The organism is Rhodanobacteraceae bacterium (genome assembly GCA_024234055.1).
GTDB lineage: Bacteria > Pseudomonadota > Gammaproteobacteria > Xanthomonadales > SZUA-5 > JADKFD01.
In genome coordinates, this window is record JACKOW010000017.1 from 1 (window position 1) to 57671 (window position 57671).

Here is a 57671-nt window from a genome sequence, read left to right on the forward strand (position 1 = left end):
ACAAGCGGCGTCCGACCATGGTCGCCGTGCGGCGCAAACCCAACACCTTGACCAGCGCCACCTGCAGGTTCAGTTCCAGCCACTTGCGCCAGTGGTCGATGCGATAACTGGGCAGGCTGTTGATGGTGACCAACTGAATCACGGCCTCAGGCCGCTGCAGGGCCATTTCCAGAGCCACGGCACCGCCCATGGAGAATCCGGCAATGCGCGTCTGCCGCACGCCGATGGAATCCAGGAGCTGCCACAGTTCAGCGGCAAAACCGGCTATGGACACCGAGCCGCTGCCAACGGGGCTGCGGCCGCAACCGCGCAGATCCGGAACTATCACCCTGAATCGTTGCGCCAGCGGACCGATCTGAAAGGCCCAGTCGTCGCCACTGGAGCCCAGTCCGTGGATCAACAGCAGTGGCGGGCCCGAGCCGAAACAGCGCACATGCAGGGAGACCTGATGGCCAACACTCACTCTGCAATCACCAGCACCACCGATGGCCCGATCCGCGCCGCATGATGCTCGAGCGTATCGGTCTGGGCCGGCATCTCCGCCGAAGCAGCCGATGTACGCTGCAGCAACCGGTTCAGGAACGACACCTTGACCGCGTAGTTCACGTTCTGCGGCAGGTCACCGGTCCAGCGGTAAACCTGAGCTGCCGATAGCTTGGCCGTGACCAGGCCGACAACCTCGCCGTTGCGATTGAGCAAGGGCCCGCCGCTGTTGCCCGCTTGCACTGGTACCGAGATCTGATACAGCCGTGGATCATCGCGCATGCCAGTGGTGGAACTGACGATGCCCGTGGAGAGCTTGGCGTTGCTGCCCATGATATCTGTGTGCGGATAGCCGAGCGTAAACACTTCTGCACCCAGCCCGGCCTCGTCGGCTGCCAGGGGCAGACCAACAGGCAGAGCGCCGGACACCCGCAACAGGGCCACATCGTTGTCCTTGTCGGACTCACCCACGAAAGCGGTCACTTCGTGGCCGTCCGAGAACCGTACACGAATGCGATCCTTGCCATTGACGACATGGTAGTTGGTGGCAATCAATCCATGGGTTACCCACCCCGTGCCGGTGACTCGCCCTTCGGCTTGTCCGGTACTGCCCTGCTGTGCGCCGCCTGAGGGCGCCTTCTCTTCCGGAGCCGAGGCCAGCGACCTGCGTCCGAGCTTGCCGAAACTGCCGCCCAGACAGGCGTCCAATGCTCTTCCGGCAATGTCGGTATCGTAGTCACGACGTGAGGCGGAAAAGACGAAGTTCACCAGTTCGCGCAGGGCGATATCGTCCACATTCAGGCCCTCCCGCTTCTCGTACTGACGCATCGCATCACTGGCAGCGCTGGCCGACATGCCGGAACGGTTGTATCCCGCCAATCGATAGGCCAGCGAATGGATGGCCGCGCAGTATTTGCGGCGCTCCTCGCTGATTTCGCGCGTAGCCACCACGCGCTGCTCCGACTCGGTACCTTCCGGAGGCGGAGACTGCGTGTACTGAACGTTGCCGTTGGCATCGGTCCATTTGTAGAACTTCTGCGCCTGCACGGAAGTCGACGCCAGCGCTATCAGAATCAGGCACGACAGCACCCACAACAATCGATTGGTCGGCAAGCCCATGCAAAGTTCCGAAAACACGAGTGAACGGGTGATCATAGTGTGAAGGAATGGAACAAGGACACCACCGTTCGTCCTGAAAGTATCCCGGCCGGCGCTGGCGGCACGCCGCCCGGCAGCCATCGGCACTTGAGAGGGGCCAGACGTGTTTGGGCGCTTCTTCACCACGGCGCAAAGAGCTCTTGCAGGTCCAGACTTTTCCGGACGCTCATTCATCATGACAAGAAGAGCGTCCGGAAAAGTCTGGACCTACAAGAGCCTGCCTCAGCGGTGCACCGGCGCGCGCCCCGTCAAGGCGGCGGGGTGTTCTCCGCCGCACTCGCTGCAACCGCCGGCACAAAGGCCAGCCCCAACTCGACCACGACCGGCGGGCGGTCCCGCACCGCCGCCAGGTCTGAGGCGAACTCGCCCTCACCACGGGGATAGCCCTTGGGCAAGTCCACTCCTTCGGCCAGTGGCGGTGGCGCCAGCCTGACCGCCAACTGGCCTGGCGGCAGCAGCAGGCGCGACAGCGTACCGTCGACCCAATTGCTGACATAGCCACCGTAATCCCAGTCGAAACCGAGGAAGCGGAAGGGCCCGCCATTCATCCGTTCCAGTTCCAGGCTGGTGTTGCCCGGGCGCAGTCCCAGGGGGCCACGCCAGATCGATTCGGCATCACGGATGTAGATCGCGCTGATCGTGCTCTCCGGGTTGCCATCAAGAAAATAGACATAGGCGCGGCGGGCCGGATCCTGAGGATGGATCACCGCACCAGGCTCGGTTTGGCCTTCACCGAGCGGAACCTCGGCGGCGCTCACCTGGTCCTCGCCGAAACGCGCGCGCAGATCGGTCATGCGCATATCGGGCCGAAAGCCGTTGCCGCCGACGGCAAGCTGGTACAGGTCTTCAGCCGGAATGGCCGGTTTCGCGGGCGAGGGTTCAGGCACAGGAGCAGCCACAGGCGCCTGTTCTTCACTGCAGGCCAGCAGCAGCAACAGAGACATGGACAGTATCAGCAGGCGCATTTGACGAGTGCTCCTTGACGTTGGCAGGCCCGGATCAGGGCACGAGCGCGCGATTCGGCCACAGATCTTGTCGCGATGAGTGTACTTGAGTGCTTGATGTTGGCGTCATTGCAAGCCCCCTGTGTCGGCCCGACACTGCCCACGGGCCATGAACCCTCGGCGTCATTGCGAGCGTAGCGAAGCAATCCAGGGATGTGCGGCGCTACCCTGGATTGCTTCGTCGCTGCGCTCCTCGCAATGACGCATCAACAACTTACGATATGGTTTCATGGAGAGCCGCGCATGAAGGGTGTCGGCAAGACACTGCGCACCGGCCATGAACGGCGGCAGGGGGAGCGGCTTTGAGGAGGGACGCGCGCCTGCGCGGCCGCTCTTGATCTCCCGGTACACAAGCAAAGCGGCGCCGCAGGCGCGGCGCCCTCCACAAAGGTCTTGGTTGGATGGTGAAGAAGCCTCCAGACAAGTCTGGACCTACAAGAGCCCTCGCCCAGCTTTGCGCAGGGACGCGCGCCTGCGCGGCCGCTTTTGATCTTCTGGCGCACGCAAAGCAGCGCCCTCCAGAGCCGGAACAACGAGCACCCTGTGCCAGAGTCCCATTCATTGCTCGCCCGACGAAAAGCCAACGACGATCAACGCAGCTCACCACCCAGCGCCTGCCGATGGTGTCGCAGATGGTCGGCGACGAAGCTCTGGATGAAGTAGTAGCCGTGATCGTAGCCGACATGCCGACGCAGAGTCAGCGCCTGGCCGGCTTGGGCACAAGCTGCCTCAAAGCGCTCGGGCTGTAGCTGGCTGGACAGGAATTTGTCGGACAGGCCCTGGTCGATCAGGATTTCCCCGGCGAACGGAGCCTGAGCGATCAAGGCGCAGGCATCGTGCCGCAACCAGGCCTGTCGGTTCTCGCCCAGATAACGCGGCAGCGCCTTCTGGCCCCAGGGCACCTCGGTCGGCGCCACGATGGGCGCGAAGGCGGAAACGCTGCGGAAGCGCTGCGGATGCTTCAATGCCAGCGTCAGCGCTCCGTGGCCACCCATGGAATGCCCGAAAATGCCGCAGCGCGCCAGATCGGCGTTGAATTCCGCCGCGATGAGCTGCGGCAATTCCTGGCTGACATAGCTGTCCATACGAAAGCGCGCGGACCACGGGGCTTCGGTGGCATCCAGACAAAAACCCGCGCCCTCGCCGAATTCCCAATCGCCGGTTGCGCCGTCAAAACCGGTGTCACGTGGACTGGTATCGGGTGCCACCAGCATCAGTCCCAGTTCGGCCGCCACCCGCTGCGCGCCGGCCTTGATCGCGAAGGTCTCCTCATTGCAGGTCAAACCGGCGAGGTAAAACAGCACCGGCACGGCGCCCGGTGCCGATTGCGGCGGTCGATACACCGAAAAGCGCATTGGCCCGGCACAGCTGGCCGAATCGTGCTGATAAAAGCCCTGCACGCCGCCAAAGCAGGCGTGCTCGCTGAGCACCTGGATGGCCATCAGTAAATGACGACGCTGCGGATCGATTCACCCCGATGCATCAGATCAAAGCCCTCGTTGATCTGATCCAGCGGCAGGGTGTGAGTGATCAGGCTGTCGATATCGATACGGCCATCCATGTACCAATCGACGATCTTCGGTACATCCGTGCGACCACGGGCGCCGCCGAAGGCACTGCCACGCCAGTTGCGGCCGGTCACCAGTTGGAAAGGACGCGTCGAGATCTCCTTGCCGGAGTCAGCCACGCCGATGATGACGGACGTGCCCCAGCCCTTGTGGCAGCACTCCAGCGCCTGTCGCATGAGCGTGGTGTTGCCCACGCACTCGAAACTGTAGTCGGCGCCGCCCTTGGTCAGGCCGACCAGGTAACTGACCAAATCACCCTCGACTTCCTTCGGATTCACGAAATCGGTCATGCCGAATTTCTCTGCCAGTGCTCGCTTGGCCGGATTGATGTCCACACCGACAATCTGGCTGGCGCCCACCATGCGCGCGCCCTGGATCACGTTCAGCCCAATGCCGCCGAGGCCGAAAACCACCACCCGCGAACCGGCTTCCACCTTGGCCGTGTAGATCACCGCGCCGATGCCAGTGGTGACCCCACAGCCGATGTAGCAGACCTTGTCGAAGGGCGCGTCCTCGCGGATCTTGGCTACCGCGATCTCCGGCAGCACGATGTAGTTGGCGAAAGTCGACGTGCCCATGTAGTGATACAGCGGCTTGCCATCCAGCGAGAAACGGCTGCTGCCATCCGGCATCAAGCCCTGCCCCTGCGTGCTGCGGATGGCCTGACACAGATTGGTCTTGGGGTTGAGGCAGTACTCGCATTCACGACATTCCGGCGTGTACAGCGGAATGACGTGATCGCCCTTGCGTACGCTCTTGACCCCAGCACCGACATCGACAATGACGCCGGCGCCTTCATGGCCGAGGATCGACGGAAACAGCCCTTCCGCATCGGCACCCGACAGCGTGTAGGCATCGGTATGGCAGATACCGGTGGCCTTGATCTCGACCAGCACCTCGCCAGCGCGTGGGCCTTCAAGATCGACCATTTCGATGCTCAGCGGCGCACCCGCCTTGTGGGCTACAGCAGCACGGACTTTCATGTTCGACTCCGATCAGCAGAAGCCGGCAAGTTTAGCCAAGGGCTCGTCGCCGTGCTGCATTGACGACCGCCTGTGGGAGCGGATTCATCCGCGATCAACACTGCTCGGGCCTACCGCAGCCCTTTTCGCGGGCAGAGCCCGCTCCCACAGTTCAGAGCCAGGGCTCTTGACCGACAACCAGCAACCAGCAACCAAGAACCATCAAGCCGCTGCCGCCGATTCGTTGTCCAGATCGGCCAGACGATAGCCGGCGCTGTGGATGGTGTGCAGCAGGGTCTTCTGGAAAGGCTTGTCGATGACCTTGCGCAGGTTGTACAGGTGCGATCGCAGAGTATCGCTGTCAGGCAGCATGTCACCCCAGACTTCACGTTCGATATCGCGGCGCGACACCACCCGCGGCGATTCGCGCATCAGGATGGTCAGCAGCTTCAGGCCGATCGGCGACACCTGCATGTCCTTGCCACCCCGCGTCAGGCGCAACGTGGCCGTGTCCAGCACCAGATCACCGACCCGCAGCACTTCCTGGCTCACCTGACGACGATCGCGGCGAATCAAGGCCCGCACCCGCGCCTCCAGTTCCTTCACCTCAAAAGGCTTGACCAGATAGTCATCGGCGCCGGCATCCAGACCGGTGACCTTGTCCTCCAGCGTATCGCGCGCCGTGAGCATCAGCACCGGCGTCGACTTCTTGGCTTCCTGGCGCAGCTTGCGGCAGACATCCAGACCGTCCATTCCCGGCAGCATCAGATCCAGCACCACCACGTCGTAGCTGTTGCTGACCGCCAGATGCAACCCGGTCACGCCGTCGGCGGCGTAGTCCACCGAGTAGCCCCGACGCTCCAGAAACTCACCGACCATCTCCGAAATGCCGCGATTGTCTTCCACCAGCAGCACCAGACCCGATTGCTCATCTCGCTTGTTCATGATCATCTCCTGGCCCGGGATAGGGCGTTTTCACGTTTGTGAAGATACGCCCGTGAAGATCGTGAAGGCGTGAAGGCCGATTGACTCCCTGCTAAGGGGCAAAAGCGCATCAGCAGTGTTTCTTGGTCTGATCGTGTACCTTGGCGTCGTCAACATGGTCATACCATTTTCAGGAACAGACCCTTGCCCCCTGAGCACGTCGTCAGCCCAACCGCGGAAATTGTGCGCGCCTACCTATGTTTCTCATAGCCGCAGCTCTCGAATCGGAAAATTCCGGAGTAGATGCCCGCAGATGGCAGGTTCTGGTCGATCGCACGCGCAAGCGATCGACGTTTGACGGGATGATGTTCAGCTCGAGCCGGTGTCGGCTCTTCATTGTGCCAACCAGACTCTTCGACCGAGAGATACTCCAGGGGTGGCGCGCTGCAGCGATGCGATCCTGGGACTTCTTCCAGATGACCTTGGGCAGCCTACCCAAACTGCGGTTTGGCGCTGGGCTCATCGATGTAGCCAAGACGGAGTGTACGTTCAACGACACGGTGCTTGCGTCTGACGGCGAGCGCACGCTGATGTATCGTGGGGTTACGTCGTCTGACCGGTTGTGCTATGCGCTCACACCCGACGGACTGTACATCGCTTCTAGCGAGCAGCCGCTCCTTGAGGCACTCGGCTCCGACTCCGCCGCTACAAGCTTCAACAACGACTATCTGGCCTGCTACCTGGCGGCCCTGCCGCCGCCGCCTGATGCCACCATCCACGCCGCGATTGGTCAAGTCACCACCGGCAATCGCCTGCTGGTTCGACACCATCACCTCACCCGGCTCGCACCGGTCAGCCCCAGACCTCGCTCCGGCGCCCATCGCATCGGCGATCTCGAAGCACTTGCCACGCTGAGACAGCTGATTGACCAATCCGTCGCAACCAAAGCTCGCAACGGATATCGCCTGGGTCTGTCACTGAGCGGCGGTCTGGATTCGTCTGCCTTGGCGGCTAGTTACGCCCGCTTGAAGGCGCCCGACAGCCCTGAGGCCGTTGCCTGCAGCTACAGCTTCCCCAGCCATGCAATTGCCGATGAGGCAGCCAGATCACGCGCACTGGCCGAGCATTTCAACATGCCCCATCACCTGTTCGATGCAGAGCCGCACTTGCCGCTGCGCGGGACGGCATTCGAAGGGAGCCCTGACCGTCCCGATGCCTCGCCGTATCGCGCCATCCGTTTGGCTCAACTCGAGCTGCTGCGCGCCGAAGGCGTTGACTTGTGCCTTGACGGCAGTTTTGGGGACGACGCATTTCGCTTCGATGACCGCCGCGTACTTGTGGACCTGATCAAGAGCAGACGTCTCGATCTACTCGCCAACTACCTGCCGCCTGGGAAACGTGACGCCGCGCGCTTCATCGCGCGGCAGGCGAAGGGTCTGGCAGGACTGATCAGAGGCAGCCGCGGTCCTTCGCGAACCCGCTGGCTCAGCCGTGTCTGGCGTCAGCAGGTGCTACAGATCTGGGAGGAACAGATCCGGCACTGGAAGCATTTTCCCTCACCGCAACTTGCCCTGAGTTGTTTTGGCCCGTTGGCAGCGACGGCTGGAGCCAACGATGCACACCACAACGCAAGCACCGGGGTGGACTTTGCGTTTCCTTTTTTTGACGCGGAGCTCCTCAGTTTCTTGTTGAGCTTGCCGAACCACTGCAGCTATCGCCATGGGCAGTGGAAGTGGGCCCTGCGTGAATCGCAACGCGGATTGCTGCCGGACTGGTGCCGCTTGCATCCAAAAAGCGCTGACTTGACTCCAGTATTCTTGGCCAATGTTGTAGCCAGACGCTCTCAGTGGGAGCACCATGACCGGCACGCCACCCTGCTTTTTTCCGATTTTCTGGCAGACGACCTGACCGAATCCACCATAGAGCAGATGCCCCGTGACCGGCTTCTCGGTCTATGGCAGCGAATTCAGTTGCACCGCTGGTTGATCTCAAGGGACGTCCGCCAAGTAGCGGACGCCCTATGACTGATCAGCGGATGGGCAGCGACGGGTCACCCATCAGCAGGGTTGCTTCGTTGACATCTCTCATGTCGGGATTGCTGATTCCGTTGCCGCGCAAACCGGCTTTCCAGACGTCTCCGAGCCGCGAACCGAGACCAAGCTCAGGGAGCATGTAAGCGGCAAGAGTCGTGGAGGAACCGGTTTCACCAAGCGCGCTGGCACCGATCAACGCAACCGCACCGCTGCCGCTGTTGAGCAAACCATGGGCCAGTGTGTCGTACTGCGGCAGTACGAAGTAGTTGGCCCAACAGCCCCATTGTGTAGCGATAAACGATGTGTTCGGATTCGCAAAAAGGCCAGCGCGTACCTGTGCGGCGGTCAGGAACGATGAAAAGGTCCACTGGTACGGACTGGCGTGGCCATAGAAGTTCACCCAGCTCAGGCCGGCGTTGATCGATTGCACCAGCGCAGTTCGCGCCGCAGCGTTGCCGTTGGCATCGTCGGGATAGTCGTCGAGATCCAGCAACGATCGCTGGGCACCGAAACTGACGCCTTCGGTCATGATGCGGGATTGATCGGCGAAATCGTATCCGCCAGTGATTCGGTCAGACACGGCAACGGAGGCACTGGACGCTGGACCGCCAACGGACCACTGCAGCGTCTTGGCCACGAGGGCTTGAAGCTCTGCTGACGTGCGCACCGGGAATCGTCCTACCGCAATATCGGGCAAGCCATCATCATCGAGATCTGCAAAAGGCACATCTGTCGGGGCATGCCGGATGAGCGGATGGGTAACCCGGTAGAAGGTTGGGACAAAGCTGCGGCTACCCAGTTGCAACACATCGTCGTAATCGTAGCTGTCACCACCGACCAAGAGCACATAGGCAAGCCGACCGCCTTTCGCAGCTTCGCGGATGTAGCGTTGCAATGCATCAGCAGAAAGTCGCGATGCCGACTCATGACTCAGTATCTGCTCGGTAGTCACGACGGCCACCTGCAGGCCCTCGGAGCGACGAACGTCGACCAGGGAAGCCACATCCGCAACGAATGATGGGTGGGAAATCACCAGCATATCCGCGTCGCGAGGCGGCTCCAGCGGCGCAGGCGCCAACGCCACGCTGGTTATGGGCAAGGGTGCGTAACCACGATAATCTCCGGCACCCGGTAGCGCCAGAATCTGGTCCGCGCCGTCCGCGCGACCACCGAGCACCTCTTCGATGACGACGCCTCCCGCCAGCCGGAACACGCGCAATCCGTTCGCGGCCAATCCGGCCACGCGCACCGTAGCGCAGTCTGCGCAGATACGCTGCTCGGCAGGGGCGAATCCATCATCAAACAGCGTGTCGGACAATTCGACGGACTGACCTTCGTCTGCTGGCAAGGACGATTGCCAGACACCCGCGACTGACTGAGCGACACCCGTGTAGCGGATAGCCAGCGATTCGACATTGATCCTATCGGTCAAGTGCGCCGTAGGGGTCAGTGTCAACGTTACCGTGTTGCTCCCCGCCTGCAGAACACCCGCCGGAATCGAGAACTCATCGACATTCGGATTGATGCCGTCGAAACTTGCCGTCCCAATTAGAGTGCCGTTCACACTGGCGCTGTAAGCGTGATCAGCGCCAGCTTCGGCATAATCCAGCCCGCCCCAGCTTGAAACCTTCAGCACGGCAGCCTCGGACCCAGGCGCAGCTAGGAGATTCAAAGTCTCACTGATGCTGCTCATGTTGTTATTGGAGCGAGTAAGCTTCCGCAGAAACCATGGATCTGGCAGAGGTGATGCGGACGCATACTCGCGATTCGCATCGAGCACGACCGTATGCACCTGTTGGTTGGCGGAGACGGCGCCCGGCCTGAGTGTGGACTTCTTCCAGGAAACTGCTCGGGATGCATCGCGCATTACATAGATATTCATCGACGAGCCATAGTAAGGCTGCTTATTGACATGCGCGAAGAACTCAATGTACTCGCCAGGACCGAAAATCGGCGCACTGACCTCCCGGGCGAGTGCCTGCCCATCAACCGACAACGCCAACTCCGCAGCGGGCACTCCCGAAAAATCCAGCCCTTCAGACAGCAATGCTTCGTAGCTGATTCTGTAGAGCCCATCCTGCGTAATGCGCGCCAACGCCATGCTGGCGCCGCCTTGAGGCGCGCGCTGCCCAGATCGGAATGCGGCCTGTTCAGCATCAACGGCATCCCAATCGATTGCCGCCCGTTGCAATCGCGCACCATGCGTGTGCCCGAGCGCGAACGGCCCGAACTCCTCCATCTTGTTGCCCACTTCATATTGCCGGATATAAAAGCTACCGCTGGCCGGAGGACTCGCAGTCAAGGAGTAGATTGTCGGCTCGTGTTCACCCTCAGCTCGCGCAGGTATTCGAGCTGACAACGCGTCGCGGCTCCTGGAATCCACCAGTTCGAACCAAAGACTGCCGAACTCGGAAACCGTCTCGAACTCGATTTGAGCCTGCGAACCCAGGCGTTCCGCCTTCACATAAGATAAAGTGACAGGCACGCTGTTGTAGTTGGTTCCGGTAGTGATGGAAATGCCGCACAAGGGCCCGAAAGTAAAGGGAACACCGGTCTCGTCCAGCATCTGCGCAGTGGTGCCGGTGGTTAGACTGGCCTGTTCAGTAAGCAAGCGCGTGCCGGCTGTGAGCGGCTGGACACGCACTTCGTAATAGGCGCTGCAGCTCTGACCAGCGGCCAATGTGCCTGGATTCCAGGACACTGTGCCCACCGCGTCATTTGCCGGTTGCGCAACAACCGCACCGCAGGAAGAAACAAAGCTGGAACCGACGTAGCCATAATCAACCTGCGAGGCCACATCAGCCGGCACTACCGCCGTGACCAGATTCGAGGCATTGAAAACAATGGGATAGGGCGTTGGATTATTGATATCAATACCAATACGGTAGATGGTATCGACGTTCACCGTGGGTACATTCGGCCCACTGACAACGCCGATTAGCCCTTGGCGGACCGTCGGCTTGACCGGGCGACCACCACTATTGGTTGGAAAATAATATCTGAAGCTACCGGCCTCCGGCTGCGTGTTGGCGATCGCCTTCGTGATGTAACTGGGACTCAACCAGGTTGTCACATGATTTGCGCCGCCGACCACAGAAAACTCGGCAGTCCACAATCCGTACTCGTCAGCCTGCGTGTTGTTGGCCGACGGCAAAGCAATTACGCTGTTGGCCCACTGTGCATTTACCGACAATGGCGGCGTACCGTTCAAGACGCTGACCGAGTTGCGCACCGGAGATGTATGCCGGATTGTGACCTCACTCCCGTTATCCGAGTCGAAGTCGTAGGTGCGGAGTCCGCAACCGGCTGTCACATAGGGATAGAAGGCATTATTGTTGTTCGCCAAGGTATACAGCCGACGCCCGGCCACATCCTGATTTCCCCAGTGAATGAAACTCCTCGCATATACGTTCAAATCACGATTGGTGACCGAATCGAGTGCACGAACGCCTATCGAGGAAATTTGCCCGGCAGTGCCGTTCGGTGTCATCCGAATCTGCCAATGCCCCGGCGCGGGATTGGACAGGGTTATTAATCGACACCAGTTATTGTCAGCAGTGGCGGGCCCGCCGGATGCCTGGCAGTTGACGGAAACGGCTCCTGTAGTCTGAATGCCGGTGCCGGTATCGACCCCACGGTCAAAACGCGTCGCCACCGGATTGTTGCTGGGGTCGAGCAAGGCGTAATCGTAACGCCCCGTGTTGGCGTCCAGCCCAACACCGGTAACTACGGCACCAACATCTGCGTCAAACAACTCAATGGCCATCTCTCCCGTGCCTACCGGAACTTCCACAAAAAAAAGGTGAGACTTGTTACCCGCCGGCGTTGCAGCGAAGTCGCCGGTACAGGTAACAGGATCACCTTGGTTGCAGGCGTTACCGCTGGAGCGCATCACCAGAACCGGCGCGTTGGCAGCAGTCGCATTGAACGGAAAGCCACCAGCTTCAGCGGCGGATGCAGCGAACAGCAACGCCAACATGGCGCTGGATGTTATTGATTCAAAACAATTCATTTTAAATCTCTCGCAGGCAAGATCTCGCCATTATTGGAATCAGCCACAACAAACCTCAGCCTCTGGGCCATTCACGCGTTGTGGAAGTGCCGCTGTCACCCACTCCAGAACTGCCACCCAGGGTAAGGAAGCGAAGGTCACCCAGTACTTGCAATAGCGGCGTCTCGTAATCGACTTTCTGCTGGTCATTTCGTTCTTTTTGGTCATTAACCATGCACTGCTCCACAAGACACCAACCGATGGGGCCGGCCGAATTCCAAGGACAGTAACCGGAGGCATCGGGTCTCAGCCACCGTTATATGTAATTTTTCTTGCCGAAGCGCTGATCGATGCCGAGATCGGAGCACGCGTGTCGCGACGGAGAAATGCCTGACAGCGAAGCGCTGAAGATGGCGCTGCGGACGGTTGAGCTCCGAGACGACACCGCCAGTACTTGGTCATCAACGCGCTCATCACCAAGACTGAACGTACTCAACCCAAGGCGGAAGAACCGGGAGCATCGGGAGGCTGTATTCCAGTCGCCATGCATGCGCGCACGCTGCCCGAGAGGATCGTGATAGAGCGTGATCCGCCGGTCGCGCTTGTCTTCAATGCGAATCGCGGCACAGGGGGGAACCGTCGAATAGCCCTGCGGGTGCATCCAGGTAGGTGGAAGCCGTTGAATAGGCGCGATCGACGGCGAGGAAGCCTGGCTCTTGAGGGTCAAGCGCCTCGTAAAGCGGACGCGCTGCCAAAGCCCTGGTTCGCACAGCGAACAAACGCCAACCCAGACCTGCAAGGACCTCGCCGCGGAAACGAGTCCGAACCGCCGCGCGTCGCTCCATGGCGTGCCAGACCGAGGCATCCGGCGCACTTTCCAATCAGCTAAGCATGAACAACGCCGCCGCCAAGTGCAATCAAGTATCCAAACGATCAACCCAGCTTTCGTCCAACGGCACCAGCAACAGAGGTTCGGTTGAAGGCCGAGAAGCTCAAAACGGCCGCCCGACGCGTCAGAGAGCCTGGAAGCGGCAGAAACAAGCGGACATCTTGTCAGCAGGTCGCATCTGCTGGACGGACACACTACCCACCAAAATGAGCATTCCCGGCATTGCTGACGCTGACGTTGTCCCCGCTCGTTCTCGACCAGAAGGCCCAACGCTGAGCGCAGTGCCGTGCGTCCTGCGCACCCTGAACTCTTACTGGAATCGAGTATTTGTGCTCGAACTCTCGACAACGCCACGGGAACGGCCTAGCGTCAGTTCCCTCACATCACCCAAGCAATACAGCAAAGGCCGTTCATACGGTGCTTTGAGCTCATCGCTTGAGACGTCAGCAACGCCGTCGGACTGCATCATTTGCTTTTCCCAGTCGCTATCAGCCAGCATCATAGTCTGCGGCGCACAAGCAACGCAATCGAATCGCGGCGTTGCCACTCAACGGAACCCTCAGATGGCATGACATCGCAGCATCCTCTTGCAAGAGCTAATTTTGCACGGTCGGTCCATGCTTCGCACTCTCCACCGACAGCACGATCTGCGACTCTCACGGCATCGTGACGATGTTGGCGACTCAAGGCTGGGCATGCCTTTGCCAAACCCCCATCATGACAAGCTGCCAGAACAGCCAGTCTTCTACTGCTTCCCGTGTGGCCAACAGGGAATCGACATATTTCTTGTCCAAATACGTCTTCCAGAGCGCCTGACCGTCATCGATGAGTTGCCTGAGACCGGCGCGACCATGCACCTCTTCCGTCGCTTGAAGGAATGGCAACAGCCCGCCTTGTTTTGGGCGCTCAGACCACCGTTCTGGCAGTATTCCGGCAACCGCTCGTCGGGCCACCCACTTGTCAGATAGCCCACGCCGGTTCTGATAGGCAGGCAACGACAGTGCGAACTGCAACAAGGGCCAGTTTCTGTACGGGTGGCGTGAGTGGATGCCAAATTGATCGCGAAAGTGACCTTCATAAGCGCCGTCGAGAGCGGCTGCTGAACCAAAGTTGTAGGCTGCCCGATCAGGATGAGGCCAATCGGCGAATCGTCGCAGGTCATTAGCAATGCGATCCCACACCCATTCTCGCCAACTTGGCGCCAGCCATTCGAACCCTCGTCGTCCTGTATTCCGCCGCAACATCAGCTTGGCCAGATAGCGCCAACCTTGGTCGTGCCAAAGAGCGCCAATGCCTCCCTGTCGCCAGTGGCCAGCAATCATGTCCGTGATCAGTTGCCAACGACGATTGCGCAGTGCATCGCGCAGCCAAGCTTCCGGCCCGGGATTCCAAAAATCAGCGAAATGTCCAGTCAAGAAAACGTCTACCCCCAAGTCGCGAAAACGGCGATAGACGGCGGCATTCAGGGCAAGATACGGATTGACATAGGGGTGACCGGGGTCTGCATCCATGCCGAGCAGGTCAAGCGTAGGCGGATAGTCCGCCGTGTCCAAGCCCTCGTAGCGCAAGCCGATTCGACTGCATAGTTCACGCGCAAGGCCACGCTCGTCCACACTTCCGCGGTAGGTCGTTCCATAGTTCAGGGCGACGGTACTCGACGTTTGCCGGGACTTGGGGAGCAGAACCGCTATCGACGACGAGTCCAGTCCCGCACTGAGGCAGACACCTAGTTCGGATACTCCATCGCAACTACGCGCCACTGAGCCCTCAAGGAGATCGCGAAATCGGTTCCCGGCCGGCTCATCCCGCATTGCATATGCAATCGGGTCAGGGTCAAAGGCCACGGACCTGACCTGAACGCGGCTGCCATCCACGACAGCCACGGAGCCAGGATCAACCGCAGCAATCTGCCTGTACAAGGTGTGGCCCGGCACTGCATTGACGCCAGCAAGGTGAGCGCACAAGTATTCTTCGTCAAGCTCGGCGCCTATCTTCGGGTGCCCCAGAAGGATGCTCTCCTTGGATGCCACCAACAAGGCGCCTGAAACTCTTGCCCAGACCAAGGGTCTTTGCCCCAGTCGGTCACGCGACATCGTCGCCCGCATCTGCCTCAGGTCAATCACTACCTGTGCACAAGGATCATTCAGTGATGTTTCGAGCGCGCCAAGCTCAAGTGGCCGCTCGCTATCACTCAGCAGAATTCTGCCGTCCTCAAGCTGAATCAGCGGTTCCGGCTCCGATGCACGCACTTTGATGGCATAGGCGCGCAAGCATGGCAACCGTAGCTCGTACCCCCAAGAGTCTGGGGACAGCGGCGCACGCAAACGCGAACGCTGGACCAGCCTGCGCCACATGTTCTCATCAATTGGCTGCCCATCGAAGACGAACCAGGCGACCACGTACGCCATTTATCGCTTCCAGGTTCGATCGGAACAGCAGGGCCCCTTACCGTCCGCCGCCCCCGAACAAGAGTCGGGGGCGCACTGCCCCCGACTTCGCTGAAACGACCGGTTCAATTGGCTGGCGTCAACCGCGATGTGGGATCGCCGAACAGTGACATTCCCAGAACCACATCCTTCCGCTCCGGCGCGGTCAACCAAACCGTACGCTTCGCATTTACCAGCGCATCGCCCAATCGGATGCCGGGAACTGCCAGCTCCGCAATCAGAGCATTCGCAATCGCGCGATCGCTGCCCGAATCAGTCAACGAACTGGAAGCGATCATGGCACGCGCGCCACGATCAGGGGTCAACAACCAAGCGTGATTCATGGTGGTGTACGTGGGCTCGACGAAGTAGCCACCCCAACAGCCGAACTCAGTGACCAGTGGCGCCTTCCCCGCATTGTTGAGTAGACCCTCAAGTTGCGAGCCTTGCAACAACAACTCTCTCGACCAAGTCCCCGGGGATGCATGCCCGAAGAAACTGACCCAGTTGCGACCCTGATTGACCATGGTCATGAGGTCCGTGCGCGCCGCGAGTGTGCCTGGTTGAGTCGCGGGATAGCTGTCCAGAAACACGCGGTCTGCTCCAGGCTGCCAGGCATTGCCCAAGCCGGCGATCAGCTCATTCGAATTGACGGTGTAATCAATGCCCTCTGCCTGATTGGCGCGCTCAGCAGCAAACACCAAGCTGTAGGGATTGACCGGCAAAGGCTGAAGGGTCTTGGCGATAAGGCTCGCGAGTTCGGCATCAGTTCGGGCGGGCAGGCGCCCCACAGCCACCTCGGGCTGACCGTCACCGTCCACATCACCGAACTCACTGTCGATAGGCGCATAGCTCACGAATTCGTGGGTTCGCCGGTAAAGCGTCGGGACATCACTGACGCTGCCCAAACCCAGGTAGTTGAAGTAATCATAGGTGTCGCCACCCACCAGGAGCACGTAGCGCGTACCCAACTGCACATAGGCGTCGGCTACAAAGCGTTTGATCGCGCTCGCCTCGACAATACCGTTGCTGTAGTACTCGTAAATCTGTTCCACATCAACCACTCGAACACTCAGTCCTTCGGCCTCGCGAGCCGAGACAAGAGCGCCAACCTGGCCAGCAAATCGCGGGCTGCTGATCAACATCAACTCAGCGTTGCCACCCACAAGCGGGGAAGCCAAGCCCAGTGCGGGGCGAACTGCGGGGTGGAAAGCAGCGCTGCGTTGGGCAAAAACCATCTTGCCCCCAAATGGAACCGCATCTTCGCCCTGGCCGAAGGCCAGCGGTCGCACGCGAAGACTCCATTGGCCGTTCGCCTGCAGGAACAAGCCATCGGTGAGTTCTACTGGACCGGCGTCGGTCAACTGCAGCGCGACCACGTCATTGGAATCGAAACCGCCGACGAGCAACTGGTTGCATCCGGCACCGCACGCTGGTGCAGGCGCCGGCGACAACTCGAAATCATTTGCAAAAACGCCTTCTTCCATAGCAACCACGTCGCTACCTTTGACCGAAACTCGGCCTGAGGTGGCCTCCAATCGCGACAGATAACTGATGCGGATGCCATTCACATAGGTCCGGTCGATGGATTGACCCGTCGCGAGCAGTTCCAACCGTACCGTGTTGTTGCCCGCCTGCAAGCTGCCCTGAGGAATCGGGAAGCGCCCCTCATGCACTGAAATACCGTCGAAGGTGCCCTCACCCAACGGTGCCCCGTTGAAGAGCACTCGGTAGCGGTGATCCGGATCAAGTTCCGGGTAACTGGAGCCACCCCAAAGATCCACGATCACTTCGGCGTAGGCTGACGAATCTGCCGCCGGCGCAGCCAGCGTCCATTGCTTTCCGGTGGTAGCACCGCTACGAACGACCTCATCGTAATACCAAGGATCATCGGATGGTGACGTAGGATCGTAGTACCTGTTCTGGTCCAAAGTGACGACCCGCCGGTGCCAACTCGCCGCAAGGCCTGCCTCTGGCGCGCCGGACACAGCATTCCAAGGAGCAGCACCTGATGCGATTTCAAGGCGATAAGGGCGCGATTTTGTATACAAGCTGCCAGATACTGCGTCTCCGTAGAACTCCAGGATGGAATTGCTTGCAATCGCGCCACCCCCAAGCACTCGCACCGGAACAACCACACCAGCCCGACTCAGGCGCAAATCGTCAACGGGTCGACCAACGACGTTCAAGCCAGCGGTAACCAGATCGGACACATTGATGTGTTGAAGCCCGGAATCATTGACGAGAATGTCTGCTCCGGCACCGAGACCCCGCGATGCGCCGCGCTCAATGCGCGCCTGACGATCTGCAGCAGCATGCAGAGACCGTTCCGTGGCAACCTCATCCCAAGGAACTTGAAGCATCTGTGGCCGCCCACCCGAAGCCACTCCCACTTGATATGGGCCGAAGCGCTCAGTCTTGCCACTCGCAGACAATTCCTCGACATAAATCGCGCCGTCGGAATTCGAAAGGAAAACTTCACGGTAATCCTGCGGTACGGTGGTGCTCAGGCGCGCACTGGGGGTGAGTTCAGCACCAAGCGCAACCATACGGCCGTCTCTAGCCTGCAGAATGCGATAGCCCATGGTGCCGGCTTCCGTGGCCGACGACCATTCCACTGCCAGACGATTCGCATCAATTCGCTTGGCCTCCACGAACGCAAGCGTCACCGGTAGCGTGCCGGCAGTAATTGCCTGGTCCTCGATCTCACCATTGGACAATGCCCCGCCTGGGCTCGGCGGAGATGCATTGTTGAAATAGGTCGCATCCGTGGTGATGCGGAAACGGGCTAGCGAGGCACCGGTTGTCGGAGCAGCAAAGCCAGACCAAACGAGCACATAGGTCTGGGTGCCCGAACTGGCAAGGATGTTCCCGGTATTCCAGGTTCCATCTGCCGCGATACCGCTGCCACCGCCAAAGTTCGCCGAGGACCGCTCGCCCGGATCGTTAAAATCACCATCGGCATTGAAGTCTATGAAACCGACCAACTGGGCCGGATTAGTGGTGTTGTTGGTTGCCGATACCTGCACGCAGTAGTCACCCGGAGCGGTCACAAAGGACCCGCAGGTCATAGTCAACGGCGCGGCTTCATAGGGAAGAAAGACGATCCCGCCCTCGTCGGCACCGTCACCCGTCGCTGCCGCCGAAGGGCCACCACCCGGTTCTCCTGCCGCGGCTTCACCGTCGGGCGGCGTTGCGCCGATGTAGAGCCGCGTCCGATCGCGGAGTGAATGCGATGCGGCTGCGGTTCCGTAGGACAGCGGGCCGTCGCCGAAGTCATAAGCACAAAATTGCGGATCTCCGAGTCCGATAACTTGCTGGTTGGATTCAGTTGCGGGTTCGTCCCCGGCTGCGTAGCCCAGGGTGAAAGAGCTTACGACCCCATTGAAGCGAATACGGACGTTTCCGGCGCTTGATGTACCATCAATATTGACGCCATCAGCCTCCACCCAATCGCCCACCCGCGAAAGAGTTGCGGTTCCAGAAACGAATGTGCTCAGGTAGGGCACCACGGCACCGGACTCATCAAAGCCCCGAATTTGGATATAGTCTTCCCAAGCTCCCGAATTGAAGTCTGTATCGAGAAACTGTACGTCTAGGCCAGCCACCGGCGGATTCACAGACCATCTTACGCTTTCAACGGCATTCTCCGTGTCATCGGCGGCGGTCCCGACGCCCCGCAGATTCATGATGAGCGCGTAGTAACCAGTATCAGCACCGTTTACGGTGCTCTGTCGCCTGAAACTGTTCACGGCGTCAACAGGCGCTTCGACAGATTGCACTTGCGTGAATACTACGCCACCGGTGGTAATAGTCGTACCGTCGGGAAGCGAGGCCGGAGTAGTAGACGCTACTGACGCTGGCACGGTAGTCACGGTGCCCCAGTCAAAAGTGTTAGTTGACCCGCACAAACCCGATATTGAGGTCGTAGCATTGTCTCTCAACGTGAGACGAGCACGCACATAGGTTCCGGCGATGGTGGCAGTATCATCGCAAATACGGAGCGTCCAATTCCCATTTACGTTTCCGGCGACGGGATATAGTGTTGAGCTGAGGTTAGTGAAGTTCACGAGACGACGGTAAAAAACCGTACCGCTGGCCACAGTCGCGGGGTCATTATCGCCGTCGTTCAACGGTGCAGTCGTATCGTGCGGATCGCCAAACGTGACATTGTAGTTATCATTACCATCGGTCGCGACGCCGTCTGCCAAAACTACCGTATTCCCATTCGGCGCCTGAAGTCGAATTTGTACGTGATCTCGATTAGCGTGATTGATCACCACGCCCAAGGCGATGGTGCCTGCGGCGCCCACATTGAAACTGTCCGGCACATTGATTGTCCGCACAATGCTATTTGTGTTTGGACCACCAGGACAGTTGTTGTTATTGGTGGTAATAGCCACCCCGGGCACATCCTCATAGGTATAAATGACCTGAGCCGACAAGCCGCCCGAAAGTGTCACCAACATCAGGCCAGCGAAAATTCTCTGAACCATGCGCCGGGACTTGTCCAACATCCGCGGCGCGTAAAGTTCAGCAACATTACGCGCAGATTGAAACATGACGAGGTGACTCCTGAGGGGGGCGCATCTTTGCAGGCTCGCAGCACTACCGCAGCAGTGTAGCGATTTTTTCTCTCTGCAGGAACATCCGCCAGCGCTCCTCCAGACAGGCAAGTACGCAGGTATGCGAGCCAAGAGGCATGAGCGGCAGGCACCATGCGCAGTTCCTAGCCCTAGCCACGCGTCAACGACTGGTAGCCGCGGCGCGGCAGGCGCCTTCCGTCCGAAACCGGGGACGGACCTTCAAAGCCACGGATCCCTCGGGGCGGCGGGCGGCCGAAGTATGCGCCCAAATCCACGGTCGCGCTTGAGACTCGTTTCTTCATTCGGAAACCATGCCCTCTCAGTCCGGCAAGACCAACCGCGCCGTTGGATCCCCAAAGAGCGACATGCCCAGAATGACGTCGCGCATTTCCGGCGCGGCGGTCCAGACGGCGCGCTTGGCATTGACCAGCGCATCGCCCAGGCGCACGCCCGGCTGGGCCAGTTCTGCTACCAGAGCATCGGCGATGGCGCGGTCGCTGCTGGATTCGGTGAGTGAACTGGAGGCGATCATCGCCCTCGCTCCACGGCCCGGGGTAAGCAACCAGGCGTGGTTCATGGTGGTGTAGCTGGGCTCGACGAAATATCCACCCCAGCAGCCAAACTCGGTCACCAGCGGCGCCCTGCCGGCATTCGCGAGAAGCCCGTCCAATTGTGAGCCTTGCAGCAAGACTTCGCGCGACCAGGTGGCCGGCGAAGCATGGCCATAGAAGCTCACCCAATTGGCGCCCTGATTGATGTGACTGAGCAGATCACCGCGCGCTGCCGCGGTGCCCATGGAAGTCTGGGCGTACTGATCCAGGTAAACACGGGCAGCGCTGGCCTGCCATGATGAACCAAGGGCAGCGATCAGGCGGTCTGAATCCGCGGCGTAGTTGATGCCCTCGGCCTGATTCTCGCGCTCTGCGGCAAATACCAGCGTATAGGGGTTCGCCGGCAGCGGCTGCAGCACTTTTTCGATCATGCTTTCGAGTTCGGCTGCGGTACGTGCCGGCAATCTGCCCACGGCCAGCTCTGGATTGCCATCGCCGTCGATATCGCCATAGGCGCTGTCGACCGGGGCAAAGCTGACAAATTCATGGGTGCGCTGATAGATCGTCGGCACATCGCTGACGCTGCCCAGACCCAACTGGTCAAAATAGTCGTAGCTATCGCCACCAACCAGCAGCAGGTAGCGGGTTGAAAGCTGGCGATAGGCATCGGCCACGAATGATTTTATTGCTGCAGGATCAACCACGCCGGCGCTGTAGTGCTCGTAGATCTGCGCGACCTCTACCACGCGGACGCGCAGACCTTCGGCTCGGCGAGCTGTCACCAGCGGGTCAGTCAACGCGGCAAACCTCGCGCTGCTGACAATCAGCAGATCGGCCTGGCCACCGAGCATCGGGTGCTCAAGTGCCAGCGCCGGCCGAACCTGAGGAATATGAGCGCCAGCCCGTTCAGCCAATACCACGGTGCCAGCCAGTTCGGCGGCACCATCGCCGCCACCGAGGTACAGGGGCCTCAGTTTGACGGTCCATTGGCCCTTCCGTTCCGTCCAGCCCAGATTGGTCAGCTCCACCGGACCTACGTCTGTGAGCTGCAAGGCGAGCACGTCATTGCTGGAAAAACCGGCCGCCTCGATCTGTTCACAACCACTACCGCATGCAGGTCGCAGACTGGGACTCTCTTCAAAGGCTGATCCGAAGATGCCATCGGGCACTCGCACTGCCTCGCTCAAGGCAAGCTGCAACTCCCCATTTTCGGCGATCAGGTGTGCCTGATGGACGATGGAGATCGCATCTACGTAGATGCGATCAATCTGCCCACCGGTGGGCAATAACTCGATCTTGATGGCGTTGCTGCCGGGTTGCAGCAGACCCGCCGGAACGCTGAACTCAGGCTGGTGCGACTGAATGCCGTCGAAGCTGCCTTCCGCGAGCGGCAGGCCATTGAGGAATATGCGGTAACGATGATCGTTTGCGAGATCGGGATAACTGGAACCTCCCCAGAGCGAAAGTCTGAGCCGAGCCGATTGATCGACGACGGGATCGTTGATCGTCAGATTCCACTGGCGCGTCGCGCTGGCGCCGGTGCGCGTAATTTCGTCGTAGTACCACGGGTCGCCGTTGGGAGACGTCGGGTCGTAGTAGCGATCGGCATCCAGTGTCACCACCCGTCGACCTTCGCGCATGGACAGGCCGGCCAGCGGTGCAGCCGGCACAGTGCGCCACTCGGCACCGCCGGCAGCAAGCTCCAGGCGATAGGGTCGAGTCTTGTTGTAAAGACTGCCGGTGACGGCGAAACCATAGAACTCGAGATAGCTGTCGGCGCTGAGGATCTGATCATTGGATGCACGCACAGGCACGGCTTGATCACCCTGGCTGAGCCGCAGTGCGCTAGCGGGTTGACCGACGACATCCAGACCTTGTGCGCTGAGTTCAGCCACTGAGACTCGTTGCAAACCAGAATTCGTGACCAGAATTTCAACGGCATGGCCCTGACCGCGCTGCGATGCGCGCTGTCGGCGAGCACTGGAATCGATGGCAGCGTAAGCCTCAAGTTCTGCCCTTGACTGTGCCCAAGGTGCTTCGAGCAGTTCCTGACGCGCCCCCGAACTGCCGCCTACGCTGTAGGGACCAAAACGCTCCGTCTTGCCGTTTGCAGCCACTTCTTCCAGATAGACAGGCGCATCCGAGCTTGATCTGAGCGTTACCTGGTAATCACTCGGACGGGTCGAGGACAGCCGCTCACTGGGCGTCAGGGACTCATCCAGCGCGGTAAAGCCGCTTCCCCTCTGCTGGAGTATTCGATAGCCCATGGTGCCGCTTTCGGTGGCCGTAGACCATTCCACACGCAGATGTTGCGCATCTACGCGACTGACATCGACGTAGGACAGCGTGACCGGCAATGTGCCCGCTGCCAGCACATGGTCCTCGATTTCACCGTTGCTGACGGCCGCTGTAGGGGACGGCGGCAAGGCGTTGTTGAAAAAGCTGGGGTCGGTGGTAATCCGGAACCGCGCAACGGTCTGATCGGTAGTGGGTGCGGCAAAACCGCTCCAAACCAGCACTACGGAAGTCGCCTGAGGCGCACGCTGGAATTCCGTGCCGGGCCCGATGTTTCCGGTGTCCCAGGTGCCGTCGCTGGCCCCCGCAAAACCTGATCCTCCCAGATCGGGTAGAGAGCGCTCTCCCGGATCATCGAAATCGCCATCGATATTGAAATCGATGAACCCGACCAATTGAGCGGAAGTGGTAAGCGCATTGGTCACTTCGATGCTCTGGCAATAGTCGCCAGGTGCCGTCGTGTAGCCACCACAGGTCATGCTCAGCGGGGCAGCTTCGTACGGAAGGAAAGTCAAACTCGCCTCATCTACACCATCGCCGGTTGCTGCGGCACTCATGCCACCGCCGGGTTCGCCAGCTGCAGTTTCGCCATCTGGCGGGACGCTGCCAATGTACAACTGGGCTCGATTTCCAAGACCATGACTCGCGGTGGTGGTTCCGTACGATGACGGCCCATCGCCATAATCGAATCCGCAGAAATTGAAGTCCGTCAGTGCTACAAACTGACCCACTGATTCGGCGTTGGGTTCATTACCCTGGGCATAAATGGTGCTCAGAGAGCTTACCGGCGACTCGAAGCGATACCTGACATTGCCGTTGTTGACATCGAAATTGACGCCAATATCAGATTCTGCCCAGTCACCCGCCAACGCCGTATCCGCAGTGTCAACCAGACTGATCTGGTAGGGGACCGGGTTGCCGTCGGGCCCGATCGCCTCCACCCGGGTGTAGTCCTCATATCCGCCACTCCAGTCGACATCACCCAGTTCGAAGTTCAAGCCCACCACGGGCGTGGAGAATTCGAACGTAGTGCGCTCAGCTGACAATTCGGTGTCGCCGGTCGTATCCATGCGGTAGCTGTAGTAGCCGAGATGGCCGCCCTGAGTGCCGGTCGAAACAAAATAACTGCTGAGACTGTCACCCGGTGGCTCACCGCTGTTACTGGTTTCCGTGATGGTAATGCCAGCCACGGTGGCAGAAACAAAGGGATCGCCATCGGTGCCGGACCCCCAGTCGTAGCTGGATTGGCTACCGCAAACGCCTGTGTCGGCAGTGGCTGTCGCATCGATCAGCACCAGTCGTGAGCGAATGATGGAACCCGTTTCCCCTGCCGCGCCATCGCAAACCCGTAGTCTCCAGATCCCATTGGCTGGGCCAGAGTAGAGAGTGCTGAGATCAGCTGCGGCCACCAGGCGACGATAGTGAACGCTACCACCGGCAACACTCGTGGGATCCGCATCGCTGTCGTCTATGGGATTGCCCTCGTCCACGTTGGTGGAATACATCACGTTGAGGTTGGCCGAAGCTCCACCGGAACCCGTGTTCTGTAGCACCAGAGTTGCGCCATCGGGCGCCTGCAAGATCAGCCTCAGGTCCGATCGACGCGGATGGGTGATTTCAACTCCTATGCTGATTGTTGCCGGGGCACCGACATTGAAGGTGTCGGCGACAACAAACTCGTGCGTCACTGGGGTCGGACAGCCGTTGTCAGGAATCCCAGTGACACTGGAGTTCTCGTAAGTGTGGATGACGCCGCCGGTCGCTGTTGCCGGGGTGACCAGCAGCGTGAAATTTTGGGTGGCGTTGGGCGGGGTGCCATTTGCCGCGGTGAAAACCAGAGGATAGACACCGGCGGTGCCTGCTGCCGGGACCCCTGTCAAGAGTCCCGTCGCTGGCGTGAAGGTCACACCGGCGGGCAATGTGCCGGTCATTGACAAAATGGGCGTGGGGGTACCGGTTGCCACCACAGTAAACGCGCCCAATTCGACTTCTGCGAAGCTGGTCGCGTCAGCGCTGGTGATTGCAGGTGGACCCGGCGGAGGCGGTGGTGTGGTCAGCGTCAGGGAGGCTGCCGAGACCGAGCCGGCATCACCACCCCAACCGTCGCGAAATCTCAAAGTCCACGTGCCGTTGATCTCTGCAGACGTCAGACTCGCGAATGCTGAGGTAAAATTGGTCACGGCTCCTGAACCAGAGCCTCCGGCAGCCGACGTCCGATAGGCTTGCGGAGTAATCGTGCAATTGTTCCCGCAGCTGGATGTGGCCGCAGTCCACAGATTGTTGGCTGCCGAATCGGAAAATTCATAAGTGCCAATGAGATTGGAGCTGTCCCCTCCGGAAGCTGAGCTTGTCGCACCAACCCGACTGAAGATCACAAAACTCGTGATGCCATCAGGTGACGTGAGCACGACATCCAAATCACCGATATAAGTGTGGCTCAAGGAGATCGACAGGGAAATGTTCGTGAGCGATCCAGTAACTCCGGAGACCGGGAAGCTCACATCTCTAGGACTGCCGTATGCGGCTGGTCCCGCGCCGCCGTCCGGTATTGGGCCAACGCCGGATCCTGCAAAAGTCTGCGCCGCAGCCGACTGAACCAATCCCATGGCGAGAAGCATTAGGCTGAGCAACACGGCACACCACCACATCGCCTTGCCATTCCGCCTGGGATTGGGACATCGAGCGCCTGTTGACTTGAATTTCAAACCTTTGGCCAAGTGGGAAGGTTCCGAGCGCCTGGTGTCAGCGGAAACGAGGTGTTGTTTGCCAATCATCAAAAGCCCTCTTTCATGCCCAAGGTTCATCGACTGCAAGGTTCCATCAGCAACACCCGGCGAGCACTAGCCTGATGATCGCTACGTGCGTTCGGCCTGAAGCAATTTGCTTGAGCGCAGATCAGCGGCCATTGAAAGCCCGTCGCCGCGATACTTGGCGCCTACGCAGGGATCACCTATTGGAACGCGCAGCCGAATTCACCCTGGTTTGTCCGGGGCAGATCGCTCCCGGCAGCAACAAACGCTGCCTCGCAACTGCCATTAGGGTAGCTGACAGAGCAGCGACTGACACCCGAAAGTGACAATGCATCGAATAATAGATTCGATTGTTTGCATGAAAGGCCGGCGAAAAATGACACCGCCTTGACACCATGCCGACTGGGAGCCAGTTCGACAATGAATCACGCCAAGACATCGACCTGAGCCAGCGCTGCGCCACAATGAATGTTCGCGGGCCACGCCGTGACCAGACCCTAAGAGCCGGACTGGCCGCCACCTGTACATCACCACTACAATCCACGGCCTTTTGACCCTGGCAGCCGCCCTGCATGTCCGACCACCTGAGCGAAACCCGGCGCCGCCGTACCTTTGCGATCATTTCGCACCCGGACGCTGGCAAGACCACGCTGACCGAGAAGCTGCTGCTGTTCGGCGGAGCGATCCAGATGGCGGGCTCGGTGAAGTCGCGCAAGGCGGCGCGGCATGCCACGTCGGACTGGATGGCGCTGGAGAAGGAGCGCGGCATCTCGGTGACCTCCTCGGTGATGCAGTTTCCGTACGCCGGGCGAATCATCAACTTGCTGGATACGCCGGGTCATGCCGACTTTTCCGAAGACACCTATCGGGTGCTGACGGCGGTCGATTCGGCGCTGATGGTGATCGACTGTGCCAAGGGCGTGGAAGAACGCACCATCAAGCTGATGGATGTCTGCCGGCTGCGCGACACGCCGATCATGAGCTTCATCAACAAGCTCGACCGAGAGGGCCGAGAGCCTATCGAACTGCTGGACGAGATCGAGAGCGTGCTGCGCATCCAGTGCGCACCGATCACCTGGCCAATCGGCATGGGCTCCAGACTCAAGGGCGTCTATCACATGCTGCTCGATGAGGTGCACATCTTCGAGCCCGGCAAGAACTTCACGCGGCAGGATTCAACCATCTTCAAGGGGCTGGATGCGCCGGGACTGGCCGAACGTCTGGGTGCCCAGGTGCTGGCCGAACTCAAGGACGAACTGGAACTGGTGCAGGGCGCCTCACATCCCTTTGACCGCGAGGCTTACCTCGCCGGCCAGCAAGCGCCGGTGTTCTTCGGCTCGGGCATCAACAATTTCGGCGTGCAGCTGCTGCTCGATTTCTTTGTCGAACACGCACCCTCGCCGCGCCCGCGTGCCACCGAAACGCGCACGGTCGATCCGCTGGAAGACAAGTTCAGTGGTTTCGTGTTCAAGATCCAGGCGAACATGGATCCGCAGCATCGCGATCGCGTGGCTTTCTTCCGGGTCTGTTCCGGGCGCTACGAATCGGGCATGAAAGCCTGGCACGTGCGCGCCAACAAGGAGTTCCGTGTCGCCAATGCGCTGACTTTCATGGCCAGCGACCGCGAGATTGCCGAATGCGCCTATCCGGGTGACATTCTCGGCATCCACAACCACGGCACGCTGTCGATCGGCGATACCTTCACCGAAGGCGAGATGCTCAAGTACACGGGCATCCCCAACTTTGCGCCCGAGTTGTTTCGCCGCGCCCGACTGCGCGACCCGCTGCGCCTGAAGCAGTTGCAGAAGGGCCTGACCCAGTTGTCAGAGGAAGGGGCTACCCAGTTCTTCAAACCGCTGCTGGGCCACGACCTGATCCTGGGCGCTGTCGGCACCCTGCAGTTCGATGTGGTGGCCTACCGGCTCAAGGACGAATACGGCGTCGATTGCCTGTTCGAGCCGGCCCAGATCCATACCGCCCGCTGGATCATCGGCAACGACGCCAAGTCGATCGAGGACATGGAATCCAAGACCATGCAGAACATGGCCCGCGATGCCTCGGGTGCGCTGGTCTATCTGGCACCGACCCGGGTCAATCTGCAGCTGACCGAAGAGCGCTATCCCAAGCTGCGCTTTGCCGCGACCAAGGAGCATGCGCAGCCGGTGGAGATGTAGCATCCCCATCAGGGCGTCATTGCGAGGAGCGCAGCGACGAAGCAATCCAGTGCTTCTCAGGGCGCGATTCTGGATTGCTTCGCTGCGCTCTCCATGAACCCATATCGTAAGTTGTTGATTTGCTCTTGTAGGTCACGTTGCTCGCGTAGCGAGCTACGTGACGCAACTCGATGTCACGTAGTCCGCTGACGCGGACAACATGACCTACGACGGCGGGTTCATGGCCGGTGGGCAGCATCCGGCCGATACAGGTGGCTCGCAATGACGCCGGGAGGTCATGGTCCGTGGGCAGTTTCAGGCCGATCCAGGTGGCTCGCAATGACGCCCCTGTTTGATGCGGGCAAAGCGCACCGCCAGGGGCGACCAGGACTCCCACAGAAGGCGGGAGCGGCATTGCGCACGGTCAGCCGACAACCGACAACCGACAACCGACAACCGACAACGATCCAACGCGCTCAGGGTAACTTCAAGCCGTCGACGACCAGACCCTGCTTGAGCAAATCCCGGTATTGCGCCTCATCGTGGGCGACGATCAGCGTGACCTCGCCTTCGGCCAACAGCGGCTGCAGAGCCAGCAACTGATCGGCGACGGCCTGGCGGTCCTCCCGCAGCATGTAGTGACTGACCACATAAGGCCGGCCGGTGGCCCGGCGGATGGCATCGGCATCCCAGGCGATGTCGCCGACAAACAGAAACTCGTGGCCGTCAGCGCGGCGCACATAGATCAGCTGTGAACCGGTGGAGTGCCCGGGCGCGGGAATGAGTACGACGCCCGGCGCGGGCAACATCGGCGCGCGTAGATCCACCCGATTGAGGCGCTCCAGATCTCCCGGCTTGAAGCCCACGTGCGAGAGCGTGGGGCCGGTCGCCTGCGCATGGGTCAACAACACCTTGGGCGCGATTTCGGCCAGGAATGGCGACTGCGCCACGCCGCCGAGATGGTCCAGATGCTCGTGTGTCACCAGGATCAACTTCGCCGCCCGCATGGCCTGCTGCATCTGATCGAAGGCCTGCTGGTTGAAGCCGAAGCCGTTGGGGTCAAAATTGCGCTGGTGCAGACTGAGGTCATGGGCGGTGTCGACCATGACCGTGCTGCCGTCGACGTAGACCAATTGATAGCTGAGCACCACGATCGGCTGTTTGGCGAACAGCGATTCGCCGGCAATCATGCCGCCACGCGGTACCGGGGTTCGCGCCACTTCGATGGCACGAATCTCGACCGGCCCGACCGAGTCCGCAGCGAATGCGCGAATCTCTGGCAGATCAATGGCATAGCCACCGGGTCTGGGCGTTGGCGATTGCCAGAGCGCGGCATACGCCAGGCCCAGGAGTGCGACAACGAGCACCAGAATCAACCAACGCCAGGGGTGTTTCATGCCCTGCCCTCCTGTTCTTGTTGGAGTAGATCAGGCCCGCGGTTTTCAAGAAAGGGCGTTTGTCCGCAAAGAACGCAAAGGTCGCAAAGTAGAGCGGTTGATCTCGATCGAGTCTCTAGCTCTATTTGGGACCATTGAATATCTCGGGAACGGCGAATTCCGAATGACCGATCACCGAGGCTCCATGCGGAATCTTGCCGTGAGTCACCTTGCGCCGGTGACCCCAGCGTCACATAGCCCGCTTCGCGGCCAACATGACCTACATTAATTTGATCATCGTCTGCAAAAAACAGCTTTCCTTCGCGCTTTTTTGCGTCCTTTGCGGACAAAAACGCTCTTCGGCGATGCGCCAAACCCTCAGGCGGCCTTGCGCAACTGGCTGTCGGCAACGGCCGCGGCGCGATCCAGGCCGGCCAGCAAATCGGCTTTCAGATCGACCACATCCTCGATGCCCACCGATACGCGCAGCAATCGATCCGAAATTCCGGCCACGGCGCGGGCTTCGGCCGTCATCGAGGCGTGGGTCATGGTGGCCGGATGGGCAATCAGGCTCTCCACGCCTCCCAGCGATTCGGCCAGCGAGAAGCAGCGCAAGCCGTCGAGCAGCGCCCGCACCTGGGCTTCGCCGCCGCGCAACTCGAAGCTCAGCATGGCGCCAAAGCTGCGCTGCTGGCGTTTGGCCAGGGCGTGACCCGGGTCGTCTTCCAGACCCGGGAAGTACACCCGTTCCACCGCCGGATGCGCTGCCAGCGTGCGTGCCAGCTCCAGGGCGTTCTCGGCATGCACGCGCAGCCGCGCCGCCAGGGTGCGCAGACCGCGCAGCGTCAGATAGCTGTCGAATGGGGCGCCGGTGAGGCCAAGGACGTTGTTCCACCAGGCCAGTTCCTCGTGCAGGGCCCGGTCGCGACTGATGATGGCACCGCCGACCACATCGCTGTGACCGTTGAGGTATTTGGTGGTCGAGTGCAGCACCAGATCGGCGCCCAGATCCAGGGGCCGCTGCCACAGCGGCGACAGGAAGGTGTTGTCGACCAGCACGCGCGTGCTGTTGCGGTGCGCCAGATCGACCAGTTCGGCGATGTCGACTACGCGCAGCAGGGGATTGCTCGGCGTTTCAATCCAGAACAAATCGACCTTCTCCGCGAAGGCTTCCTCGACTGCGGTGAGATCACCCTGATCGATCAGTTTCAGACGGAAGCGACCGCGCCGCGCCAGCGTATCGAACAGCCGCCAGGTACCGCCGTAGCAGTCGTGCGGCGCCACCAGCAGCCCACCCTCGGGCACCAGCTGCAGGGCCAGCGTCACCGCTGCCATCCCGGTGCAGGTCACCACAGCACCAGCACCGCCCTCCAGCTCCGCCAGGGCCTCGGCCAGCGCATCGCGGGTGGGATTGCCCGAACGCGTGTAGTCGTACTTCCGCGGCTCGGCGAATCCGGCAAAGCTGAAATTGCTGGACAGGCACAGCGGCGGCACGATGGCGCCATGAGCACGATCACTGTCGATGGCGGCGCGGACGGCGTTGGTGGTTTGGCTACAGCTGCTCACGGGCGGACTCCGGCGTTGAAGGGCGTGGGCCAGAGCATAACCATATGGACGTCTGGACGTCTAGACGTCTCTACATCCGGAATCGAAGATGCGGGCAGACACCGGCAGCGTGTTTCCATAGGACTTTTCAACGGTGGTGAAGTCGTTGTCAGCCACCTGTTTCGACCCGAAACTGCCCACCAACCGACCTTGCCCGTAGGAGCGACCTCGCGTCGCGACCGGCCGACCTCGCTCGTAGGAGCGACCTCGCGTCGCGACCGGCCGACCTCGCCCGTAGGAGCGACCTCGCGTCGCGACCGGCCAGGCGCACGTCCGTGGCAACGGTCGCGCCGCAAGGGCGCTCCTTCAGAAGAGCAAAGCCAGCGTTGTGCTCACGCATCAGAGCTTGGCGCGTGCCTTGGCCAATTTGGCCTGGATCTCGGCCTGACGCCCCTGGTCAGCCAGTTCGCGCCCTGGTCGCGGCGCTGCTGCTGCCGCGTGCTCAAGCACGGTCACGGCTTCGCCATAGCGGCCCTGGTCCATCAGATAGTCGCCGTAGAAGAAGTTGGCGTCGATGCCGTCAGGCGCCAGCGCCAGCGCCTTTCTCAGCAATTCCTCGGCCTTGTCATCGTCACCGAAGCCCACTGGCCAGCCGGGCACCTGGTAATAGAGGCTGCCGAGGCTGGTGTAGGCCGAGCCATCGAGCGCCGCCGGATTGATCTTGATCGCTGCTTCCAGACTCTGCCGGGCCTGTTTGCACAGGGCCAACGCACCGAGCCCCCCTTTGGCACCGGCCCAGGTCGACAGGATGATGCCCTGCCAGATCAGCGGCTCCGCGGCATCGGCATGGCGCTGAACCAGCTGTTCGGCCTCGCCGGCGAGTTGCTCGAAGGCGTCGGCGCGGGCCTTCTCGGGCGTCTGGTACTGCACCTCGGCCCAACGCTGCTGCAAGGGCGCAAGTTCATCGCTGATGTTGGCGAACGCCGGTGCGGCGCACAGGCCCAGCAGCAGGGGCATGAGCAGATGCCGCTTGCCGGTTGTCTTGTGGTTCATGATGGATCTCCGTTCACGATTGGGTTTGTGGTTGAGCATTGCGGGCGTGCCGCTGGATGGTCGAGAGCTTGCTGGACATGGCGCGATCCACCAGCGCCGGCAGGACGGCGTTGAGGCGCACAAAGACGTTCTCGGCCAGACCCATCTGCACCCGTGGTCGATCCCGCTCCAGCGCATCAACGATGGCCGCGGCCACAGCCTCCGGCGGATCCTCGGCGACATTCAACTCGGCATTCATGGCGCGCGCGGCGGCGCTGTTCATGGCCGTTCGGGTGCTGCGGGGTGACACCCAGAGCAGGCGCGGGCCCTGCGCGCCCAATTCCCGCGTCAGGGCTTCGGCAAAGGTTCGCAATCCACCCTTGGCAGCGCCATAGGCAGCAAATCCGGGATGGCCGATCTGGCCCAGTGTGGAACCGATCATCACCAGCGCGCCCTGGGGGCGCGCCGATAGCTGCGGCAACAACCCATGCGTCAACAGCATGGGCGCGAGCAGATCGGTGCAGAGCAGATGTTCGATCTGTGCCGGCTGCATGTCGGTGTACAGGCCGAAATGACCGCCCGCCGCATTCAGGACCGCCGCATCGATGCCGCCGTCGCTGGCCGCGAAGCGCAGCAGCTCGGCCCGTCCCTCCTGGCTTGTCAGATCGGCCAGCAGCGAGCGGGTCTCACCCGGCAGCGATTTCAGCAGTGCCGTCATCCGTTCGGGGCTGCGTCCGTGGACGCGCAGAAGCGCTCCACGCTCGGCCAGAGCACGCGCCAGGGCACCACCAATGCCTCCGGTGGCACCGGTGATCAGAAAACACCGCTGTTCCAGGTTCATGCGGCCTCCGCAAATGCCGGCGCGGCGTCGCGTATGGACTCGAACACGGCCCCGTACAATCGATAGAACATGCGCGCCGCGCGGGTCACCGCTGCCCGATCGCCGGCATCATCGAGCCGCTCCATCAGGCCCTCGAAGAAGCCGATGTGCTCCTGATCGAGTTGCCCGTGCGAGCTCAGATATCGCAGCGCCTTTCTGTCCACGCCCAGATGCTCGCCCAGGGCCTTTGCCGCATGGGTAGCCAGCGCCGTGCTGGTGCCTTCCAGCACCAGCACCATGCCGAAGAATCCGACCGGATTGCCGCGCATGATGGTGTCGTAGGCATAGGCCACCATGAGTTCCGTGGCTGCCGACGGGACACTGCTGCGAGCGCTGGCGACGTCACCGCCACAGGCCGCGATGTCGTCGAGAATCCACTCCTGGTGGCCGTATTCCTCTTCGATGTACTCGGTCAGGGCCTCACGCAGCCATTCCAGTCGTTCCGGCAGGCGCGCACCACAAGCCATCATCAGCGGCACCGTGTGCTTGACGTGGTGATAGGCCTCTACCAGAAAGCGTTGGTACTCGCTCAGCGTGACCCGACCGCTGAGGGCGTCTTGAATGATGGGCAGGCTCTGCAGGCGCGCCCGCTCTGCAGCAGTGTCGTTCAACAATTCGGCGTAAAAGGCCATGGATCCTCTCACTGGGTTTGGGTATGGAAGACTTCGAGCGCTTCGGCATAACGCGCCAGCACCACATCGCGACGTACCCGGCCGTTGCCCGTCAGCTGCTGGTTTCCGGGCAGGAAGGGCTCATCGGCACGCAGGTAACGGCTGACCCGGGCATAGTCGGGCAGCCCGCGGTTGACCTCTGCAATCGCCAGATCCAGCGCGACCTCGGACAGATCCGGTCGGCGCGGCACCACAACGGCACTATTGAATTCGCGGGCTTCGCCATCGACGACGGCCTGGGCGATGTCCGGGTGCTGCATCAGCTCGCTCTCGACCCACTCCGGCGAGACATTGCGACCGAAGGCGGTGATGAAGACATTGCGCCGCCGCCCGTCTAGCCAGACATAGCCTTGTTCATCGACATGGCCGAGATCCCCGCTGCGATAGATGGGCGGGCGCTCACCCTGCTCGCCCACATAGCCCAGAAACTGGCTCCCGCCGATGAGAATCTCACCATCGGCATCGACTTCCAGACGCACATGACGAAGCGCTTGCCCCACGCTGCCGGGGCAATTGGCGCCGGGACGATTCAGGCTGACCACCGATCCGCACTCGCTCAAGCCATAGCCCTGAAAAACCGGCAGACCGGCTGCCGCATCGAGCAATCGGCCACTGACCCGAGCACCGCCCACGGCACAGAAACGCAGCGAATCGGGGGCGCTGCCGCCTTGCGCCAGCGCCGCCACCCAGGCCTGCAGCATCTGCGGCACCAGAATCAGACTTTGCGGCCGGTGACGGTCGATGCACGCGCACAGACGGCCAGCATCCAGCTGCGCTGCACCGATCAAGCCCGTCTCGGCCAGACCCGGCAGTACGATGGGCGCGCCGACATACAGTGCTGCATAGACACCTGCCACCTGCTCCAGCAGCACTGCCAGTGGCATCAGGCTCAGATGGCGCTGGGGTATCTGGCCCACCAGCGCGTCGACGACGGCCATGGCCACCGCATCAAGGTGCTCGGCGGCCAGGCAGACGCCCTTGGGAGCGCCGGTACTGCCGGAGGTAAAAGTCACCAGCGCGGTCGCCGATGGCATCACCGGCATGGCCTCCGGTACCTGCAAGGGATGCAGGTACAACCCGGCGCCAAGGTCGATCGCCCTCGCCTCCCGGCGTGGACTGATGCAAACGTCGGCGCCCACCATCGATTGCGCGTGCTGTACCTGCGCTTCAGTGAAGAAGGGCGGCAGGGGCAGATGCACGGCGCCGATGAGGCGCAAGGCCAGATCCACGGCCACGGCCTCCACGCTGTTGTCGAGTCGGCTGGCCACTCGCCTGACATCCAGGTGCTGCAGCAATTCGGCGATTCGCTGCACCCGCGACCACAAGGCCTCCCGACTCCAGGTTCCGGTCGCGTCGATCGCAGCGATCGCCGTGGGTTGCACCCTGGCCTGAATCCGCAGGTGATCGATCAGGTTCATGGGCGGGCCGTCAGCAGGTGCTGGCCTAGATGCAAGGGACCGCCGATCACCCATGGATCATGCTGGTAATAGCTGCCCCAGGCGGGGGCCATGGATCCCAGTCGCTCGGCCCTTGCCGGTGCCAGCGCCAGCGGACGAAGCTGGATACGGGCGAACAACTCCCGCAAGGGTGCGGTGGCCACGAACACGGCCCAATCGAGATGGATGCTCTGCAGATAGGCCGCAATCAGCGGGAAAAATCGTCTGCCAGCGCCGTTGCCCACGCCGCTCAGATGGCCGACTTCCGCGATCTGTGATCGCGCTACCGGTGACGCAAAACGCTCCGACAACAGCGATTCCACTGGCGCGTCCAGGTACTGTTCGGCAAACAAGGGGCCCTGCCCGGCGCAGCGCAAGCCGGCGGCAGCCTGAATGTTTCCGTCGGCATCCAACATCGCCAGCAGAAAAGGCATGAAGCTGGCCACTTCAGCGCCATAGCTCTGGCGATAGCGATCGGCGATGAAATGCTCGGCGCGGGCCCGCAAGGGATGACGGCCATCCACTTGCTCCAGCAAGGCTGGTTGCCCAACTCCGCTTTCGGCGGCCACTCGGATACCGCTGCACGCCCCGCCCCCATCCATCTTCGCGTCTCCGCTCGCTGATGGCCCTCAAGCTAGGTAGCGGTGCTTAAGCCGGACTTAGTGAATAGTTAGTCAGTAGCTAAGGGAGGGTAAAGCGGGGGTTAACCGGCGTTGTTTCGGGGCCTGGGTGCAAAGCGCCGATGAATGAGCTCTGTCCGCAACCCGAGGCTGGATGACCGCAGTACAGCCTGGCGGTGTCTTTTGGCCGGGGAAAACTGGAGAGATGAACAAGATTAGAGCAGCGTCGCTGGCGGTGTGCCGGTGCTTCGGGCAGAATGCGCGGCCTTGAGCCCATCTGGCCCTGTGATACCCCGAATGTCCAAAGAAGATCATATCGAGATGGAAGGCACGGTCCTCGAGACCCTGCCCAACACCATGTTCCGCGTGCAGCTGGAGAATGGGCATGTCATTACCGCCCACATTTCCGGTCGTATGCGCAAGAACTACATCCGCATCCTGACCGGCGACAAGGTCAAGATCGAGATGACCCCCTACGACCTGAGCAAGGGTCGCATCACCTTCAGGCAGAAGTAATTCCCCAGCAGCAGCGCAAGCACCGCTCCATCAGAGCAGCGCTGTGCGAGGCTCTTGTAGTGCCGAGCTTGCTCGGCAGGGTGGCGCGGCAGGGTCTGCGCGATCTTGGCAGATGCAGACTTGTCTGGACCCTCTCCCCCAGGCTGAGCAAAAGCGTCCAGACAAGTCTGGATCCACCAAAGCCCGGCAGCAGCACAAGCCCAGCCAAAGCAGCGGAGCAAGCTCCGCTCTACCGGAGCCGGAGCTTGCTCGACCTTGTCGCAGCTACACCACGGCCGCGTCAGCTGCTTCCGGGGCTGCGGCTTCGGTGGTGACCGACAACTGCTCATCGAGCATGGCCACCGTCACCTTGCCACCACCGACCAGTGCGCCAAACAGCAGCTCGTCCGCCAGCTTGCGCTTGATGTGATCCTGGATCACGCGAGCCATCGGCCGGGCACCCATCTGCGGGTCGAAACCCTTGTCGGCCAACCAGCCTCGGGCGCTTTCGTCCACGCTCAAGGCCACATGCTTGTCGGCCAGCTGCGACTCCAGTTCTATGATGAACTTGTCGACCACGCGCAGGATGGTGGCGCGATCAAGCGCCGTGAACTGGATGATGGCGTCTAGCCGATTGCGGAACTCGGGCGTGAAGCCCCGGCGGATGATTTCCATCGCATCGGTGGAATGATCCTGCTCAACGAAGCCCATGCTCCGCCGCGCTGCCTGTGAGGCGCCGGCATTGGTGGTCATCACCAGCACCACATTGCGGAAATTGGCTTCCCGACCGTTGGTGTCGGTGAGCACGCCACGGTCCATCACCTGCAGCAGCAGGTTGAACACATCCGGATGCGCCTTTTCGATCTCATCGAGCAGCAATACCGCATGCGGATGCTTGGTTACCGCCTCGGTCAGCAATCCGCCCTGATCAAAGCCGACATAGCCCGGAGGTGCGCCGACCAGGCGCGACACCGTGTGCGCTTCCATGTACTCGGACATGTCGAAGCGGATCAGTTCGATGCCGAGGATCATCGCCAGCTGGCGCGTGACCTCGGTCTTGCCGACGCCGGTGGGGCCTGCGAACAGGAAGGAGCCGATCGGCTTGTTGGGATCGCCCAGACCCGAACGCGACATCTTGATCGCGGCGGTGAGCACATCGATGGCCTCTTCCTGACCGAAGACCACCATCTTCAGGTTGCGGTCGAGATTGCGCAGCACATCCTTGTCGGAGGCTGACACATGCTTGGCCGGGATCCGCGCCATCTTGGCCACGATGTACTCGACTTCCTCGGTATCGATGACACGCTTGCGCTTGTCCTCGGTGAGCAGGCGCTGGCGGGCGCCAGCCTCGTCGATGACATCGATGGCCTTGTCCGGCAGGAAGCGGTCGTGGATATGCTTGACCGACAGATCCACCGCGGCCTTCAGCGCTTCCGGCGCGTACTCGACCTGATGATGTTCCTCGAAGCGTGACTTCAGACCACGCAGGATCTCGATGGTGTCGGCGATGGTCGGCTCGACCACATCGATCTTCTGGAAGCGCCGGGTCAGTGCCCGGTCCTTCTCGAAGATGCCGCGGAATTCCTGGAAGGTGGTGGAGCCGATGCAACGCATCTCACCGGAGCCCAGCAGCGGCTTGATCAGATTGCTGGCATCCATGACCCCGCCCGAGGCCGAACCGGCACCGATGATGGTGTGGATCTCGTCGATGAACAGAATGGCCTTGGGAATGCGCTTGAGTTCGGCAACCACCTGCTTGAGACGCTTCTCGAAATCACCGCGGTACTTGGTGCCGGCCACCAGCGCGCCCAGATCCAGCGAGAAGATCACCGCATCCTTGAGCACTTCAGGCACGTCTTCATCGACGATGCGCTTGGCCAGGCCTTCGGCCAGCGCGGTCTTGCCGACGCCGGCCTCGCCCACGTACAGCGGATTGTTCTTGCGACGACGGCAGAGCACCTGGATGGTGCGCTCGATCTCGTCGGCGCGGCCGATCAGCGGGTCGATCTTGCCCTGGCGCGCCTGCTCGTTCAGGTTGCTGGCATAGGCCTGCAGGGCGCTCTGCTTCTCGCCCTCGCCGGCCCCATCGGCCTCGCGATCACCACCGGACTCGCCGCGCACCGGATCCTGCGGAATCTTGGCAATACCGTGGGAAATGTAATTGACCACATCCAGCCGGGTGATGTCCTGCTTCTGCAGCAGATAGGCCGCGTGCGAGTCCTTCTCGCCGAAGATGGCCACCAGCACATTGGCGCCGGTTACCTCCTTCTTGCCCGAGGACTGCACGTGGTAGACAGCCCGCTGCAGCACGCGCTGGAAGCCCAGCGTGGGCTGGGTGTCGCGCTCGTCATCGGCCGGCAACATTGGCACGGTCTCTTCGATGATCGAACGGGTCTCATCGGAGAGCTTGCCGAGGTCGGCTCCGCAGGCCTTGAGCACCTGGGCCGCAGAGGGATTTTCGATCAGCGCGAGCAACAGATGCTCGACGGTCATGAATTCATGCCGTTTCGCCCGAGCTTCCTTGTAGCTCTGACTGATGGTCAGTTCCAGGTCCTTGCTGAACATGGACGTCTGCTCCTTCTGCGCCTTGCGCTTAGTGTTTCTACCACATGGCCCCGCAAATACCTGAAATCAAGCGTGACTAATGTGACCGTTCACTCCCTTGTCAGGCCTCTTCCATTGCGCACATCAGGGGATGTTGATGGGCACGGGAGAAAGCGTTGACCTGGGCCACCTTGGTATCTGCCACGTCGCGTGTGAACACGCCGCACACGCCCTTGCCCTGGGTGTGCACATGCAGCATCACACGGGTCGCGTTTTCCCGCGACATGGCAAAAAACGTCTCCAGCACGATGACCACGAACTCCATCGGCGTGTAGTCGTCGTTCAGGATCACCACCTTGAACATCGGTGGCTTTTCCAGTTCCGGACGCGATTCCTGGACCAGCAGGTCCTGATCGTCGCGCAGATCGGTTTTAGAGTCCTCGCTCATGGCGTCAGATTGCGCATCCGCTGCATACACTAGATGCTAGACAGTATATCCAGCTGAACCGCCTGTCGCCGGTCAGTGTGCACTTCAGACCTTCAGCCAACGAAGATGACTCCCGAGATTTCGCTGCCGCGCATCACCGTAGCCGCCATTGTGCCCGATGGCGATCGCTATCTCCTGGTCGAGGAGCGCAGCGAGGGCCAGACCGTGCTCAACCAGCCCGCCGGCCACCTGGATCCCGGCGAAACCCTGATCGCCGCCGTGATCCGGGAAACCCTGGAGGAGAGCGCCTGGGATGTGGAGCCGGCGGGACTGATCGGCATCTACCAGCTGGTTCTGCCCCACGTGCACTATGTGCGCATGGCCTTCCTCTGCCACCCGCTCCGGCACCATCCAGAGCGCGCTCTGGACACCGACATCCTGCGCACGCACTGGATGACCCGCGCCGAGCTCGCCAGCGGTGCCATCGCCCATCGCAGCCCACTGGTGCTGCGCTGCATCGACGATCACCAGCAAGGCCGTCTGTGGCCGCTGGAGCAGATTGTGGAGCCGGTACGGTGAAGCGGTTGTCGGTTGCCGGTTGTCAGTTGTCGGTAGGGCGGAACCCGCCCACGAGATCATCTGCTTGTGCGACACGCTCACACAGGCGGATTCCGCCATCGGCGAAGCAGCAGGACAACGGCCACGCCATCGAACCGCGGCTGAGCAGGCATGTGCGTCGGGGCAGCTGCGTGCAGGAACGTAAGGTGGAAGCGCCGCAGGCGATTCCACCTTGGCAGGATTCTCGCGGGTCGGGTTGGCGGAATCCGCTGCGTGGGTTCCGCGCTGCGGCCCTGCCTTCCAGCAACCGACAACCGACAGCCGTCAACCGATGAACAGCCCGCGCGTATTGGTCGGCCTATCCGGGGGCGTCGATTCCTCGGTGACCGCCTTGCTGTTGAAGCAGGCCGGCCGCGAGGTCGGCGGCTTGTTCATGAAGAACTGGGAAGAGGACGATGCCAGCGGCGTCTGTCCCGCCGAAGCCGATGCCGCAGATGCCCGTGCCATTGCCGAGCTGCTGGGCATTCCCTTCCACGGTCGCAACTTCGCGGCCGAGTATTGGGACGGCGTGTTCGAGCACTTCCTGGCTGAACTGAAGGCCGGGCGCACCCCGAATCCAGACATCCTCTGCAACCGCGAGGTCAAGTTCAAGACCTTTGTGGAGCATGCCGAGGACCTGGGCTACGAGCGCATCGCCACTGGCCACTACGCCCGGCTCCGTCAGCGCAACGGCCTGGTTCAACTCTTGCGCGGCGCCGATTCGAACAAGGATCAGAGCTATTTCCTGCATGCGCTGGATCAGCAACAGCTGGGCGTGGCCGAATTCCCGATCGGCCATCTGGCCAAGCCCGAGGTGCGGCGCCTCGCTACCGAGGCCGGCTTGCCTACCCACGCCAAGCGTGACTCCACCGGCATCTGCTTCATCGGCGAACGCAATTTCGACCCCTTCATCGCCCGTTATCTGGCGCCCGATCCCGGCCCCATGCGCACGCCCGAGGGCGAACTCATCGGCGAGCACCGCGGACTGCATTTCTACACTGTCGGCCAGCGCGGCGGCCTCAATATCGGCGGCCGCAAGGGTGGCAGCGGCGAGCCTTGGTTCGTGGCGGCCAAATCAGTGTCCGACAACACCTTGATCGTGGTCCAGGGCGACCACCCGGCCCTCTACGGCCAGCGCCTGCAGACCGAGGCCGTCAACTGGATCGCGGGCGAAGCACCATCCACTGCGTTTCGCTGCACCGCCAGAATTCGCTATCGACAGCAGGATCAGGACTGCCTGGTGCGGGTAATGGATCCGGTTTTCGGCACCGTCGAGGTGCAGTTCGACCAGCCACAACGCGCGATCACCGCCGGCCAGTCGGTGGTCTTCTACCAGGGCGAAGTGTGCCTGGGCGGCGGCGTGATTGCGCTGAGCGATGGCTATCTGGGCGGCTTGCCGGCCGTGTAGGAGCGACCTTGCGTCGCGACCAGTCCCGCGGTCCAATCGCAGCAGTGCGTGCGCGAATTCGCGACGAAAGGCATTCAACGCGGAGAACGCAGAGACACGCGGAGAACGCAGAGAAAACAACGATTGCCTCTGCCTTTCTGAGTGTTCTCTCTGCTTTTCCTCTGCGTTCTCTGCGAAAGGATCTTGACTGCAGCCCACCTCGTTTCCCGGTTTTCGCGAGGCAAGACCGGTCGCGACGCGAGGTCGCTCCTACCGATCGCGGACGAAGTCCGCTCCCACAGGCGGCGAGGCGATCGCGGACGAAATCCGCTCTCACAAGCGGCGCGGGCGATCGCGGACGAAGTCCGCTCCCACAGGCGGCGCGGGCAATCGCGGACGAAGTCCGCTCCCACAGGGGGCGTGCTTACAGGCGGAACTTGTCGCCGAGGTAGACCTCGCGCACCTTGGGGTGGGCCAGGATCTGCTTGGGGCTGCCTTCGGCCAGCACCTGGCCGGCGTTGAGCACATAGGCGCGGTCGCAGATGTCCAGGGTTTCGCGCACATTGTGATCGGTGATCAGCACGCCGATGCCACGCTGCTTGAGGTGGTCGATGGCTTCCTGGATCTCGCCGACCGAGATCGGATCGACGCCAGCAAAGGGCTCGTCGAGCATGATGAAGCGTGGCTTGGCGGCCAGCGCCCGGGCGATCTCGACGCGGCGGCGCTCACCGCCGGAAAGGCTTTGCCCCAATTGTCCACGCAGATGGGTGACCTGCAGCTCTTCGAGCAGGGACTCCAGCACCACGGTGCGGCCGCGCTTGGTCAGATCCTTGCGCATCTCCAGCACCGCCAGCAGATTGTCCTCGACGCTGAGGCGCCGGAATACCGAGGGCTCCTGCGGCAGATAACCGATGCCCATGCGGGCGCGGTCAGACATCGACAGCGGCGTGATGTCACGACCGTCGAGCTCGATGCGACCGTGATCGGCGGCGATCATGCCAACGATCATGTAGAAGCAGGTGGTCTTGCCGGCACCATTCGGCCCGAGCAGACCAACGACTTCGCCCACGCTCAAATGACAGGACACACCGCGGACCACATCGCGGCCGCGATAGCGCTTGCTCAGCGATTCGACCACCAGCATGCGCGCTTAGCCAACCTGATCGTTGCGAGCGAATGCGGGACTTGCGTCCGGCATCGGCAGCACCATTCCGGACTTGGGCGCTTCGTCCTTGGCCTTGTCGGCATCCGCCGGCTTGGGTGCCTTCGGCGGTATCACCAGCTGCACGCCACCGCTGACGCCCTCACCGGCCGCCAGTCGACCGGTCTTGACCGAATAGGTGACGCGTTCTGAACGCAGCGTGCCCTGAGGCCGTTCCAGAATCACGTTGCCGCTGAGATCAACCGACTCCTCGGCCAGCTTGTAGTCGATGGTGCTGGCGCTGGCATTGAGCTCGCCGCCGCCGGTCATGGTCTGCTTGAGTGTGGCGGGTGCGCCGGTCAGCAGTGCCCGCGACACCTCGCCCTTGTCCTGGGTGATGTCGGCCCGTGCCGCCTTGACCACCAGCGAGCCCTGGACGATGCGCACATTGCCGGTCAACACCGTGGTGTTGGTATCCATGCCAGCTTCAAACCGGTCCGAGTTGATCTGCATCGGCTGTTCGCGGTCGGATTCCAGCGCCGCCAGCGGACTGCTCGCCGCCAGCAACAGCAGGGCGACACCGCGAAGATCAGGAACGTTTGCGTTTCGGAACATATTCACCTTCCACCTGGCTACGGAGCAGGAAGCGATCTTGCTTGAGATCGGCACGCAGGCCAACGCCCTTGATCTCACTTCCGGGACTGATGATTTCGACGGCATCATCGCTGCTGGCGACGCGCTCGTCGATGCCGAATTCGATGTGTTCCGAACGGATCGTGACCGGCGCACGCTCGGCCTTGGTGCCCTCCAGCACCACCTGCTGCTCCAGCCACAGCCGATTCCTGGCCACATCCAGCCGTCCGGTCAGCGACTTTCCGTTCCAGCGGGCACCGTCGGCGCTGACCACATCGAACAGGGGCGATTCGATCAGATACTCGTCGCTGCGCCGCGGGCTGCTGATACGCGGGCTGATCAGTACCAGATTGGGCTTGCCCTGATCGTCGTAGACGCGCATCTCAACCGTGCGGATCTCGTTGTCCTGACGTGCATTGGCCGTTGCCGGCGCCGGCGGCGGCTCCGGCGCAAACCAGCGGATCAGGCCGTAACTGGCCAGCGAGGTCAGCAGCAGCACGACCGCCCACAGTCGACCGCGTTCAGGCGTCACGGCGCAGCGCCTAGATAAGGCGCGAGCAGCGCCTCGAACTTGCCCTGCGAGCGCAGCAGCAGTTCGGCAAATTCTCGCACCGCACCACCGCCGGCGGGCTTGCCCGCCACCCAGAGGGCACGATCCAGCACCTCGGGCGACGCCTCGGCCACGGTAGCCGGGAGATGCACGCGGCTGAGGATGCCCAGATCCGGCAGATCGTCACCCATGTAGGCGGCGTCATTCCAGCTCAGGCCCTGATCCCGGGCAATCTGCTCGAACAGCGGCATCTTGTCGCGCACACCCAGGTGCACATGGGCCACACCCAGCTCGCCCAAGCGGCGCTCGGTGGCGGCGCTGGCACGGGCGCTGATGACCACGGTAATGATGCCCGCCTGCTGCAGCAGCTTCAGGCCCAGCCCATCATGGACATGGAAGGCCTTGGCCTCGGACCCGTCATTGCCGTAGAGCAGACGACCGTCGGTGAGTACGCCGTCGACATCGAAGCCGACGATACGGATGGCGCTTGCGCGTTTGGCCAGCTGCGCTTCCGGCGTGCTCATCAGATCACGCGGGCCCGCAGCAGATCATGGAAATTCAGCGCGCCGACCAGGCGTCCGTCCTCGTTGACCACCAGCAGGCCATTGATCTTGTGCGCTTCCATCATCTGCGCGGCCTCGATCGCCATCTTGTCGGCACTGATGGTGCGCGGATTGGGCGACATCAGTTTCGACACCGGCGTTGCCCGCAGATCCACCCGCTCATCGTCGAGCGTGCGTCGCAGATCGCCATCGGTGAACACGCCGACCAGGCGATCGTCGGCATCGGCGATCGCGGTCATGCCGAGATTCTTGCGCGACATTTCCATCAAGGCCTCGGTCACGCTGGCTTCGGGCGTGACCCGGGGGATGTCCTTGCCGGTATGCATGACATCGCTGATGTGCACCAGCAGGCGCCGCCCGAGCTGCCCGGCCGGATGCGACGCGGCAAAGTCGTCTGAAGTGAATCCGCGGGCTTCCAGCAGGGCAATGGCCAGGGCATCGCCCATGACCAGCGCCGCCGTGGTGCTGGCGGTGGGCGCCAGCCCGAGCGGGCAGGCTTCTTCGCTGACGGCCACGTCCAGATGCACATCGGCCTGGCGTGCCAGGCTGGAGCGCTCGTTGCCGGTCATGGCAATCAACGGCACATTCTTGCGCTTGACCACCGGCAGGATCATCAGCAACTCGTCAGTTTCACCCGAGTTGGACAGCGCCAGCACCAGATCCTTGGGGGTGATCATGCCGAGATCGCCATGGCTGGCCTCGGCCGGATGCACGAAGAAGGCCGGCGTGCCGGTGCTGGCCAGCGTAGCCGCAATCTTGCGGGCGATGTGCCCGGACTTGCCCATGCCACTGACGACCACCCGGCCCTCGCAATCCAGCATCAGCTGGCAGGCACGGGTGAAGGCGCCATCGACACGCGCTGCCAGGGCGCCGATGGCCGCGGCCTCGATTTCGATGACTCGGCGACCGGCATCAGCGATCGCGGCAGACGGCAGACCATTGGCCGACCGTGAAACAATGGCATTCATGCAGTTTCCAGCCGTTAAACTGTTCGATTCTCTATTCGAGCGGCTTCCGATAGCATCGGCGCCCCTTTCTGGGGCTCGCGCCCCGAATCGGTCCGAAGTCTACACCCCGGGCAGCTGAACCCAAGGGAACCACCCGGGCACAGGCACCCGGGGCACGACTTATCGGTACTCGAACACCTCCGACCAGGGAAGAACGCCATGAATGCCGAGACTGTCCAAGCGATGATTGCCGCCGGAATGCCGCAGGCCAAGGTCAGCGTTGAAGGCGCCGACGGCGTGCACTTCGAGGCACTGGTGATCGCCTCCGAATTCGCAGGATTGCGCCCGCTGCAACGCCATCGGCGGGTGTATGAAACACTGGGCGACAAGCTCGGCGGAGAAATCCACGCGCTGGCGCTGAAAACCTTCACGCCCGAGGAATGGGCAGCGCGCGGCTAAGACGGCCGCGTGCAAGCACTGAAAAGGAACTACTGATGGCCAAGATCATCGTCGAGGGCGGCGTACCGCTGAATGGTGAAGTCTGGATTTCCGGCGCCAAGAATGCGGTGCTGCCGATATTGTCGGCCACGCTGCTGGCCGATGGCCCCTGCGTGATCGGCAATGTGCCGCATCTGCATGACGTCACCACGACGATGGAATTGCTCGGCCAGATGGGTGTGGAACTGGTGGTCGACGAGCGCATGCACATTCATGCCGATCCGACCAAGGCAACGTCCTGCTTTGCCCCCTACGATCTGGTCAAGACCATGCGCGCCTCGATCCTGGTGCTGGGTCCGCTGGTGGCCCGCTTCGGCCATGCCGAAGTATCGCTGCCGGGCGGCTGCGCCATCGGCACGCGCCCGGTGGATCTGCACATCAAGGGTCTGGAGGCGCTCGGCGCCGAGATCACCGTCGAAAACGGCTACATCAAGGCCAAGGCCAAGCGCCTCAAGGGTGCGCGCATCGTGCTCGATCTGGTCACCGTGACCGGCACCGAGAACATCATGATGGCCGCGGCGCTGGCGCACGGCACCACCATCATCGAGAACGCCGCCCAGGAGCCGGAAGTGGTCGATCTGGCCAATTTCCTGATCGAAATGGGTGCGCATATCGAAGGCGCCGGCAGCAACACCATCACCGTGCACGGCGTCGAGACGCTGCGCGGCTGCACCTACGATGTGCTGCCCGATCGCATTGAAACCGGCACCTTCCTGGTGGCCGGCGCCATCAGCGGCGGCCGCGTGCTGCTCAAGCGCGCCCGTCCGAAAACGCTGGATGCGGTGCTGCAGAAACTGGAAGACACCGGCGCGCACATGAACGTCACCGAGGACTCGATCGAGCTCGACATGCGCGGCAACCGCCCCAAGGCGGTGTCGGTGACGACCGCGCCCTACCCGGCTTTCCCGACCGACATGCAGGCGCAGTTCACGGCACTGAATTCGGTAGCCGAAGGCGTGGGCATGGTCACCGAGACCGTGTTCGAAAACCGCTTCATGCACGTGCAGGAACTGCGCCGTCTGGGCGCCGACATCCGCCTGCACGGCAATACCGCAGTCGTGACCGGCGTGCCCAGCATGACCGGCGCACCGCTGATGGCCACCGACCTGCGCGCCTCGGCCAGCCTTGTGCTGGCGGGCCTGGCCGCCGGCGGCGAAACCGTCATCGACCGCGTGTATCACATCGACCGCGGCTACGAGTGCATCGAAGAGAAGCTCGGGGCGCTGGGCGCCAGGATCCGGCGATTGCCGAACTGAGGGTTGTCGGTTGTTGATTGTCGTTTGCTGGTTGCTCTCTGTGGGAGCGGACTCTGTCCGCGATCTTCAAAGGCTTCGCGGACAGAGTCCGCTCCCACAGGGGTGCAAGCCCCTGGAAGGGCCCGACGACCGTAGGAGCGACCTCGCGTCGCGACCGCTGTTGTCAGGCCACCGCGCGACAGATCTGCGCCAGAGTGCTGGTGTAGAGAATCTTAAACGCGGAGAACGCGGAGAGTCGCAGAGAACGCAAAGAGAAGAGTTGATTCAAATTGCTTCCGCTCTACTTTGCGTCCTCTCTGCTTTTCCTTTGCGTCCTTTGCGACCTGCTTTTCTCCACCAACCACCTCAGCCAGCGGTTTTCGCCAGAGCGGGCGGAACGGGAGTCGCGCCGCAAGGGCGCTCCTACCGGGCACAGGCTTTGCCGTGACAACCTACGCGGCGGAATCCGCCTGCATGCTGTTTCGCAAGCACTGGAGCGCCTCGCGGGCGGGCTCCGCCCTACTGGTAACTCTGCAGCACGCTGGAGATGCGTTCGCCGTCGGGTTCGGTCTGCTCGACCTTGACCGGCAGGTAGCCCATGCTGGCGGCGTGCCAGCTGGTGGTCTTGCGATCGGCGTTCTCACGCATGCGCTCGACGCGAACGGCCTTGACCTTGCCTCCGGCGGTTTCCACGTCTTCTTCGCCGACGACCAGGAAACGCCAGCTTTCGACCTTACCCTTGCTGGCCACCGGCAGATCGAAGACCGAACCGGCCTCGGTCTGGCTGGCCAGGCGCTCGGCGATCCCGAGTACGACGGCGTGCTTGTCGAACACCGGCCGCACCAAAGAGTAGTTCCAGGACTTGTCGCCTTCACTCTCGGACACGCTGCCATCGGCGCCCACGCTGAGCTGACGCTTGCGATGACGGCCGACCATGTCCTGCTGGTAAGAATAGCTCTGGGTGGTCAGACCGTGGTCCGACTCGACCAGCTGTGAGCGTTCTTCGATACTGACGCCGAGGAATCCAGCCAGACCCTTCTGTCCCTCGGTGCGGCTGACGAACAGCCACTGCCCCGGTGCCGGCGCCGACAGCCGCATGTCCATGGTCCCGAGCGCCTTGTCATTGCGGCTCACTGCGAAACGCGCTTCGAAAGCCTCGAGCGCGCTGGCGCTGTTGCAGGCCGAGGCCAGCAGCAGGGTCATTCCCAAAAAGTGTGAAGACTTCATCAGCAATCAGGCGTGCGTGAGATTGGACGTGCATTCCAGCCCCTGGCGCATGAATGCGCGCTTATCGGGGTCATGGCGGTTGTCGGTTGTCGGTTGTTGGTTCCAGAGGAAGCGGCGTACCCCAGAACCGAGATCGCGAGTTGTTGATGCGTCATTGCGAGCGTAGCGAAGCAATCCAGAAGCACGGCCTCAGAAGCACTGGATTGCTTCGTCACTGCGCTCCTCGCAACGACGCATCAACAAGCTACGAAATGGGTTCATGGACAGCGTAGCGCAGAAATGCAGAAGCACAGCCGCAGCGCGGCGCCCTCCACTGCAGCCGCAACTACCGCTGCAGAGGCTCGCCAATCATTTGCCCATCCACCGCTATCTGATCGCCATCCAGCCGCACGCGGCGCTCGGCAAAGAGCCGCACCGCAGCGACCAGCAGGCGATGCTCCAGCGGCAACAGCCGTGTCGCGAGCGCATCCGGGGTGTCGCCGGGCAGGATCGGCAATCGTGTCTGCATCAACACCGGACCGCCATCCAGCACCGGGGTCACGAAATGGACGCTGGCGCCATGCTCGCGCTCGCCGGCCTCGATCGCTCTGGCATGCGTGTGCAGCCCCTGGAACTTGGGCAGCAGGGAGGGATGGATATTGATCAGCCGACCGCGCCAGCGCTCCACCGTCGGCGCCGTGAGCACGCGCATGAATCCGGCCAGAACGACCAGTTCGGCACCGCTCTCCGCGACTGCATCAAACAGGGCTGCCTCGAAGCTCGCCTTGTCCGGATAGCTCTTCGGGCTGAAGCTCGCCGTGGGAATGGCTGCCGCTGTTGCCCTGGCCAGACCCGGCGCATCGGCACGGTCAGCAAAGGCGCCGACCAATGAGATCGGCAGATCCTGCACGGCGGCTTCGATCAGCGCGGCGAGGTTGCTGCCCCGCCCCGACAACAGCACCGCAACTCGGAGCTTCTCAATCGATGCGGACACGGGCGGCCTCGCCGGCGTGCTCGCTGACTTCACCGATATCGTAGGCCGAAAGCCCCAGGGCTTGCAGGCGCTCGATCGCGGCAGCCACCGATTCGACCGGCAGGACAAGCACGAAGCCGATGCCGCAATTGAAGGTGCGCCACATCTCGCTGCGCGCCACCTGACCGGCCTGCATCAACCACTGAAAGATCGCCGGTTCCGGCCAGCGCGAGCTGTCGACCTGAATGCCCAGGCCTTCGGGGATCACGCGGATGATGTTTTCGGTCAAGCCGCCGCCGGTGATGTGCGACATGGCGGCGATCGGCAGGTCAGCCAGCAGCGACAGCACCGGTTTGACATAGAGCTGGGTCGGCGCCATCAGATGATCAGCCAGCGGACGGCCGTTCAGCTCGGTGTTCAGGTCGGTGCCGGCGCGGGCCAGGATCCGCCGGATCAACGAATAACCATTCGAGTGCGGTCCGGAACTGGCAATGCCGACCAAGCGCTGACCGGCGCGCACGGCGCTGCCATCGAGCATCTTCGAGCGTTCGACCAGGCCCACGCAGAAGCCGGCCAGATCGTATTCGCCGGGCGGGTACATATCGGGCATCTCGGCGGTTTCGCCGCCCACCAGGGCGCAGCCCGATTCCTCGCAACCACGGGCGATACCGGCCACCACCGACGCCGCCACATCGACTTCCAGCTTGCCCGTGGCGAAATAGTCCAGAAAGAAGATGGGCTCCGCGCCCTGCACCAGCACATCATTGACGCACATGGCCACCAGATCGATGCCGATGGTGTCATGGCGGCCAAGTTGATGAGCCAGACGCAGCTTGGTGCCGACGCCGTCGGTGCCCGAGACCATCACCGGCTCCTTGAAGCGCTCCAGCGGTACCCGAACCGAGGCCCCAAAACCGCCGACGCCGGCCAGCACTTCCGGGCGCATGGTGCGGCGCACGGCCGGCTTGATGCGCTCCACCAGCGTGTTGCCGGCATCGATATCGACCCCGGCATCGCGGTAGGTCAGTGGCTTGTTCTCGCTCATCGGCTTGTACCATCTGCGTGAAGCCGCGAAGCATACGGGCACGGCTGAAGAAACCGAAGCTCGCCGTGGCCTGGGCCAAGCCTCGTCTGAATGCATCTGTGCCTGCCATACTTGGCGTATCAGAACTTTGCGGTTGAGCTGTGCATGCGCCGGATTTGGTTGATTGGATTGTTGCTGTCACTGATGGCGCCCCTGGCCGCCTCCGATGTCTATACCGGCGAAGTGCCGGTCTCCGGACAGGATGAAGCGGCCCGCAAGGTAGCTATGACCGAAGCGCTGAAACAGGTGCTGGTCAAGGTCTCGGGCGACCCCTCGGCGGCGCAGCGTGCCGAGGTACAGGCGGCGCTGGCCAATCCCGAGCCGCTGATCCAGGCCTTTTATTACCGGCAGGACATCGATCGTTCTGGCCCCACACCGGCGCTGAAGCTCTATTACGCCGCAAATTTTGAACCGCGGGCGATCAACAAGCTGGTCAGCTCCAGCGGTCTGGCACGGTGGGCGCGCGAGCGGCCCACACTGATGGTCTGGGTGGTGGGTGATTCCGGCACCGATTTTCTCGGCAGCAGCCAGCTGGCGCCGCTGTTGCGCCGTGGCAGCGAGCGCGGCATCGAACTCAAGGCGGCACTGATCGGCGGTGAAGATGCGCCCTCGGTCATTGATGTCGAACGCGGCAAGGTGTCCTCACTGCGCAGTGTCGCCAGCCGTTTTGGCGCTCCGGGTGTACTGGCGGGTCGTTTGTACGCGACCGCAGACGGCGTGGTCGGTCGCTTCGCCTATGGCGACGGCGAGCGCGAAGAGAGTTTCGAGGTTCGGGGATCCGACAGCGACTCGGCCCTGCGTGCAGTGGCAGACGAGACCGCCAACCGATTGGCCGCACGCTATGCTTTCGCCGCCGCTGACAGCACCCCTGCGCAGGTGTCGGCGGTGGTCCGTGGGCTGCGCTCCGCCAGTGATTTTGCCCGGGTGTACGCCTACCTGGAATCGCTGTCCGTGGTTCGGGAAATCCATCTCAGCACTGCGGCGGCGGATTCCATGAGCCTTGATCTGACGGTTGCCGGGGGTCAGGAGCGGCTGCGGCAGATCCTGCCGATGAGCGATCTGCTGAGCGTGGCCGGAGACAGCAGCGACGGCGCCGTCGTGCTCGATCTGCGCTGAATGGATGGGCCGGATGCCTGATCTCAGCCGCTCCAGATTGCGCCATCTGCCGAATGCCCTGTCGGTGTTGCGGCTACTGATGGCGTTGCCCATCGCCTTGCTGGTGGTGTACGACGAAAGCGTGCTGGCCATGGCATTGTTCATCACGGCGGGCGCCACCGATGGCATCGACGGCTGGCTGGCCAAACGCTACCACTGGCAATCACAGCTGGGCGGCTGGCTGGATCCGCTGGCCGACAAGGCACTGGTGCTGTCGGTATGCGTCGCGCTGACCGCACACGGCGATCTGCCCTACTGGTTGCTGGGGCTGATTGCCATCCGCGATCTGGTCATCGTCAGCGGCGCCGTGGCTTTCCATTTCAACTATGCGCCGTTGCATGCGGCGCCGACCATCGTCGGCAAGATCACCACCGCGGCGCTGTTGCTGCTGGTGGTACTGCTGCTGTGGCAGAACGTTCAGGCGCAGATACCGACCTGGCTGATCGAGACGCTGATCCTGGCCTGTGCAGGATTGCTGCTGGTCAGCGGCGTCGACTACGTGCGCCGCTGGAGTATCAAGGCGCGACGAATCGGGGATAGGCACTCATGACCATGACCCACCGCTGGCAACTGCTGGCCATCCTGTTCGGCATCGGCCTGCTGCTGTACCTGCTGGGCCCCATCCTCACGCCCTTTGCGATGGCCGCGTTGCTGGCCTATCTGGGTGATCCGCTGGTCGATAGACTGCAGGCGCGGGGTCTGGGTCGCAGTGCTGCGGTGTCGATCGTGTTTGCGGTCATGACCCTGCTGCTGCTGCTGATGCCGCTGATCCTGATTCCGCTGCTGGAAGCCCAGATCAGCATCCTGGTGGAGAAGCTGCCGCTGTACATCGGCTGGGTCCGCGAACGCCTGATGCCCTTCCTGGTGGAGCATCTGGGCGTCGATCCGGAACTGTTCAGCACCGATCAGATCGTGGCCATGCTGAAGTCGCACTGGCAGCAGGCCGGCGGCATAGCGGCCACGGTCATTGCCTCGGTGTCCAAATCCGGCCTGGCCATCATCGGCTGGATCATGAATCTGCTGCTGATTCCGGTGGTGAGCTTCTATTTCCTGCGCGACTGGGACTTGATGATCGAGCGCGTGCGCGAACTGCTGCCGCGCACGGTCGAAGCGCGGGTGGTCAACATCGCCCGGCAATCGGACGAAGTGCTGAGCGCCTTCCTGCGCGGACAGATCGCGGTGATGCTGGCGCTGGGACTGATCTACTCCATTGGCTTGTGGCTGGCCGGACTGAAACTCGCCTTCCTGATCGGCATGAGCGCCGGGCTGCTGAGCTTCGTGCCTTATCTGGGCAGCATTCTCGGCGTCGGCGGTGCCGTCATCGCTGCGCTGGTCGAGCATCGCGACCTCATTCATGTGGTCTACGTGCTGGCCGTCTTCGGTGTCGGCCAGACACTGGAAGGCTTCGTACTCACGCCCTGGCTGGTCGGTGACCGCATCGGCCTGCATCCGGTCGCCGTGATCTTCGCCATTCTCGCCGGCGGCCAACTGTTCGGCTTTATCGGCATCCTGCTGGCCCTGCCCGTCACCGCCGTGCTGATGGTGGTGCTGCGTCATGTTCATGAGCAATATGTCGCCAGCGACCTTTACCGCGAGGGCTCAAAGTCAGCAGCCGCTTCAGATTCGGCTCCGGCTTCGGCTCTGGACTCGGCTTCCAATCCGACACCGACACCGGCCTCTGATCCGACACCAGTTTCTGACCCGACCCCCGCTCCTGATCGGACACCCGCTGCAACGCCGACACCCGCTCCGATGGCGCCAGCCAAAGCCAAGGCCTCGCGCCGCAAACCATCGAAGCCCAAGCCCCGATGAGCCAGATGCCATTGGCGCTGGGCGGACTGGGCGCACCGGATTTCGACCGATTCTGGTCTGGCAACGACCACTTATTGCTGGCCCGCCTGCGGGCGCTCGCGGACCATCCGGGTACCTCGCAGGTGCTGCTGGGCGGTGCGCCCTCGTCGGGCAAGACGCATCTGCTGATGGCCTGCTGCGACGCCGCGCGCGCCGCCGGCCACAGCGCAGCCTACCTGCCCCTGGCGCGACTGCAGCTGGATTCACCTGGCGAGCCACTGGACGCGGAACTGGTGGCCATCGACGATGTTGGACTGGCGCTCGGCAACCATGCCCTGGCGGAATGGCTGTTCGCCGAAATCAATCGTCAGCACGATCGTCAGCGCGCCCTGCTGCTGGCGCTGGGCAGTGAACACGATCTCTCGGCAGCCTTGTTGCCGGACCTGTCCTCACGCCTGGCGCGCTCGGAGATGCTGCGCATCGAGCGCCACGATGACGAGGCGCGCAAGGCCATTCTGATGCACCGCGCCGAGCACGCCGGCATGCCGCTGGACGAGGCCGCAGCCGACTATCTGCTGCGGCACCACAGTCGCGATCTGCGCACCCTGCTGCAGACCCTCGCCAACCTCGACCGCGAAGCCTTGGCCCGCGGCCGCCGCATCACCGTACCGCTGCTGAAGGACGTGTTGGCGTAGGGCGGAATCCGCCCGCGTGCTTGGCCGCGGTCGTAAGGGCTGAGGCAGGCGGGTTCCGCCCTACTTCTGGAGCGATCGCGGACAAAGTCCGCTCCCACAACCCACAACCCACAACCCACAACCCACAACCAGCAAAAGCTCAGCGCTCGATCAGTTCCACGCCTTCCATGCCGGCCGACAGGGTATGGGCATCGCCGCCCTGGGCCAGCTTGATGCGCAAACGCACCTCGTTGGCGGAATCGGCGTGGCGCAGCGCGTCTTCGTAGCTGATCTCGCCGGCCTGATAGAGCTCGAACAGGCTCTGATCGAAGGTGCGCATGCCAAGGTTGGTCGATTCCTTCATGACGTCCTTGAGCTTGTGCACCTCACCCTGACGGATGTAGTCCTGCACCAGCGGCGTACCGAGCAGCACTTCCATGGCCACGCGACGACCCTTGCCGTCCGGCGTCGGAATCAGCTGCTGGGCGACGATGCCCTTCAGATTCAGCGACAGATCCATCAACAGCTGCGGGCGACGGTCTTCCGGGAAGAAGTGCAGGATGCGATCGATGGCCTGGTTGGCGTTGTTGGCATGCAGCGTGCACAGGCACAGATGGCCGGTCTCGGCGAAGGTGATGGCGTGATCCATGGTCTCGCGGGCGCGCACCTCACCGATCAGGATGACGTCCGGGGCCTGACGCAGCGTGTTCTTCAGCGCCAGTTCGAAGCTGTCGGTATCGATGCCGACTTCGCGCTGCGAGATGATGCAGCCCTCGTGCTTGTGCACGAATTCGATCGGGTCTTCGATGGTGATGATGTGACCGGTGGAATTCTGGTTGCGATAACCCAGCATTGCCGCCAGTGAGGTCGACTTGCCGGTACCGGTGGCGCCGACAAAGATGATCAGGCCACGCTTGGTCATGGCCAGCGTTTTCAGGATCGGCGGCAGGCTGAGTTCGTCCAGCGTCGGGATCTTGGTCTCGATGCGACGCAGCACCATGCCCACCTGATTGCGCTGATAGAAACAGCTGACGCGGAATCGGCCCACACCTTGCAGGCTGATGGCGAACTGGCACTCGTGGGTCTTCTCAAACTCCTCGCGTTGCGAGGGTGTCATGACCGAGAGCACCAGATCACGGCTTTGCTGTGGCGTCAGTGCGGCCTGGGTGATCGGCGCGATGCGGCCATGCACCTTCATTGAAGGTGGCACACCCGCGGTGATGAACAAATCCGACGCCTTCTTGTGCACCATCAGCTTCAAGAAGGAATTGAAGTCGATACTCATCTCGTACCCTCCGCGAATTGGAGCGCAATCGGCACCCGCCAGCGCTCAATTGTGCCTGAAGCTGCCATCGCTGTCTGCGGAACTTTTGGCGATCCCGGTGCGCCTTTGCGACTCTGGGCAGACATGCGGTAACGCATTGTTTTACAGGACCAACATGAAGGGGCAGGGGGCTGGTGTCCAACCTCGACGCATGATCTGAGGGTGCCGCGACCTGGGTCCCCTGCCCGTTGCCCCCTGCCCCCTGTTTGATGCGCAAACAAGCGCACCGCCAATGGCGACCGGGACTCAAGGGTGATCACGGGCACGCCCCGTCAGGGCGGGCTTTCATTGCTCTCGCGATCCCAGGCCGGGACGAAGTCATCGGGTGGCGTGGCCGGCAGCTTCTGTGCCTTGACCAGGGCACGGGCGACGCTGATTTCGTTGGCACCGGGCTGGCTCCAGAACTGACGCCATTGGGCAAAACTGATCGGCTGGCCCGGGCCCACCCGCTGCAGGCCACGCTCCACCAGCCAGGCCAGTTCGCGTCGCTGCGCCTGCGTACGCCCGGCGCCTTCGGTTCCCGGCTTGTACAGCTGTTCCTGCAGCGCCAGTCCCAGCGAGCGCGGCACGATGGAATCGCTGTGCTCGACCATGGTCCTGGAGAGCTTGCGGCAATGATCCAGCCAGGGATGCTCGTCGGCATTGCCGCCGCACCACCATTGGGCTGCCACCAGATAGGGCATGGCCATGGCGCTGGCGATGCCCACGGCCATGATCACCGGAAGGTCTTTGCGGGAAACGCCGTCGTAGGCGGGCAGACTGCTGGTATCAGGCCAGTCCTCCGGCAGAGGCACCCGCCCGAAGGCCTTCAGCAGCATCTGCATGGAGCTGGCGAAATGGGTATCGAAGCGCTTGGCCGCGGCCGCCTTGGCCAGCATTTCGGTAGCGACGGGGATGGCACCGGGCTCGCCACGCGGCGGCAAGGCGCCCAACCAGACCACGGCATTGTCGGGTTCGAGTTGCTGCAGGTGCGCGGTCATGGCCATACGCTCGCGCGCCACCGCCTCGGCATTGCTGCGATCGACCGTCGGCGGATCGAGAATGGCCCAGAAAACCAGTGTGGCGTCGTCCTTGCCATCCGCCAGCGCCTGATTCAACAGCGCCTGTCCGCGCGCCAGCATGGCTTCGGACCGCGCAGCATCCTGGCTGTTGTTCATGGCCGAGCCGACCAGCATCAAGCCGGCTATCCAGCGTTCTCGAGGGGCCTTGCTGGCCGCCAACAGTTCGATGGCCGAATCGGCGTAACCGGCCATGGACTGCTCCAGCTGCTGGCTGACGCTGGCCTCGTCGGCCGCCGGCTGCGGCGCGGCCTGCAACGGCAAGGCCGTCCACACCAACACCGCCACTGAACACAGCCAGGCCAGACGTGTCCGCGTGCCGCGCCTGACCCGGTTCAGCGGCGTCAGTGGCCTCATGTCTCGAACAGACGCTTGTCTTTGGCGTAGGTCATCGCCTGCTGGCGCGTGACCAGACCACGCTTGACCAGATCCTGCAGGCACTGATCGAGCGTTTGCATGCCGTAGTTGGCGCCGGTCTGGATCGAGGAATACATCTGCGCCACCTTGTCCTCGCGGATCAGGTTGCGAATGGCCGGGATGCCGACCATGATTTCGTGCGCCGCGATACGGCCGCCGCCGACCTTCTTCATCAGCGTCTGCGCAATGACCGCGCGCAGCGACTCCGACAGCATCGAACGCACCATCGGCTTTTCGCCGGCGGGGAACACGTCGATGATGCGATCGATGGTCTTGGCCGCCGAACTGGTGTGCAGCGTACCGAAGACCAGATGGCCGGTTTCGGCCGCGGTCAGCGCCAGACGGATGGTTTCCAGATCGCGCAACTCGCCGACCAGGATGTAGTCGGGATCCTCACGCAGGGCTGATCGCAGCGCCTCATTGAAGCCATGGGTGTTGCGATGCACTTCGCGCTGGTTGATCAGACACTTGTTCGAGGTGTGCACGAACTCGATCGGGTCTTCGACCGAGAGCAGATGCGCGTATTCATTCTTGTTGATGTGATCAAGCATGGCCGCCAGGGTGGTCGACTTGCCTGAACCGGTAGGTCCCGTCACCAGGATCAGCCCCTGCGGATAGTCGATCAATTCCTTGAACACCTTGGGTGCGGCCAGGTCTTCCAAGGACAGGATTTCGGAAGGAATCGTACGGAACACCGCCGCGGCGCCGCGATTCTGGTTGAAGGCGTTGACACGGAAGCGCGCCAGTCCGGGAATCTCGAAGGAGAAATCGATCTCGAAGAATTCTTCGTAGTCGCGGCGCTGCTTGTCCGACATGATGTCGTAGATCAGCCCATGGACCGATTTGTGGTCCAGCGCCGGGATGTTGATGCGCCGGACATCGCCGTCTACACGGATCATCGGCGGCAGGCCTGCCGACAGATGCAAGTCCGAAGCCTTATTCTTGACGCTGAATGCCAATAGTTCGGCGATATCCATGACTGCCCCTTGCCTCACACGTGTGCTGGTCGAGTATAGCCACGTCACCACCCGGAACTGCGCACCATGACCACCCGCTTGAGTGACCGATTGGACACGCTGACCCGAAACATCCGGGCAGCGGCGCCCTCGGGCCTGGCCACGCTGGTCGCCGTCAGCAAGACTCAGCCGGCCTCGGCGGTCGCCGAGGCCTATGCGCTGGGACAGCGCGTGTTCGGCGAGAACTACGTCCAGGAAGCCCTGGCGAAGATGCGCGAACTGCGAGACAGCTGCCCGGAGATCGAGTGGCATCTGATCGGCCCGCTGCAATCGAACAAGTGCCGCGAAGTTGCCGAGCACTTCGACTGGCTGCAGACACTGGACCGGGCCAAGCTGATTCCGCTGCTGGCTCGGTTTCGTCCGGCGAACCTGGATCCGCTCAACGTGCTGATCCAAGTCAACATCGATGACGAGGACAGCAAGTCCGGCTGCGCGCCTGAGCAGATCGCGGAATTGGCGCGGGCCGTTGCCGGATCGCCCGAACTCCAGCTGCGCGGGCTGATGTCGATCCCCAAACCGTGGCCGGGGCTGGAACAGCGGCGGGACAGCTTCAGACAGTTACGCCAGCTGTTTGGGCGTTTGAAACAGGACTTTCCTCAGATCGACACGCTGTCGATGGGCAT

43 protein-coding genes (1 of these 43 running past the window's edge) are annotated in these 57671 nt (G+C 62.1%); 12 read left to right on the forward strand and 31 right to left on the reverse strand.

Features of this window, described 5'->3' with window-relative positions:
- The 6 genes from H7A19_18715 to H7A19_18740 form a co-directional block, all read right to left on the reverse strand.
- The coding region (locus tag H7A19_18715) for an alpha/beta fold hydrolase (protein ID MCP5476866.1) at window positions 1-463 on the reverse strand (463 nt) is incomplete at its 3' end.
- The gene (locus H7A19_18720) at window positions 460-1602 is read right to left on the reverse strand and encodes a trypsin-like peptidase domain-containing protein (protein ID MCP5476867.1); all 1143 of its coding nucleotides are present in this window, start codon (window positions 1600-1602) and stop codon (window positions 460-462) included. The genes H7A19_18720 and H7A19_18715, both read right to left, overlap by 4 nt.
- A 287-nt stretch (window positions 1603-1889) precedes the next feature.
- Window positions 1890-2606 (reverse strand): hypothetical protein, encoded by a 717-nt coding sequence (locus H7A19_18725; GenBank protein MCP5476868.1) that lies wholly within the window; start codon window positions 2604-2606, stop codon window positions 1890-1892.
- A gap of 629 nt (window positions 2607-3235) precedes the next feature.
- Window positions 3236-4087, reverse strand: coding sequence for an S-formylglutathione hydrolase (fghA, locus tag H7A19_18730; protein ID MCP5476869.1), 852 nt, complete (start codon window positions 4085-4087; stop codon window positions 3236-3238).
- On the reverse strand, window positions 4087-5196 hold the full coding sequence (locus tag H7A19_18735; protein ID MCP5476870.1) for an S-(hydroxymethyl)glutathione dehydrogenase/class III alcohol dehydrogenase: 1110 nt from the start codon (window positions 5194-5196) through the stop codon (window positions 4087-4089). Before H7A19_18735 ends, fghA begins: the two co-directional genes overlap by 1 nt.
- 201 nt (window positions 5197-5397) lie before the next feature.
- Entirely contained in the window at window positions 5398-6120 is a 723-nt protein-coding gene (locus H7A19_18740) for a response regulator transcription factor (GenBank protein ID MCP5476871.1), read from the reverse strand.
- A 455-nt stretch (window positions 6121-6575) separates the two neighbouring features.
- Here H7A19_18740 and H7A19_18745 point away from each other — a divergent pair, with 455 nt between their 5' ends.
- Window positions 6576-8123, forward strand: coding sequence for an asparagine synthase (locus H7A19_18745; GenBank protein MCP5476872.1), 1548 nt, complete (start codon window positions 6576-6578; stop codon window positions 8121-8123).
- Between the two features lie 4 nt (window positions 8124-8127).
- On the opposite strand, the gene H7A19_18750 is transcribed toward H7A19_18745, so the two are convergent.
- From H7A19_18750 to H7A19_18770, 5 genes are all read right to left on the reverse strand, one after another.
- Window positions 8128-12111 carry a hypothetical protein gene (locus H7A19_18750; protein ID MCP5476873.1) on the reverse strand — a complete coding sequence of 1328 codons (3984 nt, stop codon included), beginning with the start codon at window positions 12109-12111 and terminating at the stop codon, window positions 8128-8130.
- Window positions 12112-12439: 328 nt separating this feature from the next.
- A complete protein-coding gene (locus H7A19_18755; protein MCP5476874.1) occupies window positions 12440-12850 on the reverse strand; it encodes a hypothetical protein in 411 nt (136 codons plus the stop codon).
- Window positions 12851-13695: 845 nt separating this feature from the next.
- On the reverse strand, window positions 13696-15282 hold the full coding sequence (locus tag H7A19_18760) for an asparagine synthase (protein MCP5476875.1): 1587 nt from the start codon (window positions 15280-15282) through the stop codon (window positions 13696-13698).
- 242 nt (window positions 15283-15524) lie between these two features.
- On the reverse strand, window positions 15525-20000 hold the full coding sequence (locus H7A19_18765) for a proprotein convertase P-domain-containing protein (GenBank protein ID MCP5476876.1): 4476 nt from the start codon (window positions 19998-20000) through the stop codon (window positions 15525-15527).
- Window positions 20001-20343: 343 nt separating this feature from the next.
- A complete protein-coding gene (locus tag H7A19_18770) occupies window positions 20344-25311 on the reverse strand; it encodes a proprotein convertase P-domain-containing protein (protein MCP5476877.1) in 4968 nt (1655 codons plus the stop codon).
- Between the two features lie 881 nt (window positions 25312-26192).
- Between H7A19_18770 and H7A19_18775 the strand changes: the two genes are divergently transcribed.
- Window positions 26193-27794 (forward strand): peptide chain release factor 3, encoded by a 1602-nt coding sequence (locus tag H7A19_18775; GenBank protein MCP5476878.1) that lies wholly within the window; start codon window positions 26193-26195, stop codon window positions 27792-27794.
- 455 nt (window positions 27795-28249) lie between these two features.
- Here H7A19_18775 and H7A19_18780 read toward each other — a convergent pair whose 3' ends face one another.
- From H7A19_18780 to H7A19_18810, 7 genes are all read right to left on the reverse strand, one after another.
- Window positions 28250-29170, reverse strand: a complete 921-nt coding sequence (locus H7A19_18780; GenBank protein MCP5476879.1) for an MBL fold metallo-hydrolase — start codon at window positions 29168-29170, stop codon at window positions 28250-28252.
- A gap of 357 nt (window positions 29171-29527) precedes the next feature.
- Window positions 29528-30715, reverse strand: coding sequence for a cystathionine gamma-synthase (metB, locus tag H7A19_18785; GenBank protein ID MCP5476880.1), 1188 nt, complete (start codon window positions 30713-30715; stop codon window positions 29528-29530).
- Window positions 30716-31093: 378 nt separating this feature from the next.
- Window positions 31094-31711 (reverse strand): hypothetical protein, encoded by a 618-nt coding sequence (locus tag H7A19_18790; GenBank protein MCP5476881.1) that lies wholly within the window; start codon window positions 31709-31711, stop codon window positions 31094-31096.
- A 49-nt stretch (window positions 31712-31760) separates the two neighbouring features.
- Window positions 31761-32567, reverse strand: a complete 807-nt coding sequence (locus tag H7A19_18795) for an SDR family oxidoreductase (GenBank protein MCP5476882.1) — start codon at window positions 32565-32567, stop codon at window positions 31761-31763.
- Window positions 32564-33238: an iron-containing redox enzyme family protein gene (locus tag H7A19_18800; protein ID MCP5476883.1), complete on the reverse strand. Its 675-nt coding sequence runs from the start codon at window positions 33236-33238 to the stop codon at window positions 32564-32566. The genes H7A19_18795 and H7A19_18800 overlap by 4 nt, the downstream gene beginning before the upstream one ends.
- 8 nt (window positions 33239-33246) lie before the next feature.
- The gene (locus tag H7A19_18805; GenBank protein MCP5476884.1) at window positions 33247-34695 is read right to left on the reverse strand and encodes an AMP-binding protein; all 1449 of its coding nucleotides are present in this window, start codon (window positions 34693-34695) and stop codon (window positions 33247-33249) included.
- A complete protein-coding gene (locus H7A19_18810) occupies window positions 34692-35249 on the reverse strand; it encodes a thermostable hemolysin (protein MCP5476885.1) in 558 nt (185 codons plus the stop codon). Before H7A19_18810 ends, H7A19_18805 begins: the two co-directional genes overlap by 4 nt.
- 381 nt (window positions 35250-35630) lie before the next feature.
- Between H7A19_18810 and infA the strand changes: the two genes are divergently transcribed.
- Window positions 35631-35849 carry a translation initiation factor IF-1 gene (gene infA, locus H7A19_18815; protein MCP5476886.1) on the forward strand — a complete coding sequence of 73 codons (219 nt, stop codon included), beginning with the start codon at window positions 35631-35633 and terminating at the stop codon, window positions 35847-35849.
- A gap of 264 nt (window positions 35850-36113) precedes the next feature.
- Here infA and clpA read toward each other — a convergent pair whose 3' ends face one another.
- Together clpA and clpS are read right to left on the reverse strand one after the other, a co-directional pair.
- Window positions 36114-38393: an ATP-dependent Clp protease ATP-binding subunit ClpA gene (gene clpA, locus H7A19_18820; GenBank protein ID MCP5476887.1), complete on the reverse strand. Its 2280-nt coding sequence runs from the start codon at window positions 38391-38393 to the stop codon at window positions 36114-36116.
- A gap of 100 nt (window positions 38394-38493) precedes the next feature.
- Complete coding sequence (clpS, locus tag H7A19_18825; GenBank protein ID MCP5476888.1) at window positions 38494-38820, reverse strand: ATP-dependent Clp protease adapter ClpS; 327 nt, start codon at window positions 38818-38820, stop codon at window positions 38494-38496.
- A gap of 105 nt (window positions 38821-38925) precedes the next feature.
- Between clpS and H7A19_18830 the strand changes: the two genes are divergently transcribed.
- On the forward strand, window positions 38926-39378 hold the full coding sequence (locus tag H7A19_18830; protein MCP5476889.1) for an NUDIX hydrolase: 453 nt from the start codon (window positions 38926-38928) through the stop codon (window positions 39376-39378).
- Window positions 39379-39688: 310 nt separating this feature from the next.
- Window positions 39689-40804 carry a tRNA 2-thiouridine(34) synthase MnmA gene (mnmA, locus tag H7A19_18835; GenBank protein MCP5476890.1) on the forward strand — a complete coding sequence of 372 codons (1116 nt, stop codon included), beginning with the start codon at window positions 39689-39691 and terminating at the stop codon, window positions 40802-40804.
- A 403-nt stretch (window positions 40805-41207) separates the two neighbouring features.
- On the opposite strand, the gene lptB is transcribed toward mnmA, so the two are convergent.
- Genes lptB through H7A19_18860 form a run of 5 tightly spaced genes read right to left on the reverse strand, consistent with a single transcriptional unit; the run spans window position 41208 to window position 44638 of the window.
- Entirely contained in the window at window positions 41208-41927 is a 720-nt protein-coding gene (gene lptB / locus H7A19_18840) for an LPS export ABC transporter ATP-binding protein (GenBank protein MCP5476891.1), read from the reverse strand.
- Window positions 41928-41933: 6 nt separating this feature from the next.
- Complete coding sequence (gene lptA, locus H7A19_18845; GenBank protein MCP5476892.1) at window positions 41934-42539, reverse strand: lipopolysaccharide transport periplasmic protein LptA; 606 nt, start codon at window positions 42537-42539, stop codon at window positions 41934-41936.
- Complete coding sequence (lptC, locus tag H7A19_18850) at window positions 42514-43089, reverse strand: LPS export ABC transporter periplasmic protein LptC (protein ID MCP5476893.1); 576 nt, start codon at window positions 43087-43089, stop codon at window positions 42514-42516. The genes lptA and lptC overlap by 26 nt, the downstream gene beginning before the upstream one ends.
- On the reverse strand, window positions 43086-43631 hold the full coding sequence (locus tag H7A19_18855; GenBank protein MCP5476894.1) for a hypothetical protein: 546 nt from the start codon (window positions 43629-43631) through the stop codon (window positions 43086-43088). Before H7A19_18855 ends, lptC begins: the two co-directional genes overlap by 4 nt.
- The gene (locus H7A19_18860) at window positions 43631-44638 is read right to left on the reverse strand and encodes a KpsF/GutQ family sugar-phosphate isomerase (GenBank protein ID MCP5476895.1); all 1008 of its coding nucleotides are present in this window, start codon (window positions 44636-44638) and stop codon (window positions 43631-43633) included. Before H7A19_18860 ends, H7A19_18855 begins: the two co-directional genes overlap by 1 nt.
- Window positions 44639-44836: 198 nt before the next feature.
- On the opposite strand from H7A19_18860, the gene H7A19_18865 reads away from it, so the two are divergent.
- Window positions 44837-45076 (forward strand): BolA/IbaG family iron-sulfur metabolism protein, encoded by a 240-nt coding sequence (locus H7A19_18865; GenBank protein MCP5476896.1) that lies wholly within the window; start codon window positions 44837-44839, stop codon window positions 45074-45076.
- Window positions 45077-45111: 35 nt separating this feature from the next.
- A complete protein-coding gene (murA, locus tag H7A19_18870; protein ID MCP5476897.1) occupies window positions 45112-46371 on the forward strand; it encodes a UDP-N-acetylglucosamine 1-carboxyvinyltransferase in 1260 nt (419 codons plus the stop codon).
- Between the two features lie 498 nt (window positions 46372-46869).
- On the opposite strand, the gene H7A19_18875 is transcribed toward murA, so the two are convergent.
- The 3 genes from H7A19_18875 to purM all read right to left on the reverse strand — a co-directional run bounded on the left by H7A19_18875 (window position 46870) and on the right by purM (window position 49574).
- Window positions 46870-47577, reverse strand: coding sequence for a DUF3108 domain-containing protein (locus H7A19_18875; GenBank protein ID MCP5476898.1), 708 nt, complete (start codon window positions 47575-47577; stop codon window positions 46870-46872).
- 325 nt (window positions 47578-47902) lie between these two features.
- Window positions 47903-48538, reverse strand: coding sequence for a phosphoribosylglycinamide formyltransferase (locus tag H7A19_18880; protein ID MCP5476899.1), 636 nt, complete (start codon window positions 48536-48538; stop codon window positions 47903-47905).
- Window positions 48534-49574 (reverse strand): phosphoribosylformylglycinamidine cyclo-ligase, encoded by a 1041-nt coding sequence (gene purM, locus H7A19_18885; protein ID MCP5476900.1) that lies wholly within the window; start codon window positions 49572-49574, stop codon window positions 48534-48536. Before purM ends, H7A19_18880 begins: the two co-directional genes overlap by 5 nt.
- Before the next feature lie 144 nt (window positions 49575-49718).
- Here purM and H7A19_18890 point away from each other — a divergent pair, with 144 nt between their 5' ends.
- From H7A19_18890 to H7A19_18905, 4 genes are read left to right on the forward strand one after another with little or no spacing between them, the layout of a single operon-like run.
- Window positions 49719-50729, forward strand: a complete 1011-nt coding sequence (locus tag H7A19_18890) for a DUF2066 domain-containing protein (protein ID MCP5476901.1) — start codon at window positions 49719-49721, stop codon at window positions 50727-50729.
- A gap of 13 nt (window positions 50730-50742) precedes the next feature.
- Window positions 50743-51318 (forward strand): CDP-alcohol phosphatidyltransferase family protein, encoded by a 576-nt coding sequence (locus H7A19_18895; protein MCP5476902.1) that lies wholly within the window; start codon window positions 50743-50745, stop codon window positions 51316-51318.
- A complete protein-coding gene (locus tag H7A19_18900) occupies window positions 51315-52580 on the forward strand; it encodes an AI-2E family transporter (protein ID MCP5476903.1) in 1266 nt (421 codons plus the stop codon). Before H7A19_18895 ends, H7A19_18900 begins: the two co-directional genes overlap by 4 nt.
- Window positions 52577-53254: a DnaA regulatory inactivator Hda gene (locus H7A19_18905; GenBank protein ID MCP5476904.1), complete on the forward strand. Its 678-nt coding sequence runs from the start codon at window positions 52577-52579 to the stop codon at window positions 53252-53254. The genes H7A19_18900 and H7A19_18905 overlap by 4 nt, the downstream gene beginning before the upstream one ends.
- 139 nt (window positions 53255-53393) lie before the next feature.
- Here H7A19_18905 and H7A19_18910 read toward each other — a convergent pair whose 3' ends face one another.
- From H7A19_18910 to H7A19_18920, 3 genes are all read right to left on the reverse strand, one after another.
- Entirely contained in the window at window positions 53394-54518 is a 1125-nt protein-coding gene (locus H7A19_18910; GenBank protein MCP5476905.1) for a PilT/PilU family type 4a pilus ATPase, read from the reverse strand.
- Window positions 54519-54829: 311 nt separating this feature from the next.
- On the reverse strand, window positions 54830-55972 hold the full coding sequence (locus H7A19_18915) for a hypothetical protein (GenBank protein ID MCP5476906.1): 1143 nt from the start codon (window positions 55970-55972) through the stop codon (window positions 54830-54832).
- Window positions 55969-57009, reverse strand: a complete 1041-nt coding sequence (locus tag H7A19_18920; GenBank protein MCP5476907.1) for a type IV pilus twitching motility protein PilT — start codon at window positions 57007-57009, stop codon at window positions 55969-55971. The genes H7A19_18915 and H7A19_18920 overlap by 4 nt, the downstream gene beginning before the upstream one ends.
- Before the next feature lie 66 nt (window positions 57010-57075).
- On the opposite strand from H7A19_18920, the gene H7A19_18925 reads away from it, so the two are divergent.
- Window positions 57076-57671, forward strand: partial view of a YggS family pyridoxal phosphate-dependent enzyme gene (locus H7A19_18925; protein MCP5476908.1) — the 5' portion only. Its footprint extends 94 nt past the window's final position; only the first 596 of its 690 coding nucleotides appear in the window; the start codon lies at window positions 57076-57078; its stop codon lies off the right edge, out of view.

What these genes read in the sequence shown, in the direction of transcription:
- H7A19_18720 (MCP5476867.1), bottom strand. Translation starts at nt 1,602, where the DNA reads ATGGGCTTGCCGACCAATCGATTGTTGTGGGTGCTGTCGTGCCTGATT.
- H7A19_18725 (MCP5476868.1), bottom strand. Translation starts at nt 2,606, where the DNA reads ATGCGCCTGCTGATACTGTCCATGTCTCTGTTGCTGCTGCTGGCCTGC.
- fghA (MCP5476869.1), bottom strand. Translation starts at nt 4,087, where the DNA reads ATGGCCATCCAGGTGCTCAGCGAGCACGCCTGCTTTGGCGGCGTGCAG.
- H7A19_18735 (MCP5476870.1), bottom strand. Translation starts at nt 5,196, where the DNA reads ATGAAAGTCCGTGCTGCTGTAGCCCACAAGGCGGGTGCGCCGCTGAGC.
- H7A19_18740 (MCP5476871.1), bottom strand. Translation starts at nt 6,120, where the DNA reads ATGAACAAGCGAGATGAGCAATCGGGTCTGGTGCTGCTGGTGGAAGAC.
- H7A19_18745 (MCP5476872.1), top strand. Translation starts at nt 6,576, where the DNA reads ATGACCTTGGGCAGCCTACCCAAACTGCGGTTTGGCGCTGGGCTCATC.
- H7A19_18750 (MCP5476873.1), bottom strand. Translation starts at nt 12,111, where the DNA reads ATGTTGGCGTTGCTGTTCGCTGCATCCGCCGCTGAAGCTGGTGGCTTT.
- H7A19_18765 (MCP5476876.1), bottom strand. Translation starts at nt 20,000, where the DNA reads ATGTTTCAATCTGCGCGTAATGTTGCTGAACTTTACGCGCCGCGGATG.
- H7A19_18775 (MCP5476878.1), top strand. Translation starts at nt 26,193, where the DNA reads ATGTCCGACCACCTGAGCGAAACCCGGCGCCGCCGTACCTTTGCGATC.
- H7A19_18780 (MCP5476879.1), bottom strand. Translation starts at nt 29,170, where the DNA reads ATGAAACACCCCTGGCGTTGGTTGATTCTGGTGCTCGTTGTCGCACTC.
- H7A19_18790 (MCP5476881.1), bottom strand. Translation starts at nt 31,711, where the DNA reads ATGCCCCTGCTGCTGGGCCTGTGCGCCGCACCGGCGTTCGCCAACATC.
- H7A19_18795 (MCP5476882.1), bottom strand. Translation starts at nt 32,567, where the DNA reads ATGAACCTGGAACAGCGGTGTTTTCTGATCACCGGTGCCACCGGAGGC.
- H7A19_18800 (MCP5476883.1), bottom strand. Translation starts at nt 33,238, where the DNA reads ATGGCCTTTTACGCCGAATTGTTGAACGACACTGCTGCAGAGCGGGCG.
- H7A19_18805 (MCP5476884.1), bottom strand. Translation starts at nt 34,695, where the DNA reads ATGAACCTGATCGATCACCTGCGGATTCAGGCCAGGGTGCAACCCACG.
- infA (MCP5476886.1), top strand. Translation starts at nt 35,631, where the DNA reads ATGTCCAAAGAAGATCATATCGAGATGGAAGGCACGGTCCTCGAGACC.
- clpA (MCP5476887.1), bottom strand. Translation starts at nt 38,393, where the DNA reads ATGTTCAGCAAGGACCTGGAACTGACCATCAGTCAGAGCTACAAGGAA.
- clpS (MCP5476888.1), bottom strand. Translation starts at nt 38,820, where the DNA reads ATGAGCGAGGACTCTAAAACCGATCTGCGCGACGATCAGGACCTGCTG.
- H7A19_18830 (MCP5476889.1), top strand. Translation starts at nt 38,926, where the DNA reads ATGACTCCCGAGATTTCGCTGCCGCGCATCACCGTAGCCGCCATTGTG.
- mnmA (MCP5476890.1), top strand. Translation starts at nt 39,689, where the DNA reads ATGAACAGCCCGCGCGTATTGGTCGGCCTATCCGGGGGCGTCGATTCC.
- lptB (MCP5476891.1), bottom strand. Translation starts at nt 41,927, where the DNA reads ATGCTGGTGGTCGAATCGCTGAGCAAGCGCTATCGCGGCCGCGATGTG.
- lptA (MCP5476892.1), bottom strand. Translation starts at nt 42,539, where the DNA reads ATGTTCCGAAACGCAAACGTTCCTGATCTTCGCGGTGTCGCCCTGCTG.
- H7A19_18855 (MCP5476894.1), bottom strand. Translation starts at nt 43,631, where the DNA reads ATGAGCACGCCGGAAGCGCAGCTGGCCAAACGCGCAAGCGCCATCCGT.
- H7A19_18860 (MCP5476895.1), bottom strand. Translation starts at nt 44,638, where the DNA reads ATGAATGCCATTGTTTCACGGTCGGCCAATGGTCTGCCGTCTGCCGCG.
- H7A19_18865 (MCP5476896.1), top strand. Translation starts at nt 44,837, where the DNA reads ATGAATGCCGAGACTGTCCAAGCGATGATTGCCGCCGGAATGCCGCAG.
- murA (MCP5476897.1), top strand. Translation starts at nt 45,112, where the DNA reads ATGGCCAAGATCATCGTCGAGGGCGGCGTACCGCTGAATGGTGAAGTC.
- H7A19_18875 (MCP5476898.1), bottom strand. Translation starts at nt 47,577, where the DNA reads ATGAAGTCTTCACACTTTTTGGGAATGACCCTGCTGCTGGCCTCGGCC.
- purM (MCP5476900.1), bottom strand. Translation starts at nt 49,574, where the DNA reads ATGAGCGAGAACAAGCCACTGACCTACCGCGATGCCGGGGTCGATATC.
- H7A19_18890 (MCP5476901.1), top strand. Translation starts at nt 49,719, where the DNA reads ATGCGCCGGATTTGGTTGATTGGATTGTTGCTGTCACTGATGGCGCCC.
- H7A19_18895 (MCP5476902.1), top strand. Translation starts at nt 50,743, where the DNA reads ATGCCTGATCTCAGCCGCTCCAGATTGCGCCATCTGCCGAATGCCCTG.
- H7A19_18900 (MCP5476903.1), top strand. Translation starts at nt 51,315, where the DNA reads ATGACCATGACCCACCGCTGGCAACTGCTGGCCATCCTGTTCGGCATC.
- H7A19_18905 (MCP5476904.1), top strand. Translation starts at nt 52,577, where the DNA reads ATGAGCCAGATGCCATTGGCGCTGGGCGGACTGGGCGCACCGGATTTC.
- H7A19_18910 (MCP5476905.1), bottom strand. Translation starts at nt 54,518, where the DNA reads ATGAGTATCGACTTCAATTCCTTCTTGAAGCTGATGGTGCACAAGAAG.
- H7A19_18915 (MCP5476906.1), bottom strand. Translation starts at nt 55,972, where the DNA reads ATGAGGCCACTGACGCCGCTGAACCGGGTCAGGCGCGGCACGCGGACA.
- H7A19_18920 (MCP5476907.1), bottom strand. Translation starts at nt 57,009, where the DNA reads ATGGATATCGCCGAACTATTGGCATTCAGCGTCAAGAATAAGGCTTCG.